This window comes from Streptomyces sp. NPDC048257 (assembly GCF_043201855.1).
GTDB lineage: Bacteria > Actinomycetota > Actinomycetes > Streptomycetales > Streptomycetaceae > Streptomyces.
This window is the reverse complement of record NZ_JBICZI010000032.1, coordinates 30,491-72,315: the sequence shown is the minus strand read 5'-3', so window position 1 is coordinate 72,315 and position 41,825 is coordinate 30,491. Positions and strand designations below refer to the sequence as shown.

The following is a 41,825-nucleotide window of genomic DNA, read 5'->3' as shown; positions in this document are numbered from 1 at the left end:
CATCTGGCACAACTGGACCACCGACGCCAAGATCAAACGATCCCTGATCGCCTACGACCACTGAGAACATCGGACTCATTCATCTAGGGGGTGTCTCGCCGATCTCGCCGATCTCGCCGATCACGCCGGGTGCGGCCCGCCCGGCACGGCACCTCGTCCCCTAGACCCGCGACGGGGCCAGCAGGCTGCCCAGGGTGTCCAGGTCCTCCACGCAGCGGCCGGAGCCCAGCGCCACGCAGTCCAGCGGGTTGTCCGCGACGAACACCGGGATGCCCGTCGCGGACGCCATCCGCAGGTCCAGGCCCGGCAGCAGCGCGCCGCCACCGGTCAGCACGATGCCGTGCTCCATCACGTCGCCGGACAGCTCCGGCGGGCACTCCTCCAGGGTGGTGCGCACGGAGGCGATGATCGCCTCGATCGGCTCGTCGAGCGCCGCCCGGACGTCGGGGGCGGCCAGCTGCAGGGTCTTGGGCATCCCGCCGACCCGCTCGCGGCCGCGCACGGTGAAGGTGCGCGTCTCCAGCTCCGGCCGGTCCGGTACCGGCCAGGCCGAGCCGATGCCCAGCTTGACGTCCTCGGCGGTGCGCTCCCCGATGAGCAGCCCGTGTTCCCTGCGTACGTAGTCCATGACCGCGGCGTCCAGCCGGTCCCCGCCGACCCGCAGCGACCGGGACGTGACGATGCCGCCCAGGGAGATGACGGCGACCTCGCAGGTGCCGCCGCCGATGTCCACGACCATGGAACCGCGGGGTTCGGCCACCGGCAGCCCGGCGCCGATCGCCGCGGCCATCGGCTCCTCGATGAGGTGCACGGCCCTGGCCCCGGCCCGGGTGGACGCCTGGACGATGGCCCGCCGCTCGACCGGCGTGACGCCGGAGGGCACGCAGATCACCATCCGGGTGCGGGGCCGCCGGCCCGGGACCGCCTTGCGGACGAAGTGCCGGATCATCTCCTCGGCGGCCTCGTAGTCGCAGATCACACCGCCCCTGAGGGGGCGGATCGCGGTGATGGAGCCGGGGGTGCGGCCGATGGTCTCCTTGGCGTCCGTGCCGACGGCCAGGGCGGTGGTGGTGCCCGCCCTCACGGCGACCACGGACGGCTCATTGAGGACGATGCCGTGCCCCCGTGCGTAGACGAGGGTGTTGGCCGTGCCCAGGTCTATCCCTATGTCGCGGCTGGACGCTGTCTTTTTGCTGCTGGCCTGCGGCATTTATTCCCCTATCTGATGCCGCAAGGCTTGCATAACGATCCGGTCGCTCCGGCCGCCGGAGGTCCCGAAACGGCCGGGCCGAAAGTCCTTCGGGTCCCCGTCCGTAGACTGGCCCTGTGAGTGACCAGCAGCCCGAAAGCCACGACCGCGACGACAACGACGACCTCGCCGGCACCTTCGACGAGTTCGACCAGATCGTGGCGGAAGAGTCCGACCGCGACCCCGACCTGGCGGTGATCGAGGCCGGTAGCCGCACCCTGCGCGCCCAGGCCGGACCGCCCCAGGGCGACCCGGTACCCGCCAGGCCCGTAGACCCCGAGGTCGCCAAGGCGCTGCTGGAGGTGGAGCAGGAGCTCGCCACCCGCTGGGGTGAGACCAAGCTGGAGCCGTCGGTGTCGCGGATCGCGGCGCTGATGGACGTCCTGGGCGAGCCGCAGCGCGCGTACCCCTCCATCCACGTCACCGGCACCAACGGCAAGACGAGCACGGCCCGCATGATCGAGGCCCTGCTGAACGCCTTCGAGCTGCGCACCGGGCGCTACACCAGCCCGCACGTGCAGTCGATCACCGAGCGGATCAGCCTCGACGGGGCGCCGATCACCGCCGAGCGGTTCGTCGAGACGTACCACGACATCAAGCCGTACGTGGAGATGGTCGACGCCTCCGAGGAGTTCCGGCTGTCGTTCTTCGAGGTGCTCACCGGGATGGCCTACGCGGCCTTCGCGGACGCCCCGGTGGACGTGGCCGTGGTCGAGGTCGGCATGGGCGGCAGCTGGGACGCGACCAACGTCATCGACGGGTCCGTCGCGGTGGTCACCCCGATCAGCCTGGACCACACCGACCGGCTCGGCTCCACGCCCGGTGAGATCGCCGTGGAGAAGGGCGGCGTCATCAAGCAGAGTGCGACCGTGATCCTGGCCCAGCAGCCGGTGGACGCGGCGCAGGTGCTGCTGAAGAAGGCCGTGGAGGTCGACGCGACGGTGGCCCGCGAGGGCATGGAGTTCGGCGTCGTCTCCCGCGAGGTGGCGGTCGGCGGCCAGCAGCTGACGCTGCGCGGCGTGGGCGGGGAGTACGACGGCATCTTCCTGCCGCTGTACGGCGCGCACATGGCACACAACGCGGCGGTCGCCCTGGCCGCGGTCGAGGCCTTCTTCGGGGTCGGCCAGGAGCACGCCCGGGTCCTGGACCTGGACACCGTGCGCAAGGCCTTCGCCTCGGTGGCCTCGCCGGGCCGCATGGAGGTCGTGCGACGCAGCCCGACCGTGGTCCTGGACGCGGCGCACAACCCGGCGGGCGCGGCGGCCACCGCGGACGCGGTCACCGAGTCGTTCGGCTTCAGCCGGCTGATCGGGGTCGTGGCCGCGAGCGAGGGCAAGGACGTCCGCGGGGTGCTGGAGGCGTTCGAGCCGATCTTCGCGGAGGTGGTGGTGACGGAGAACTCCAGCCACCGGGCGATGGGCGCGGACGAGCTGGCGTCCGTCGCGGTCGAGGTCTTCGGGGCCGAACGGGTGCAGGTGGAACCGCGGCTGGACGACGCCCTGGAGGCGGCGATCACCCTGGCGGAGGAAGAGGCCGAGTACGGAGGGGCCGGGGTCCTGGTGACCGGTTCCGTGATCACGGTGGGCGAGGCCCGCCTGCTGATGAAGAGGGGCTGAGGGATGCGCACGCTGTGTGCGAGCACGCTGATCGGCGAGTTCTTCGTGATCGGCTTCGCGGGGCTGGTGGCGATGAAGGACCCCGACCTGACCCAGGCCGCGGTCTGGACGGTGTGCGGGGTCGCCATGCTGCTGTCGGTGCTGCTGTGCGGGATGCTGTCGCGTCCCGGCGCGGTCCAGCTGGGCTGGGCCCTGCAGATCGGCCTGATCGTGAGCGGGTTCGTCGTTCCGACGATGTTCTTCCTCGGTGCGGTGTTCGCCGGCCTGTGGTGGTGCTCGGTGCACTACGGCCGCAAGATCGACACGATCAAGGCGCGCTGGGCCGCCGCGCAGGAGGCTCCGGGGGCACCCGGGGCGCCTGACGCTGCGTGACGGGTCCCCGGATCGGCCCTGTAGATTCGCCCTACCGCACCCGTTTGCCGCAAGGAGCCGCAACATGACCCAGCGCACCCTCGTCCTGCTCAAGCCCGACGCCGTCCGTCGCGGTCTGGTCGGCGAGATCATCGGCCGCATCGAGCGGAAGGCCGGCTGGACCATCCCCGCACTGGAGCTGCGTACGCTGGACCAGGAGACCCTGGAGGCGCACTACGGCGAGCACAAGGGCAAGCCCTTCTACGAGCCCCTCATGGGCTTCATGGCCGGCGGTCCGATCGTGGCCCTGGTCGTCGAAGGGGAACGCGTGATCGAGGGTGTCCGCCAGCTGGCCGGACCCACTGACCCGATCGCCGCGGCGCCCGGCTCCATCCGGGGTGACTTCGGCACGATCACGCGTGAGAACCTGATCCACGCCTCGGACTCCGAGGAGTCCGCCGAGCGTGAGCTGAAGCTGTTCTTCCCGGCGCTCTGAGCACTCTTTCCTGACGGAACATCAGCCGAATAGCGCTCACGACCTGGGGCGACCGAAGTAATTTCGGTCGCCCTTCGGTATTTCCGGTCCGGAGCGGGAACGCCTGGGCAGGACACGTCGTCACCACTGAGGGGGCGGGTATCCATTCCGGCGGGATTGCCGGAGTCCCGTCGCGCGGTCTCCGTACTTGCGGCACTACGATGGGGCCTCCACCCACACACCCACCTCGCCGACCTGACAGCAGCCGCTATCAACTGGAAGGCCAGACGCTCCTCATGGGGAACAAGGGGAACAAAATGTCGTTCATCGGCCGTGACATGGCGATCGACCTCGGGACCGCCAACACGCTGGTGTACGTGAGGGGCCGGGGGATCGTCCTGAACGAGCCGTCCGTGGTCGCCATCAACACGAACACCGGTGGCATCCTGGCGGTCGGCTCGGAGGCGAAGAAGATGATCGGGCGCACGCCCGGCAACATCGTCGCCGTACGGCCCCTCAAGGACGGCGTGATCGCCGACTTCGAGATCACCGAGCGTATGCTCCGGTACTTCATCCTCAAGATCCACAAGCGCCGCTACCTGGCCCGCCCGCGCGTGGTGGTCTGCGTTCCCTCCGGCATCACCGGAGTCGAGCGACGCGCCGTCATCGAGGCGTCCACGCAGGCCGGCGCCCGCCAGGTGCACATCATCGAAGAGCCCATGGCCGCCGCCATCGGCTCGGGCCTGCCCGTCCACGAGGCCACCGGCAACATGGTCGTGGACATCGGCGGCGGCACCACCGAGGTCGCCGTCATCTCCCTCGGCGGAATCGTCACGGCACAGTCCATCCGGGTGGCCGGCGACGAGCTCGACAACGCGATCATCCAGCACATCAAGAAGGAGTACTCGCTCCTCCTCGGTGAGCGCACGGCCGAGCAGATCAAGATCACCATCGGGTCGGCGTACGACCTCGACAAGGACGAGCACACCGAGATCCGCGGTCGCGACCTGGTCTCCGGCCTGCCCAAGACGGTCGTCATCTCGGCCGCCGAGGTCCGCAAGGCCATCGAGGAGCCGGTCAACGCCATCGTCGACGCGGTCAAGACGACGCTCGACAAGTGCCCGCCGGAGCTCTCCGGCGACATCATGGACCGCGGCATCGTCCTGACCGGCGGCGGCGCCCTGCTGCGCGGCCTCGACGAGCGGCTGCGCCGGGAGACCGGCATGCCGATCCACATCGCCGAGGATCCGCTCGACTCCGTCGCGCTCGGCTCCGGCAAGTGCGTCGAGGAGTTCGAGGCCCTCCAGCAGGTCCTGGACGCCCAGCCCCGTCGCTGACAGATGCCCCTCCCTGCCGGAGGGGCCATGCGGAACACAAGGATCCGCCGTACGGGTGCTACCGGGCCCGTGCGGCGGATCGTTGATATACAGGCAAAAGAGAATTCCGACGAGGAAGGCACGGCCGCCGCACGTGAGGGACACACGAGAAAGCCGGCTGCTCCTGGTGCTTCTGATCGCCATCGCGTTCGCGTTGATCACGGTGGACATCAGGGCAGGCGAGGAGTCGCCGGTCGACGGTGCCCGACAGGCCGCCGCAGCGGTCTTCGGCCCGGTCGAGGAAGGTGTGGCGACCGGGGTCGATCCGGTCGCCCACGCCATAGGGGCGGTACGGGACTCCGGCAAGCGCCACAACCGCGTCGCGACGCTGGAGCGCGAGAACGCGGCGCTGAAGGCCAAGCTGGGCAGCGAGGACCAGACCCGCAGCCGCATCCACGAGCTCGACGAGATGCTCAAGCGGGCCGGCGCCGGGCAGTACGGCATCAAGGGCGCCGAGGTCATCGCGATAGGAGCGGCCCAGGGCTTCTCCTGGACCGTCACCATCGACGCCGGCAGCAAGGACGGCATCGAACGCGACATGACCGTCCTCAACGGGGACGGGCTCGTCGGCCGGGTCAGCACCGTCGGCCCCGACACCGCCACCGTCGTCCTCGCCAACGACCCCGACTTCACCGTCGGCACCCGTCTGGAGAAGACCGGTGAACTGGGCTTCGCCACCGGCCAGGGCGACCGCGCCCTCTCCGTCCAGATGCTCAACGGCAAGGCCAAGATCAGCCCCGGCGACCGGCTCGTCACCTTCGGCTCGCGCGGCAACAAGCCCTTCGTGCCCGGGGTGCCGATCGGCGAGGTGGTCAAGGTCGACCCCTCGCGCGGCGACCTGACCCGCACCGTTTGGGTGCGTCCGTTCGTCGGCTTCTCGCGCCTGGACATCGTCGGCGTCGTGGTGATGCCGCCGCGCGAGGACCCCCGTGACGCGGTCCTGCCGCCCAAGCCCGAGGCCCCCAAGCCCACCCCGACGGTCACCGTCACGGTCACCCCGTCCGGGTCCGCCAGCGTGCCCGGCAAGCCGGCCGACGAGTAAGGGACAGCCCGCCATGCGCTTCAACAGGATCCTGCTCTCGGCGACCCTGATCGTGGTCGCCCTCGTCGTCCAGGTCACCGTCCTGGGCCGGCTCCAACTGCCCGGCGCGGTGCCCGACCTGCTGCTCCTCACCGTCGTCTCGCTCGCACTCGTGTACGGGTACGTCAGCGGTGCGCTGATCGGCTTCGCCGCCGGTCTCCTCGCCGACCTGGCCCCGCCCGCCGACCACGCCGCCGGGCGGTACGCGCTCGTCCTGTGCGTCATCGGCTACGTGGCCGGTCTGGTCCGTCCCGACGGCGGCCGGTTCCGTTCCGCCTGGGGCCCGATGCTCACCGTCGTCGCCGCCGCGATCGGCTCCACCCTGCTCTACGCGGGCGTGGGCGCCCTCGTCGGCGACACCGCCGCCCGCCACGTGGGTCTGACGGGGCTGCTGTTCACCGCGACCCTCTACGACCTGCTGCTCGCGCCGTTCACCGTGCCGTTCATCATGGCCCTGGCCCGGCGCGCCGAGAACGACCCGATGGCGGTCGAGGCCGGCGGCGGCCCGGCCAACAAGGCCGCCGACGTCTCCGCCGGCTGGCTGGCCGGCGGCACGGGCCTGCGCATCGGCAGCCAGCGCGGCGGCCTGCGCCTGAAGACCGCGCGGTCCCGGGCCAACAAGGCCGTCCGCATAAAGGGGGTCAAGGGCATCAAGGGTGTGAAGAGCGTCAAAAAGCTGTGAGGGAGGAGCAGTCGTGACCAACGTTCCGGAGACCGGCCGCACCTCCCGGGTGCAGATCAGGCTCATCATGATCCAGGTGCTCGTCTTCTCGATGCTGCTCACCCTCGGCGGCCGGCTCTGGTACCTCCAGATCCGCAACGGCGACGAGTACTACCACGAGGCGAAGAGCAACCACGTCCAGCGGGTCGTCCAGCCCGCCGTGCGCGGCTCGATCCTCGACGCCCGCGGTGTCGCGCTCGCCGACAACGAGACGCGCCTGGTCGTCTCCGCCAGCCGCACCGCGCTGATGAAGATGAAGGACAAGGGCAAGGGCGTCATGACCCGCCTCGCCGACGTCCTGGACATGACCCCCAAGGAGGTCATGGAGAAGGTCCGGCTCTGCGACTCCCAGACCCCCGCGCCCTGCTGGAACGGTTCCCCGTACCAGCCGATCCCGGTCACCCTCGAAGCCACCACGCAGCAGGCGCTGCAGCTGCGCGAACGCCCGGAGGAGTTCCCCGGCATCACGGCGGAGCCCACCGCCGTCCGCCGCTACCCGGCCCCCGGAGGGGCCCGCACCTCGCAGGTGCTCGGCTACCTCTCGCCGGTCACCGACGAAGAGATCCAGAAGGCCAAGGACACCGACTCGCCGCACCTGAGGTCCGACCAGGTCGGCCGCTCCGGAATCGAGCGCACCTACGACAGGCAGTTGCGCGGCAAGGCGGAAGTCACCTCGTACGAGGTCGACAACCTCGGCCGGGTCATGGGCCAGACCAAGTCCGACCCGGGCGTGGCCGGATCCACCCTCGTCACGAGCATCGACGCCCGGGTGCAGGCCGTCGCCGAGTACGAGCTCCAGGAAGCGATGAAGGTCGTCCGCAACGAGACCGACAACATCACCGGCCGCAAGTACGAGGCCGACTCGGGAGCCGTCGTCGTCATGGAGGCCAGGACCGGTCGCATCGTCGCGATGGCCTCCCAGCCCGACTACGACCCGAACGCCTGGGTCGGCGGCATCTCCGGCAAGGACTACGCCAGGCTCACCAGCAAGAGCTCCAACTACCCGCTGCTCAACCGGGGCATCCAGGGCATGGCCCCCGCGGGCTCCATCTTCAAGGTGGTCTCCGCGAGCGCGGCCGTCCGGGCCGGCTACAAGTTCGACGACAAGTACAACTGCAGCAGCTCCTACAGCCTCGGCGGCCGGAGCTTCGCGAACTTCGAGTCCAAGGGACACGGCCCCATCACCCTCGGAGACGCCCTCAAGTTCTCCTGCAACACCGTGTTCTACGCCCTGGGCCACAAGGAGTGGCAGCGCGACGGCGGCCTCAGCCCCAAGAAGGACGCACACGACTGGTTCTACCGGACCGCCCGGGAGTTCGGACTCGGCTCCGAGACCGGGATCGACCTGCCGAACGAGGTCACCGGCCGCATCCCCGACCGGAAGTGGAAGCAGAACTTCTGGAAGGCCAACAAGAACGCCTGGTGCAAGCAGGGCAAGCGGGGCGGCACCTACGTCGAGCAGATCGCCTACGAGAGCTGCCTCGAAGGCAACCAGCTGAAGGCCTACGACAGCATCAACTTCGCCATCGGCCAGGGCGACGTCCTCGTCACCCCCATCCAGATGGCCACCGCGTACTCCGCCATCAGCAACGGGGGCACCCTCTACAACCCCACGGTCGGCAAGGCCGTGATCAGCCCCGACGGCAAGCACATCGAGATGATCAAGCCCCAGTCGCACGGCAGGCTGCCGATCAACGCCAAGACCATCGGCGACCTGGACAAGGGCCTGCGCTCGGTCGTCGAGCCCGGCGGCACCGCCGCCTGGCGGTTCGGTGGCTGGCCGATGGACAAGATCCCGATGCACGCCAAGACCGGCACCGCACAGGTCTACGGCAAGCAGACCACGTCCTGGCTGGCGACCTACACCAAGGACTTCACGATCATCATGACGATCTCCCAGGGCGGCACCGGCTCCGGAGCCTCCGGCCCCGCCGTGCGCAACCTCTACAACGCCATCTACGGTCTGACCATGGACGGGAAGCAGGACCCGAAGAGGAGGGCCCTGCTGCAGGGCCCGGAGGCCAAACTGCCCAGGATCAACCCCGACGGTTCCATCGACTCGCCCGAGATCAAGCCGTACGTACCGCCGTCCCCGGAGCAACTGGAGCCGCCGGTGCTCGCCGGGCCACCCCCGACACGGCACGACTGAGGACCGAATACGACATGCCCACCGCCAATAAGTTCTCCGTCTCCCGGTACACGCCCGAGCGCGGGGCGATGGCCAAGCTCACCGCCCGTGACTCCGTGGTGCGCCGGCTCGACTGGCCGATCCTCCTCTCGTCGATCGCCCTGTCCTTCCTCGGCGCCCTGCTCGTGTGGTCGGCGACCCGCAACAGGACCAACCTGAACCAGGGGGACCCGTACTACTTCCTGGCCCGGCACGCCCTGAACACCGGCATCGGTCTCGTGCTGATGATCGGCACGATCTGGCTCGGCCACCGCACGCTGCGCGGCGCCGTGCCGATCCTCTACGGGATCTCGCTGGTGCTGATCCTCGCCGTGCTGACCCCGCTCGGTGCCACCATCAACGGCGCCCACGCGTGGATCGTCATCGGCGGCGGCTTCTCCCTCCAGCCGTCCGAGTTCGTGAAGATCACGATCATCCTGGTGATGGCGATGCTGCTGGCCACCCGGGTGGACGCGGGCGACCTCGCCCATCCGGACCACCGCACGGTCGTCAAGGCGCTGTGCCTCGCGGCCGCCCCGATGGGCATCGTCATGCTGATGCCCGACCTCGGCTCCGTCATGGTGATGATCGTCATCGTGCTCGGCGTGCTGCTGGCCTCAGGTGCCTCCAACCGCTGGGTGGTGGGCCTGCTCGGCGCCGGCGCGAGCGGCGCCATCCTGATCTGGCAGCTCGGCGTCCTCGACGAGTACCAGATCAACCGCTTCGCGGCCTTCGCCAACCCGGAGCTCGACCCGGCGGGCGTCGGCTACAACACCAACCAGGCGCGCATCGCGATCGGCTCCGGCGGACTGACCGGATCGGGGCTCTTCAAGGGCTCGCAGACCACCGGCCAGTTCGTGCCCGAGCAGCAGACCGACTTCGTCTTCACGGTGGCGGGGGAGGAGCTGGGCTTCGTCGGGGCCGGGCTGATCCTGTTGCTGCTCGGCATCATCCTGTGGCGGGCGTGCATGATCGCCCGGGAGACCACCGAGCTCTACGGGACCATCGTGTGCGCCGGGATCATCGCCTGGTTCGCCTTCCAGTCCTTCGAGAACATCGGGATGACCCTCGGGATCATGCCGGTGGCCGGGCTCCCGCTGCCCTTCGTCTCGTACGGAGGATCGTCGATGTTCGCGGTGTGGGTGGCGATCGGACTGCTGCAGTCGATCAAGGTCCAACGGCCATTGTCAGCCTGATGTTCCGTTCACCCTGCCGACCTGATCCGTTCAGGACTAAATTCGGTCTATGGCGGACAGCAAGCGTGAAATCGAGCGTAAATTCGAGTTCTCCGAGGCCACATCTGCCCGGCGCGGGGTGCCGGACCTGACGGGTACGGCCGCCATCGCGGCCGTCTCCGAACAGGGCACCGTCGACCTCGACGCCGTCTACTACGACACCCCCGACCAGCGGCTCGCCGCCGACGGTCTCACCCTGCGGCGCAGAACGGGCGGCGCGGACGAGGGCTGGCACCTCAAACTGCCCGTCTCCCCGGGCGTGCGCGACGAGATCGGGGCCGCGCTCAGCGACACGGTCCCGCCCTCCCTCGTCGCCCTCGTCCGCTCCCGCGTCCGGGGTAGCGGGCTCCAGCCACAGGTCAGGCTGCTCTCCTCGCGCAAGGTCAGCCACCTCCTCGACGCCGAGGGCGCTTTGCTCGCGGAACTGAGCACCGACGCCGTCGTCGCCGAGCGCGGCGAGACCACCGCCGCCTGGACGGAGGTCGAGGTGGAACTCGCCGACGGCGTGGACCCCGAACTGCTCGACGCCGTGGAGAAGGCCTTCCGCAAGGCCGGCCTCCGGGTCTCCGACGCCCCCTCCAAGCTCGCCCGGGCCCTCGCCGAGACCGGCGCGGAACCCGCGGAGCGGCCCGCGGCCGACGGCCCCGAGGGCTCCGCCGGCGCGCACGTCCTCGCGTACCTGCGCGAACAGCGCGACGCCCTGGTCGCACAGGATCCGGCCGTGCGGCGGAACCTCCCGGACTCCGTCCACCAGATGCGGGTCGCCTGCCGCAGGCTGCGCAGCGCCTTCAAGACCTACCGCAAGGTCCTGGACCGCCGGGTCACCGACCCGATCGGGGAGGAGCTGCGCTGGCTCGCCGCCGAACTCGGTGTCGACCGCGACCGGGAGGTCCTGCTGGAGCGGCTGCAGGATCATCTCGGCGAGCTGCCACGGACCCTGCTGCTCGGCCCCGTCCGGGCCCGGCTGAAGATCTGGGACGTCGCCCGCCGCTCGGAAGCGCGGCGCCGGTCGCTCGGCGCGCTCGACAGCGCGCGCCACGTGGCGCTCCTGGACTCCCTCGACGCCCTGCTCGAGCGGCCCCCGCTGCTGAAGGCTGCGGACGGGCAGGCCGAACGCATCCTGCCCAAGGCGGTGCTCCACGACTACGAGCGTCTCGCCGACAGGATCGACAAGGCGCTGGCCCTTGCGCCGGGCCACGAGCGGGACCTGGCCCTGCACGGTGCCCGCAAGGCGGCCAAGCGTTCCCGGTACGCGGCGGAGGCGGCTGTACCGGCCCTCGGAAAACCGGCAAAGCGCCTGGCCAAGGCCGTGAAGAAGGTCCAGTCCCTGCTCGGTGACCATCAGGACAGCGTCGTCGCCCGCGATGCCCTGCGTAGCCTCGGCGTCCAGGCGGCCGGCGCGGGGGAGTCCGCCTTCACCTGGGGCGTGCTCTACGGCCGCGAGGAGGCCCTGGCCGAGCGGAGCGAAAGGGAGCTTCCGGATGTCTGGGCCAAGATCTCCGCCCCGAAGCCGCGGGCCGGACTGGGATGATCATGTGGGTGGGGGCGGCTGAGCCTCGGGGTACGCTTGAGAGCTGCCCCCTGCCCGCTTCACGAAAGTCGCGTGATGACCGAGTCGGTCTTCCCTCAGCTTGAGGCCCTGCTTCCGCATGTGCAGAAGCCCATCCAGTACGTCGGCGGTGAACTCAACTCCACGGTCAAGGAGTGGGAGAGCTGCGACGTCCGCTGGGCGCTCATGTACCCGGACGCGTACGAAGTCGGGCTGCCCAACCAGGGCGTCATGATCCTCTACGAGGTGCTCAACGAGCGCGAGGGCGTCCTCGCCGAGCGCACCTACAGCGTGTGGCCGGACCTCGAAGAGCTGATGCGCGAGCACAAGGTGCCGCAGTTCACCGTGGACAGCCACCGCCCGGTCTCCGCCTTCGACGTGTTCGGCCTGTCCTTCTCCACGGAGCTGGGCTACACCAACATGCTCACGGCCCTGGACCTCGCCGGCATCCCGCTGGAGGCCCGCAACCGTACGGTCGACCACCCGATCGTCCTCGCGGGCGGCCACGCGGCCTTCAACCCCGAGCCGATCGCGGAGTTCATCGACTGCGCGGTCATCGGTGACGGCGAGCAGGCCGTCCTCGACATGACCGAGATCATCCGCACCTGGAAGGCCGAGGGGCGGCCGGGCGGGCGCGAGGAGGTCCTGCTGCGCCTGGCGAAGACCGGCAACGTCTACGTGCCGGGCTTCTACGACGTCGAGTACCTGCCGGACGGCCGCATCGGCCGCGTCGTGCCCAACCGCTCCGGCGTGCCGTGGCGGGTGTCCAAGCACACCGTCATGGACCTCGACGAGTGGCCGTACCCCAAGCAGCCCCTGGTCCCGCTCGCCGAGACCGTCCACGAGCGCATGTCCGTGGAGATCTTCCGCGGCTGCACCCGCGGCTGCCGTTTCTGCCAGGCCGGCATGATCACGCGCCCCGTGCGGGAGCGAAGCATCACCGGCATCGGCGAGATGGTGGAGCGCGGGCTGAAGGCCACGGGCTTCGAGGAGGTCGGCCTCCTGTCGCTGTCCTCCGCGGACCACACGGAGATCGCCGACATCGCCAAGGGCCTCGCGGACCGCTACACGGACGACAAGGTGGGCCTGTCCCTCCCGTCGACCCGCGTGGACGCCTTCAACGTGGACCTGGCCAACGAGCTGACCCGCAACGGACGCCGCTCCGGCCTGACCTTCGCCCCCGAGGGCGGCTCCGAGCGCATGCGCAAGGTCATCAACAAGATGGTCTCGGAAGAGGACCTGATCCGGACCGTCTCCACGGCGTACGGCAACGGCTGGCGCCAGGTGAAGCTGTACTTCATGTGCGGCCTGCCCACCGAGACCGACGAGGACGTGCTCCAGATCGGCGACATGGCGGTCAACGTCATCGCCAAGGGGCGCGAGGTCTCCGGCCAGAACGACATCCGCTGCACGGTGTCCATCGGCGGCTTCGTGCCGAAGCCGCACACCCCGTTCCAGTGGGCGCCGCAGCTGTCGGCCGAGGAGACGGACGCCCGCCTGGGCAAGCTCCGTGACAAGATCCGCGGCGACAAGAAGTACGGCCGCTCCATCGGCTTCCGCTACCACGACGGCAAGCCGGGCATCGTCGAGGGCCTCCTCTCGCGCGGTGACCGCCGCATCGGCGACGTCATCCGTGCCGTGTACGAGTCGGGCGGCCGCTTCGACGGCTGGCGCGAGCACTTCAGCTACGACCGCTGGATGGAGGCGGCCGAGAAGGCGCTGCCCGCCTACGGCGTGGACGTGGCCTGGTACACGACCCGCGAGCGCACCTACGAGGAGGTCCTGCCCTGGGACCACCTGGACTCCGGTCTCGACAAGGACTGGCTCTGGGAGGACTGGCAGGACGCCCTCGACGAGACCGAGGTCGAGGACTGCCGCTGGACCCCGTGCTTCGACTGCGGCGTCTGCCCCCAGATGGACACCAGCATCCAGATCGGCCCGACCGGCAAGAAGCTGCTGCCGCTGTCGGTCGTGAAGTGACCGGCTCCACCCTCTGACCGACAGGTCGAAGGCCCCCGCCCGCAACGGCCGGGGGCCTTTCCTGTGTCCTTGGGTGCATGAACACCGAGAAGCCGCAGCCCGCCGACGGCGGTGAAGGCTGCCTGGTCGGGGCCCTCCGGATCCCCGTGAAGATCGTGGCGCTGCTGGTCGTACTGCCCGTACGGGTGGTCTGGGACCTGCTCACCGCCCTGGGGCGGCTGCTGTACCGCCACGTACTCGCGCCCGTCCTCACCCACCTCGTGGAACCGCTGCTCCGCGCCCTCGGATGGCTGCTGACCACCCTGGTCAAACTCGTCTTCGTCTGGCCCTGGGCCGGGCTGTGGCGCTACCTCCTGCGACCGGTGGGCTCGTGGCTGTACGTCCACCTCCTCGCCCCGCTCTGCCGGGCTCTCCACACGTACGTGCTCCGTCCGCTGGCCCTGCTGACCTGGCGGTTCGTGCTCGTGCCGGCCGGGCGGGCCGTCATATGGCTGGCCGAAGCGGCCTACCGGTACCTCCTGCGCCCGCTCTACCGGTACGTCCTCGCCCCCCTCGGCCGGGCCCTCGCCTGGGCCTGGCACGTGGCCGGGCTGATCACCGGAGCACTGTGGCGGGCCCTGCGGTGGACGGGCCGGATGCTGATCGCACGGCCCGCCGCGCAGGTGTACCGGTACGTCCTCACACCGGCCGGACATCTCGTGCGCGCCGTGTGGCGGCCGGTCCGGGACAGCGTCCGCGAGGTCCGCGCCGAGGTCCGCCGCGCCCTGTTCGGTACTCCTCCCGTGGAACCGGCGAGGTCACGGGCGCGTACTCTGGGTAGTACGACAGCCGCAGGCAACACGCCCGCCCCCGAGATCTCCCTCCACGAACGGCAGGGGTGAGCCGGAGGCAGGGCGGCGCCGGCCGGCCCCTCAGACGCTCAGGGCGACGCGCGAGCCGCGGAGCCCCGCACAAGGAGAAGAACCACTGGGCAAGCGACAGCCCGAAGGCCCGCCTCCCGCACCGGTGGTGCAGCGCATTCGACTGCGCTACACCAAGCGCGGCCGCCTCCGGTTCACCAGCCACCGCGACTTCCAGCGCGCCTTCGAGCGGGCCCTGCGCCGCGCCGAGGTGCCCATGGCGTACTCGGCCGGATTCACCCCGCACCCGCGCGTCTCGTACGCGAACGCCGCCCCGACCGGGACCGGCAGCGAGGCCGAATACCTCGAGATCGCCCTCGCCGAGCCCCGCGACCCCGAGAAGCTCCGTGAGCTCCTCGACGAGTCGATGCCGACCGGGCTCGACATCATCGACGCCGTCGAGGCCCGCACCTCGGGCCTCGCCGACCGGCTGACCGCCTCCGTGTGGGAGCTGCGCCTGGACGGCGTGGACCCCGAGGAGGCCCAGCGGGCCGTGACGGCCTTCCTCGCCGCCGAGACCGTGGAGGTGCAGCGCCGGACCAAGAACGGCATGCGGACCTTCGACACACGGGGCGCGGTCGTCAGTCTCGAAGCGCTTCCCGCGCAGGCTGATAGGCCGCTGGACAATGCTTGTGCGATACTGCGGCTGGTTGTTCGGCATCTGACACCTGCCGTGCGACCCGACGACGTCCTGTCCGGTCTCCGAGCTGTGGCCGACCTGGCGCCGCCGGTCCCCTCAGCGGTGACCAGGCTGGCGCAGGGGCTCTTCGACGAGGAGTCCGGCACGGTGACCGACCCGCTCGCGCCCGACCGCGAGGCCGACACGGCCGCCCCACCCACGGCCGCCGTAGCGGCCGACGCGAAGGCGCCGGAAGGTCCCGCCGCGTAAGGAACGCCGTCGTCGCGCAGCCCTGGTACTCGGGAGCCACCTGGGTCGGGCCGCGCACTGACCTGAAGACTTCCGCCAGGCCGTACGGACAACACGTACGGAACCGGCGGCCATGGACTACAGCTCCCGTGTGGCGAACGCGCCCCGGAGGCCGGTTCCGCGCTCATTACGCGGAGCCGAGCCGGACCGGAAGTCAGCCGCGGCGCCCGGGAGCGTGACGGGAGAACCGCCCGCAATGCTCAACAACGAAAATGACATCACCCCTGCTGGTAGCGCCGACAGCGGCAGCCCCAGCGACAACCTGCCGCCGCGCCGTCGCCGCCGGGCCGCTTCCCGGCCCGCGGGTCCGCCCGGTGGAGCCGTCGCGGAGACGACCCCGGTGACGGAGGCCGCCCCGGCCGCCCCCGCCGAAGAGGCCGCTCCGTCCGCCGCCCCGGCTCGTCCCCGCCGCCGCGCGACCCGCGCCGTGGCCGCTCCGGTCACTCCGGCCGCCGAGTCCGCCGCCGCGGCACCGGCCCCGGCCGCCGAGCCCGCCGTCCCCGTGACCGAGGAGCCCACCGCTCCCGCGCCGCGGACCCGCCGCCGTGCCACCCGCGCCGTCGCCGCCCCGGAGGTTCCCGCCGCCGAGGCCGCCCCGGTGGTCGAGGAGGAGGCTCCGGCCGCTCCGGCGCCGCGTGCCCGTCGTCGTGCGACCCGCGCTGTCGCCGCTCCGGCCGCCGAGGCCGCTGCTGTGGTGGAGGCTCCGGCCGCCGAGCCCGCGCCCGTCGTCGAGGAGGAGGCTCCGGCCGCTCCCGCGCCGCGTGCCCGTCGTCGTGCCACCCGCGCCGTGACCGCTCCGGCCGCCGAGACGGCCGCCGTGGTGGAGGCTCCGGCCGCCGAGGCCGCCCCGGTGGTCGAGGAGGAGGCTCCGGCCGCTCCGGCGCCGCGTGCCCGTCGTCGTGCGACCCGCGCCGTGACCGCTCCGGCCGCCGAGGCCGCTGCTGTGGTGGAGGCTCCGGCCGCCGAGCCCGCGCCCGTAGTCGAGGAGGCCCCCAAGGCCGCCCGCTCCGTGACCGTCGCCGACGCCGTGGACTCGCCCAAGCGCGGCGGCCGCCGCCGCGCCACCCGCTCCGCGGCCCCGGCCGCCCCCTCGCAGCCGGCCGCCCAGCCCGCCGAGAGCGCCGAGCCCGCGGCCCCGGCCCGCGCCCGCCGCGCCGCGCGTCCCGCCGTGGCCGTCTTCCAGGCCCCGGTCTTCGCCGAGCCGATGTTCCAGACCCCCGAGACCGCCGCCATGGCCGCCGCGGCCGCCCGCGCCGCCGCCCCGGTTGAAGAGGTCGAGGAGGAGGAGACGGAGCTCGAGGCCGAGGTCGCCCCGGCCCCCGCCGCGCAGCCCGCCGGCCGCCGCCGTCGCCGTGGGCGCGGCGCCGCCGAGTCCGCTCCGGCGGCCGAGTCCGCCCCGGTCTCCCTTCCCGAGGTGCTCGCGGAGGAGGAGCCGGAGGCCGAGGCCGCCGAGCTCGACGAGGAGTCCGCCGAGTTCGAAGACGGCGACGAGTCGGGCGAGCGCCCGTCGCGCCGTCGCCGTCGTGGTGGCCGTCGCCGCCGCCGTGGCGAGTCCGCCGACCTCGACGAGTCCGCCGAGGAGGAGGCCGAGACCGCCGAGCAGGACACCGCCGAGCAGGAGGGCGAGGAGGACGAGGACGAGGAGGCCGACGAGGCCCTTGGTTCCAGCTCCAGCCGTCGCCGCCGCCGTCGCCGCCGCCGCAGCGGTGAGGGCTCGGCCGACGCCGCCGAAGCGGGCGACGAGGACGGTGTGCGTACCGTCGTCAAGGTCCGCGAGCCGCGCCCGGCGCGCGAGAAGCCCGAGCCGTCCGACGAGGTCCAGTCCATCAAGGGCTCGACCCGCCTGGAGGCGAAGAAGCAGCGCCGCCGCGAGGGCCGCGAGCAGGGCCGCCGCCGCGTGCCGATCATCACCGAGGCCGAGTTCCTGGCCCGCCGTGAGGCCGTCGAGCGCGTCATGGTCGTCCGCCAGGCCGGCGAGCGCACCCAGATCGGCGTCCTCGAGGACAACGTGCTCGTCGAGCACTACGTCAACAAGGAAGAAGCCACCTCGTACGTCGGCAACGTCTACCTGGGCAAGGTCCAGAACGTGCTGCCGTCGATGGAGGCCGCCTTCATCGACATCGGCAAGGGCCGCAACGCCGTCCTGTACGCCGGTGAGGTCAACTTCGAGGCGCTCGGCATGGCCAACGGGCCGCGCCGCATCGAGTCCGCCCTCAAGTCCGGCCAGTCGGTCCTCGTGCAGGTCACCAAGGACCCGATCGGCCACAAGGGTGCGCGCCTGACCAGCCAGGTCTCGCTGCCCGGCCGCTACCTGGTCTACGTGCCCGAGGGCTCGATGACCGGCATCAGCCGCAAGCTGCCCGACACCGAGCGCGCGCGCCTGAAGACCATCCTGAAGAAGATCGTCCCCGAGGACGCGGGCGTCATCGTGCGCACCGCCGCCGAGGGCGCGAGCGAGGACGAGCTGCGCCGCGACGTCGAGCGTCTGCAGGCCCAGTGGGAGGACATCCAGAAGAAGTCGAAGCAGATCTCGACCTCTTCGCCGAGCCTGCTGTACGGCGAGCCGGACATGACCGTCCGCGTGGTGCGCGACATCTTCAATGAGGACTTCTCGAAGGTCATCGTCAGCGGCGACGGCGCCTGGGAGACCATCCACGGCTACGTGAACCACGTGGCCCCGGACCTGGCCGACCGGCTGTCCCGCTGGACCTCCGAGGTCGACGTCTTCGCGACGTACCGGATCGACGAGCAGCTCGCCAAGGCGCTCGACCGCAAGGTGTGGCTGCCCTCGGGCGGCTCGCTTGTGATCGACAAGACCGAGGCGATGATCGTCATCGACGTCAACACCGGCAAGTTCACCGGTCAGGGCGGCAACTTGGAGGAGACCGTCACCAGGAACAACCTGGAGGCGGCCGAGGAGATCGTGCGCCAGCTGCGGCTGCGCGACCTGGGCGGCATCGTCGTCATCGACTTCATCGACATGGTCCTGGAGTCCAACCGCGACCTGGTCCTGCGGCGCATGCTGGAGTGCCTGGGCCGCGACCGTACGAAGCACCAGGTGGCCGAGGTCACCTCGCTGGGCCTGGTCCAGATGACCCGCAAGCGGGTGGGCCAGGGCCTGCTGGAGTCCTTCTCCGAGACCTGTGTCCACTGCAACGGCCGCGGTGTCATCGTGCACATGGAGACGCCGACCGTGGTCGGCGGCGGTGGCAACGGCAAGCGCTCCAAGCGCCGCGGTGGCCGCGGCGAGTTCGACCAGCACGACCACGAGGTCGAGACGGTCGAGACGGAGGGCTTTGAGACCGAGGCCGAGGTGGCCGCCGAGGCCGCCGCGCCGCGGGCCCTGCCCGAGCCGGAGTTCGTCGCGGACGAGGAGCTCTACGGCAGCCCGGCCGAGGCCGAGGCCGCCGTCAGCGGCCGTCGCAACCGGCGCCGTGCCACCCGCAAGGCCACCGCTCCGGCGGGCGCCCCGCGCGGTGCGGTCGCCCCGGCGCAGGCACCGGCCCCGGTGACCGAGGTCGTCGCCGAGCCCGTGTCCGAGCCGGCCGACACCGTCCTGGAGCCGGCCGCCGAGGTCGTCGACGAGGCCGTCGAGGCTGCGGAAACGGCCCCGGCCGCCCCGGTCGAGGAGGCCGCGCCGAAGGGCCGTACCCGTCGCCGCGCGACCCGTAAGGCCACCGCCCCGGCGGGCGCCCCGGCCCCCGCGGCCGAGGTGGCCCCGGAGCCGGAGCCGGTCGTGGTGCCCGAGCCCGAGCCGGTCGTCGCGACCGAGCCCGAGCCCGCGGTCGTCGCCGAGGTCGTAGAGGCCCCCGTCGTGGAGGCCGCACCGGCCCGTCCGCGCCGCCGTGCCACCCGTAAGGCCACCGCACCCGCCGGGTCCCCGGCAGGCGCGGCAGAGGCCGCCGTGGTGGTCGTCGAGGCCGCTCCGGTGACCGAGACCGCGGCGCCCGCCGAGGAAGCCGCACCGGCCGAGGAGGCCGCCCCGGCCAAGAAGGCCGCCAAGAAGGCTCCGGCCAAGAAGGCGACCACGGCGAAGAAGGCCCCGGCCAAGAAGGCGGCGGCCGCCAAGAAGACCGTGGCCAAGAAGGCGGCCACGACCAAGAAGACCGCGGCGAAGCGGGCGACGAAGAAGACCGCGGCGGCGGAGCAGCAGACGCTCCCGTCCGTCTCGGCTCCGACCGACGCCTGATCCACCGCTGAGTGACTCATTGCCCGTGGGCCCCGCCGCTCGGCGGGGCCCACGGGCGCACGGGGCCCGGTTTGACCCTCCGGAACCGGGCCCGTAACCTAGACCGTCGGCGTGTCTCTGTGCGCGCCGCGCTCCTGAGCACCTTCCTCACGTTCCGAACGCGCAAGCGTCGTGCGAGAGAGGCCGCTCGTCCAATCCGGATCGGTGCGGGACCGTCTTCGAGACGGCGCCTGCCTGAGCGGCTGGCTTCAGGAGCATCCGTCCCGAGTGAGAGAGAGATCCGCGTGTACGCCATCGTGCGCAGCGGTGGTCGCCAGCACAAGGTTGCTGTCGGCGACATCGTTGAGGTTGACAAGATTCCCACTGCCAAGGTTGGCGACACGGTCGAGCTCTCGACCCTGCTCGTTGTCGACGGCGAAGCCGTGACCAGCGACCCGTGGGTCCTGGCCGGCATCAAGGTCACGGCCGAGATTGTGGACCACCACAAGGGCGCCAAGATCGACATCCTGCGCTACAAGAACAAGACCGGCTACCGCCGTCGCCAGGGTCACCGCCAGCAGTACACGGCGATCAAGGTCACCGGTATCCCCGCGGCTGCGAAGTAAGAGGGACTGAGACATGGCACACAAGAAGGGCGCATCGTCCACCCGGAACGGGCGCGACTCCAATGCCCAGCGGCTCGGCGTGAAGCGCTTCGGCGGTCAGGTCGTTTCCGCTGGTGAGATCCTCGTCCGCCAGCGCGGCACCCACTTCCACCCGGGTTCGGGTGTCGGTCGTGGTGGCGACGACACGCTGTTCGCGCTGCTGGCCGGTTCGGTCCAGTTCGGCACGCACCGTGGCCGCAAGGTCGTCAACATCGTTCCGGCCGCCTGATCCAGCTTCGGCTGATCAAGCGTTCGTAACTTCCCGAGGGCGGATCTCAGCTCTTTCCGGCGCAAGCCGGGAAGAGAGGTCCGCCCTCGGCGCGTTGTCACATAGACACGTTTAATGGGCGGCAAGGCCTGCCCGGGACATTCCCGCATGTATCTGGAGGAACAACCATGACCACCTTCGTGGACCGCGTCGAGCTGCACGTCGCCGCGGGTAACGGGGGCCACGGCTGCGCCTCCGTTCACCGGGAGAAGTTCAAGCCGCTCGGCGGCCCCGACGGCGGAAACGGCGGCCGTGGCGGCGACGTCATCCTGGTGGTGGAGCAGGCGATCACGACCCTGCTGGACTACCACCACAGCCCCCACCGCAAGGCCACCAACGGCAAGCCCGGCGAGGGCGGCAACCGCTCCGGCAAGGACGGCCAGGACCTGATCCTGCCCGTTCCGGACGGCACCGTCGTCCTCGACAAGGAGGGCAACGTCCTCGCCGACCTCGTCGGCCAGGGCACCACCTACGTCGCCGCCGAGGGCGGCCGCGGCGGCCTCGGCAACGCCGCGCTCTCCTCCGCCCGCCGCAAGGCCCCCGGCTTCGCGCTCCTCGGCGTCCCCGGCACCACCGGCGACATCGTCCTGGAGCTCAAGACCGTCGCCGACGTGGCGCTGGTCGGTTTCCCGAGCGCGGGCAAGTCCTCGCTGATCTCGGTGCTCTCCTCCGCCAAGCCGAAGATCGCGGACTACCCCTTCACCACCCTCGTCCCGAACCTGGGCGTCGTCACGGCCGGCTCGACCGTCTACACGATCGCCGACGTCCCGGGCCTGATCCCGGGCGCCAGCCAGGGCAGGGGCCTCGGCCTGGAGTTCCTGCGCCACGTCGAGCGCTGCTCGGTGCTGGTGCACGTCCTGGACACCGCCACGCTGGAGTCCGACCGCGACCCGATCGCCGACCTCGACGTCATCGAGGAGGAGCTCAAGCTCTACGGCGGCGGCCTGGAGAAGCGTCCGCGTCTCGTCGTCCTCAACAAGGTCGACATCCCGGACGGCCAGGAGCTCGCCGACATGGTCCGCCCGGACCTGGAGGCCCGCGGCTACAAGGTCTTCGAGGTCTCCGCGGTCGCCCGTACGGGTCTGAAGGAGCTCTCCTTCTTCCTCGCCGAGGTCATCGCCAAGGCCCGTTCCCGCAAGCCGAAGGAGGAGGCGACCCGTATCGTCATCCGCCCGAAGGCCGTGGACGACTCCGGCTTCACCGTCACCTACGACGAGGTCGAAGACGTCTACAACGTGCGCGGTGAGAAGCCGGAGCGCTGGGTGCGCCAGACCGACTTCAACAACGACGAGGCCGTCGGCTACCTCGCCGACCGCCTCAACCGCCTCGGCGTCGAGGAAGCCCTCAGGAAGGCCGGCGCCCGCGCCGGTGACGGCGTGGCCATCGGTTCCGACGAGAACGCTGTCGTCTTCGACTGGGAGCCGACCATGATGGCCGGAGCCGAGATGCTGGGCCGCCGTGGCGAGGACCACCGTCTGGAGGCTCCGCGCCCGGCCACGACCCGCCGCAAGGAGAAGGACGCCAAGCGCGGGGACTCGGCGCAGCAGGAGTACGACGAATTCCGGCCGTTCTGATCCCCTTCCGAGGGACTTGCACCCGGAAGGTTTGAAGGCGCCTTTATGTCGGTCGCCTAGGATCTTCCGGGTGAACAGCAGCAACCTCCCCACGGTTTCCGTCGTGGTCATCGCGTACAACGACGCCGGGCTCGTGGGCGAGGCCGTCTCCTCGGCCCTCGCCCAGGGCCCGGTGGTCGCCGAGGTCATCGCGGTGAACGACGCCTCGTCCGACGGCACCGCGCGGGTGCTGGACGAACTGGCGGCCGTCCACCCCCGCCTCAAGGTCGTGCACCGGACGGAGAACAGCGGGGGGTGCGGCACCCCGCGCAACGACGGGATCGCGGCCGCGTCCGGCCGGTACGTCCTCTTCCTGGACAGCGACGACATCCTGCCACCGGGGGCCGCCGACGCCCTCGTGCGCACCGCCGAGGAGCACAGCGCCCCGGTCACCGTCGGCGCTGCGGTACGGCGCGAGCTGCCCCAGCAGCACGACATCCCGTGGATGCCCGGACTCCACACGCCCGGCGAGGTGATCGAGCGGCCGGCGGACCGGCCCGAACTCGTCCGGGACACCCTCTGCGTCAACAAGCTGTACGCACGCTCCTTCCTGGAGGAGCACGGCCTGCGCTTCCCCGACGGCCGGTTCATCTACGAGGACTTCGTCTTCACCGCCCGCGTGCTCGCCGCGGCCCCCCGCATCGCGGTCACCGGCGAGCTCGTCTACGTCTGGCACGTGCGCCGCGCCGCCGCCCAGGTGTCGATCTCCCTGGACCGCAAGGACGTCGGGAACTGGCGCGCCCGCATCGAGGCCCACCGCACGGCCGCCGGGATCCTCGCCGAGGCCTCCCCGGAGCTGGGCAGCGCCTGCCGGGTGAAGTTCCTGGAGTACGACCTGCGCATGTACCTGCGCGAGCTCGGCCGGGACCCCGAGTACCAGGCCGCCTGGTGGACCCTGACCCGCGCGTACGTCGGCACCTTCCCCGAGGCCGACATCGAGTCCGCCGCCGCCCACGCCCGCTGGATCGTGTCGGTGCTGCGCGCCACCGCGACCCCGCCCGCCGACGTCGAGCGGCTCTCCCGGCTGGCCGCCGAACCGCCGCGGCTGCTGCCCCCGTACGCGACCGGCCCCACCGGCGCGCCGGTGTGGAGCGAGGAGCTCCCGGTCGAGCTCGCGGACCTGCGCGGGCTGCCGATCGCCGAACTGCCCGTCACCGTCGACGCCGAACCGGCCGGCCGGGGCGCCGTCCGGATCCGCCTGCACGACCTGTACGGGCGCCTCGCCGAGGCCGGGCCCGTCACCGCGCAGCTGAGCTTCCTGCCCCGTGCGGGCGGCCCGCCCGTCCTCGCGCAGCCCGTCGAGCTGCATCCCGACCGCAGCGGCGGCTGGATCGCCGTCCTGCCGTTCCGCCTCGCCGATCTGGCCGTCACGGGCCGCCGCCAGGGGCTGCGCCGGATGCAGGCGTGGAACGTCGGGGTGGGCGTGCAGTGCGCCGACGGGAGCTCGGTGTTCACCTCCCTGCGCCCCCGGGGCCGGCTGCTCCGCCGTCAGGCGCTGCCCAGCAGCCGGTACGGTGTTCTGCTGGCGCAGCCCTACCGGACGGGGTCCGGCGCCCTCGCGCTGCGCCTCGCGCCGGGCGCCGAGGGCGCGCTGTACCTCGTACGCAACCGCCTCCACCGGGCCCGGGCAGGCCGCGGGGCGCGCTGAACCCGAAGTCGGACAGGACCAAGGAGAGACACACATGACGTTTCTGATCACCGGTGGCGCCGGATACATCGGCGCGCACGTCGTCCGCGCGATGGTGCTCGCGGGGGAGCAGGTCGTCGTCCTCGACGACCTCTCCACGGGCAACGAGGACCGCATCCCGGAGGGTGTCCCGCTGGTGGTCGGCTCCGTCCTGGACCGGCTGGTGCTGGACGAGGTCATCCGCAAGCACAAGATCACCGGCGTGGTGCACCTCGCGGGCAAGAAGCAGGTCGGCGAGTCCGTCGAGAAGCCGCTGTACTACTACCACGAGAACGTGCAGGGCATCACCGTCCTGCTCCAGGCCGTGGCCGACGCGGGCATCCGCAACTTCCTCTTCTCCTCCTCCGCCTCCGTCTACGGCATGCCCGACGTGGACCTGGTCACCGAGGACACCCCGTGTGCGCCGCTGAGCCCCTACGGCGAGACCAAGCTGGCCGGTGAGTGGCTGGTGCGCTCCGCGGGCAGGGCGCACGGCATCTCCACCGCCTGCCTGCGCTACTTCAACGTCGCGGGCGCCGCGACCCCCGAGCTCGCCGACACCGGGGTCTTCAACCTGGTCCCGATGGTCTTCGAGCGCTACGACGCCGGCCAGGGCGCCAAGATCTTCGGCGACGACTACCCGACCCCGGACGGCACCTGCATCCGCGACTACATCCACGTCGAGGACCTCGCGGAGGCCCACGTGGCGGCCGCCCGCAAGCTCGCCGAGTGGGCGGCGGCCGGCGACTACAAGGACCTCACGGTCAACATCGGTCGCGGTGAGGGCGTCTCCGTCGCCGAGATGGTCGAGCTCCTGAACAAGAACACCGGGCACGACATCGCCCCCGTGATCAGCCCGCGCCGCCCCGGCGACCCGGCGAAGGTCGTGGCCTCGGCCGACCGGATCACCAGCGAGCTGGGCTGGAAGGCCCGGCACGGCGTCCGCGAGATGGTCACCTCCGCCTGGGCGGGCTGGGAGGCCAACAAGGTGGCGTCCAAGGACGTCCACCGGGACGTCCACAAGCCCTGACCCGTCGACGAAGCAGCCCGCCCCGGAGACCTCCGGGGCGGGCTGCTTCGCGTTCGTGCCGTGAGCGGTGCGGTCAGCGCTCCAGGAAGGAGAACAGCGCTTCCCACCGGTCGGTGATCTCGGCGCTGGAGTAACGCTGCACCGAACGGAAGGCGTTGTCCCCGAGCCGGTCGCGCAGCTCACGGTCGGACATCAGCACGCGCAGGTGCCCGGCCAGCTCCATCGTGTTGCCCAGCCGGGCCAGCAGCCCGTCCTCGCCGTGGTCGACGATCTCCCGGACGCCCGGTGCGCAGTCGAAGGCGGCCGCCGGCACGCCCGCGGCCATCGCCTCCAGCAGCGTGATCGGGAATCCCTCGGCCCGTGAGGCCTGGGCGAAGACCGAGGCCCCGCGCAGCGCGCCCAGCACGTCGTCCGTGCTGCCCATCCACTCCACGGAGTCGTCCAGGCCCAGGGAGGTGCAGTGCGCCTTCAGCGTCGCCTCCTCCATGCCCGCCCCGTAGATCCGCAGGGTCCAGTCGGGGTGGTGCGGTGCGACGTCCGCCCACGTGTCGAGCAGCAGGTCGACGCCCTTCTCGAAGGCGAGGCGGCCGACGGACGCCACGACCTTCTCCGTGCGCGGAGCGGGGGTGCCGGGCATGAAGGGCAGCGGGTTCGGCATGCTGCCCACGTTCTCCATGCCGGAGCGGATCCACAGGTCCGCGTCCTCGGCGGTCAGCACCAGCAGCCGGTCGACCTGCGGGTAGAAGCGGCGCACCCGCTCTCCGCGGGTGGACTTCTGGCTGGCCTCGAACGACTCGTGGCTCATCCCGATGACGCTGTGGCCCTTGGTGTCGGCGAGCGCCACCCACTCCATCGCCCAGATCTGGGTGACGATGACGACACCGCCCGGCCGGGCCGCCCGCAGCAGCTCGCTCAGCTGCTCGGCCTTGACCCGCATCTGCGCCCGCCGGGCCGCCTGACGGCGCCGCTCGGGTGCGTTCAGCCGGCCCTTGATCCCGCGCAGCCGGCGTGCCGACGGCGGGTGTGCGTCGTAGAGCGTGGTCATCTCGTACGGCAGGCCCTGCGGCAGCTTCTGCCGGATCTCGTCGGCGACCGGCGCGATGCCCACGATGTGCACCCGGTGGCCGCGGTCGGTGAACTGCCGGGCCATCTGGTGCGACCAGGTGGTCACACCGCCGATCTCGTCGACGTTGTTGGAGACGATGAAGATGTCACGGCCGCCCGGGGTGGCGGTCTGCTGGCTCACTTGCCGCTCCTGGTGAAGAACTTCTCTACGATCTGGCGGGCCGCGTCCCCGCGGTCGTACTCGCCGAACTCGGCGAGGAAACGCTGCCGCGCCTGGGCGTACTTGACGTCCGCCTCCTCGAAGGCGGCGAGCGCCTGGAGGAGTTCGTCCTCCGTCGCCACCACCGGCCCCGGAGCCTTCTCCTTCAGGTCGAAGTAGGTGCCGCGGATGTCCGTGGCGTACTTCTCGTAGTCGTACGCGAAGAACAGCATCGGCCGGTCCAGGACCGCGTAGTCGAACATCACGGACGAGTAGTCGGTGATCAGACCGTCGGCCAGGGCCAGCAGCGGGGTGATGTCGTGGTGCCGGGACACGTCGATGACGCGGCCCGCGACGGACGGCGGCAGCGAGACGCTGTTGAGGTAGTGGGTCCGCACCAGCAGCGTGAACCGGTCGCCGAGCCGGTCGGCGAACTCCTCCACGTCGAAGGGGAAGGTGAAGCCCTCCACCGCACCGTCCGCGCCCGCCCGGAAGGTCGGCGCGTACAGCAGCACCTTCTTGTCCGGGTCGATGCCGAGCTCGCCCGCGAGCGGGCCGCGGACCCGCTCACCGCTCTGCGCCTCTTCCCGCTGCGCCTCGACCAGGGCGTCGTTGCGCGGGTAGCCCGTGCGCAGCAGCACCTCGTCGCGCAGCCGGAAGCCCTTGGCGAGCGTGCGGGTGTCGTGCTCGGAGCGGATCAGGAAGTGGTCGAAGCGGTCGACGGCCGCCTGGAAGCGCGCTTGCCCCGCCCGGCCCTGGGCCTTGGTCCGGGGCTCGTGGAAGCCCATGCGCTTGAGCGCCGAGCCGTGCCAGGTCTGGATGTACGTGGTCCCCGGGCGCTTGGCCAGCGCCAGCGGGAAGCCCTGGTTGTCGACCCAGTACTCGGCCTGGGCCAGAGCGCGCAGGTACGGCCAGCTCCAGCGCTTGACCAGGGTGGCCTCCTTGGGAAAGCCGGTGGGCTTGGAGCCCGCATACGACCAGATCGCCTCGAACGGGGCGCCCTGGCGCACCAGCTCCTCGTAGATCGCCTTGGGGCTGTCGCTGTACTGCTTGCCCATGTGGCTCTCGAAGACGACCGTGCCCTTCTTGATCGGCAGCTTCGAGAAGACCTCGTGGTAGAGCTTCACCTTCTGCTCGCCGGAGCCGATGTTCCGGCGGGCCCGCAGTGCCTTGCGCAGGCCCCGCTTGACCACGCCGGCCGCCTTGCCCTGTATGGCGTTGTTGATCAGCGACTGGGTGCGGACGGCGGCGGCGCCCTCGGCGCTCAGCACGTAGCTGAGGTTGCCCTTCTTGGTCATCTCGGGCCCGAAGCGGTCCGAGACCAGCCGGGTCAGCCGCGGGCGCACGCGCAGCCGGGTGGCCGAGTCCAGGTCGACGCCGCCGACCGAGACGCGGGTGGTGATCCGTTCGCCGCCGGCGGTGAGCTTGAGGCGGACGTCCCAGACGGCGTCGATGATGCCGAGCGGGCGGACGGTGTTCGCGACGTCGGCGGTGACGGTCCACTCAATCGTGTCACCGGCGTGGCGCACGGTTGCCACCGGGAAGCTGAAGGACCGTACACCGATCTGCCGACGTGCCCGGAACTCGAGCGAGGCCTTCAGGTCGGCGTCGTCCGGGATCCGGCCCAGCGGGTTCACGACGGAGCCGGACAGCGTGACCGTGCCGCGGCCGTCGTCCTCGTAGGAGGTGAGGCGGTTGCCCACGGTGAGGGAGTTGAGCGGGGTGGTGTGGAAGGCCTGCTCGGTGACGTCCAGTATCCGGCGGGCCTCGGCACCGTCCGGTCCGTCGATGTGCTGCGCGCACCAGTAGACGCGGCCGTCACGCTCGGCGAGCGGGGAGGTGAGCCGGCCCTTGTTGGTCATGGCGTCGGCGGCGGGGAGCAGGTTGTCCCAGTCCTCCTTGCCCAGCAGGTACGCGCAGATCGCCTGGAGGTACGTGACGTTCTCGTACGCGGCCGGGTCGATCCCCGCGAGGTAGCCGTTGGCGAGGCGGGCGAACTCCTGGCGGTACTCGTCGCTCAGCAGCGGCAGGTCGCGCAGGTGCAGCACCAGGTCGTGCTTGAGGAACTTGGCGTCCTTCGCGGACTTGATGTCCGTGTGTCCCTTGGCCGCCAGCAGACGGTCGACGCGGCGGTGGATCTCCATCCGGTGGACGAAGTTCGCGATCTCGTGGCGCCGGTTGCTGATCGACTTGGCCGCGGCCTTCTCGACCACGTTCCAGAAGTAGACGTGGTTCGGGATCAGTGTGATGCGGCGGGCCGCCACGTAGGCCTGCGCGGAGAACAGCAGGTCCTCGTAGTGGATCCCGACCGGGAACTCCAGGCCCTGCTCCAGCAGGAACTCGCGCCGGTAGCACTTGTTCGTGGAGAGGGTGTCGTAGACCAGCAGGTCGGGGTACTCGGTGATCGATTCCAGCGTGCGCGTGCGCGAGTAGATCCAGGGGTACCACTCGGTGGTCTTGCCCCACCGGTTGTCGAGGTGCACGCGTACGCACATGCCCGAGACCAGGTCGGAGCCGGTCCGCTCGGCGGCGTCCAGCATGTTCCGGCACGCGTTGCGCTCCAGGACGTCGTCGCTGTCGAGGAACATCACGTACGTTCCGGTGGCCTGCTGGATGCCGTGGTTGCGCGGCGCACCGCAGCCGCCGCTGTTCTCCGGCAGCTGGAAGGCACGCACTCTCCCCGGGTGCGCGGACTCCAGTTCCTGGGCGACCGCGTACGAGCGGTCCTTGCTGCAGTCGTCGACGATCACGACTTCGACACTGTGCAGGGTCTGGTCCAGAACCGACCGGACTGCTGTCGGCAGACGCTCTGCGTCGTTGTAGACGATGACGACCACGGAGACGTCGGGCACGTGCACCTCGATCCCTTCGTTTCGTTACGTTGAGCTGATTCCGCTTATCTCGTCAAAGCTACCGTGTGCCGCCCTCGACTCCCGCAGCCCGACTCCCCTGAGACCCTCGCCGTGCATACTTCTAAGGAAGAGGTGAGAGGCGGGTCCGGTCGCCGACAATCACCCGTTCGGACCCAGCAGGAAGTGTTCATGACCAAGCTGTCCGTAGTTGTCCCTTGCTACAACGAAGAAGCCGTCATCGACAGCTTCGACGTGGAGATCCGAAGGGTCCTGGACGCCCTCCCCGTCGAGTACGAGCTCTGCTACGTCGACGACGGAAGCCGCGACGGCACCCTCGACAAGCTCCGGAAGATCGCCGCGGAGTACGGCGACCAGACCCGCTACGTCTCCTTCAGCCGCAATTTCGGCAAGGAGGCCGGCATGCTCGCCGGCCTGCGCGAGGCCACCGGCGACGCCGTAGTGATCATGGACGCGGACCTCCAGCACCCGCCGGAACTCATCGCGACCATGCTGGAGCACTACCGGCAGGGACACGACCAGATCATCGCCCGCCGCACGCGCGAGGGTGACAAAAAACTCCGTTCCGCCCTCAGCAGCCTCTACTACCGCGGCGTCAACCGCTGGGTCGACGTGGAGCTCACCGACGGCGTCGGCGACTTCCGCATGCTCTCGCGCCCGGCCGTGGACGCGCTGCTGTCGCTGCCCGAGTACAACCGCTTCTCCAAGGGCCTGTTCTCGTGGATCGGCTTCGACACCGTCCACTTCGACTACCGCAACGCGCAGCGCGAGGCCGGCGAGACGAAGTGGAAGTTCGGCTCCCTGCTGAACTACGGCATGGACGGCCTGATCTCCTTCAACAACAGGCCGCTGCGGATCGGGATCTGGTTCGGCGTGTCGCTGGTCGCCCTGACCGGTCTGTACGCGCTGTGGATCACGATCATGGCCATCACCAACGGCGTCGAGTCCCCGGGATACGTCACGCTTGTGGCCATCATCACGGGCCTGGGCGGCGTACAGCTGATCATGCTGGGCCTGATCGGCGAGTACATCGGCCGCATCTACTACGAGACCAAGCGCAGGCCGCACTTCCTGGTGAAGGAGTCGCACGGAGCGCAGCCGCTCCCGCGGACCGAGCGGACCGCGCAGGCCGCGCAGGCCGCGCAGGCCGCCGAGCCGACGATCGTGGAGCGCAGCGCCCGATGAGCCGCAGGGACCAGCTCGGCCAGATCTTCCGCTTCGCCCTCGTGGGCGGGGTCAACACCGGCACCTTCTTCGGCATCTACCTGCTCCTGCACCCGTGGATGCCGTACTTCGCCGCCTACTCGCTCGCCTTCGTGCTGGCGATGGTCGGCTCGTTCTTCATGAACACCTACTTCACCTACCGGACCCGGCCGACCTGGAAGAAGTTCCTCCTCTTCCCGCTGACGAACGTCACCAACTACGTCATCCAGTCCGCCGGCCTCTACGCGCTGGTGACCTGGGCCGGAATGGACACCCGGATCGCCCCGCTGGTCGCGGCGGTCGTCGCCATCCCGTTCACCTTCCTCCTCTCCCGCAAGATCCTCGTCCCGGGCGCGGCCCGGGCCGAGGAGGCCCAGCACCTGGAAGAGGGGGCCTCGTCCAGGGTCTGAAACCGCCGAGCAGCCCCGCGCGCCCACCCCGTAGATTGAGGCGGCAGGCTTTTTGGGCACCAGGGGCAAGGGGACAGACGTGTCAGCGGCTAGGCAAGGTGTCGTGGACGCCCGCAGGATCGTGGTCAAGGTCGGCTCCTCCTCCCTGACCACGGCGGCCGGCGGACTCGACGCCGACCGGGTGGACGCACTGGTCGACGTCCTTGCCAAGGCCCGCAGCGGAGGCGAGAAGGAGATCGTGCTCGTCTCCAGCGGAGCCATCGCCGCCGGACTCTCCCCGCTGGGCCTGCGCCGCCGCCCCAAGGACCTGGCCCGGCAGCAGGCCGCCGCGAGCGTCGGGCAGGGGCTGCTCGTCGCCCGCTACACCGCCTCCTTCGCCCGGTACGGCGTCCGCGTCGGCCAGGTGCTCCTCACCACGGACGACACCAGCCGCCGCGCCCACTACCGCAACGCCTACCGCACGCTCGACCAGCTGCTCGCCATGGGCGCCCTCCCCGTCGTCAACGAGAACGACACCGTCGCCACGGACGAGATCCGCTTCGGCGACAACGACCGGCTGGCGGCCCTCGTCGCCCACCTCGTCCGCGCGGACCTCCTCGTCCTCCTCTCGGACGTGGACGGCCTCTACGACGGCGACCCCTCCCAGCCCGGCACCACCCGCATCGAAGAGGTCCGCGGGCCCGAGGACATCGCACACGTCACCATCGGCAGCGCCGGCAAGGCGGGCGTGGGCACCGGCGGCATGGTCACCAAGGTCGAGGCGGCCCGGATCGCGGCCGCCGCCGGGATCCCCGTGGTGCTGACCTCCGCGAGCCAGGCCGCCGACGCCCTCGCCGGGCGGGGGACCGGCACGCTGTTCCACTCCACCGGGCGCCGCTCGGCGGACCGGCTGCTCTGGCTCCAGCACGCCTCGACCCCGCAGGGGCACCTGGTCCTGGACGACGGCGCCGTCCGCGCGGTCACCGAGCGCGGCAGCTCGCTGCTGCCCGCGGGCATCGCGGCGGTCGAGGGCGACTTCGTCGCCGGGGACCCGGTGGAACTGAGGTCCGCGGACGGCCGGGCCGTCGCCCGGGGCCTGGTCAACTTCGACGCGAAGGAGCTTCCGCAGCTCCTGGGCCGCTCCACTCGCGAGCTCGCGCGGGAACTCGGACCCGCGTACGAGCGGGAGGTCGTCCACCGGGACGATCTGGTCCTGCTGGAGGGCTGAGGTTCGGCAAAAGCTCAGCGCGGCGGCTCGTGGACTGGTCAACTGTGAAGGGCGGGCGGACCCCGCGTGGCGGAGACAGGAGGCGGCTGGTGAGACGAGCGCTGACCAGCGTCGGCACGGGGGACGGTGACGGCGGCGGTGGCGGGGAGGAGCAGGATCACGCATCGCGCCTGTGGCACGTGACCCTGAGCGTCTCCGGCAAGCCGGCCCCGCTGTCCGAGGTCCGGCGCGGACTGGAACAACTGGCCCACGACCACCCGTTCCTGCTCACCAGCCGGTACGCCGACGACCACGCGGAGATCCGGTACTGGGAAGAGGCCCGCGACCTCCACGACGCGGCGGCCGTCGCCCTGCGCCTGTGGGGCGAACACCGCTCCTCGGCGCAGCTCCCGCCCTGGGAGATCGTCGGCCTGGAAGTCATCGACCGCGCCACCTACCACCAACGCGTGGCCGAGGGCTACGGCCCACCCCCGGCCCACCCGGTGGGCGTGCACCCCTACTGAACGCGCCCCTCTTGAACGCGCCCCTCGCGCGGCTCGGCCCGGCCTGCATCCTTCAGCCCGTCCGGCGTTCGAGGACCGGGTCCGGGGCACATTCCAGCCCCGCCGGCGTTTGAGGCGCGGGGTTCGGGGCGGAGCCCCGGTCCCGCGGCTGCCGCCGGCCTGTGCCCGCACCCGTCACCGACCGGTACCGGCCGAGGGGAGGGGGCGCAGCCCCGGCCCTCCCCGCCGACCCGGCCGGAGGCCGTCTCGCGGGGTGAAACCCCCTCCGGCAGGGGCCGCGCCGGGGCTTACCCTGGCGGCATGACCTCGCTCGATGCCGCCACCTCGCCCGTCCTCGCCACCGCGCAGCGGTCCCGCACGGCCGCCGCCACCATCGCCCCACTCCCGCGGTCCGCCAAGGACACCGCCCTGCTGGCGATCGCGGACGCGCTGGAGGCCCGTACGGCCGAGATCATCGCCGCCAACGCCGTGGACACGGACAAGGCCCGCGCCGCCGGCACCAGCGAGACCGTCATCGACCGCCTCACCCTCACTCCCGAGCGCGTCGCCGCCATCGCCTCCGACGTCCGCGACGTCGCCGCCCTCCCCGACCCCGTCGGCGAGGTCGTCCGCGGCAGCACCCTCCCCAACGGCATCGACCTCCGGCAGATCCGCGTCCCGCTCGGCGTCGTCGGCATCATCTACGAGGCCCGCCCCAACGTCACCGTCGACGCCGCCGCCCTCTGCCTCAAGTCCGGCAACGCGGTCCTCCTGCGCGGCAGTTCCTCCGCCTTCTCCTCCAACACCGCGCTCGTCGCCATCCTGCGCGACGCCGTCGAGGCCGCCGGCCTGCCCGCCGACGCGATCCAGCTCGTCCCCGGCGAGTCCCGTGACTCCGTCCGCGAGCTGATGCGCGCCCGCGGCCTCGTCGACGTGCTCATCCCGCGCGGCGGCGCCTCCCTCATCAAGACCGTGGTCGAGGAGTCCACCGTCCCCGTCATCGAGACCGGTACCGGCAACTGCCACGTCTACGTCGACGCCCAGGCCGACCTGGACATGGCGGTGGACATCCTCGTCAACTCCAAGGCCCAGCGGCCCTCCGTCTGCAACTCCGCGGAGACCCTCCTCGTCCACCGCGACATCGCCGGCGCGTTCCTGCCGCGCGCCCTCGACGCCCTCGCCGACGCCGGCGTCACGGTCCACGGCGACGCCCGGGTCCTCGCCGCCGCCGAGGGCGGCAAGGTCACCGCCCTGCCCGCCACGGACGAGGACTGGGCCGCCGAGTACCTGTCCTACGACATCGCCGCCGGTGTCGTGGACTCCCTCGACGACGCCGTCACCCACATCCGCCGCTGGACCTCCGGTCACACCGAGGCGATCGTCACCACCTCCCAGGCCGCCGCGCGCCGCTTCACCCAGCTGGTCGACTCGACCACGGTCGCTGTGAATGCATCCACTCGGTTCACGGACGGTGGCCAGTTCGGCTTCGGCGCCGAGATCGGCATCTCCACCCAGAAGCTGCACGCCAGGGGCCCGATGGGCCTCCCCGAGCTGACCTCCACCAAGTACATCGTCACCGGCGACGGTCACATTCGGTAGTCGCCCACTGAGCGCGGTGTGGCCGGAATTCGGCGCACACCCTGCCCAAGGAGGCCCCCCAGGTCTAGGCTGGTCCTGTGCCGGACGACGTGGGGGGCAAGCCGTTCCCGGACGACGGGGAGCCCGACGACGACCGCGGAGGCGCGGATCACGACTTCGCCTCCGTGGTGTTCGACGAGGCCTTCGTCCGGAACGCCGAGATCCATGAACCGAGCGCCGCCGAGCGCCAGCGGGCGGCCGACCGAGCGCGCGCGGAGGCCGAAGCAGCCCGTGCCGTCGCCGGCGGCTGGACGGGCGACGACGACTACGACGGCTACGGTTACGGCCACCCCGATGGGTACGACGACGACCACGGCTGGGACCACGACCGGGGCCACGGGTACCCGGACGGCGCCTACGGTCCGTACGGGGCCTACGGCGGCAGTCTGCGCCCCTACCGCGGCCGCGCGCCCTGGCTGCGCCCGGTCGCCTGGGTGCTCGCCTTCGTGATGGGCCTCGGCATGGTCGCGCTCGCCTTCAGCGCCGTCTACCGCAGCGCCTCGGGCGAGGCGGACCCCGCTCCGGCTCCCGCCAGCACCCCCAGGGGCGAAGTCACCGGCGTCGGCGCGTTTACGTACCCCTCCGTTCGCCAACCCTGAAGGTACGACCCCACTCGCATACGCCGGAGCTGGGGGCTTCTCTGAAGCGGGGACAGCGGGGAGAAGCGATGGCCGTGCCAGGAGATCCACCCAACAGCACCCCCGAGGGCATGGGCGGGGGCGACGACGAGTTCCGGGCGGACGAGTTCCGGTCGGACGAGTACCGGTCGGTGGTGTTCGACGAGAACTTCGTCCGGGCTGCCCGGCTCCAGGAGTACTCCGCGCAGGAACGCATGGGCGAGCACGCCCGCGCCGTACGCAGTCGCTCCCTCTGGTCCGGTGCCGGCTCCACGACCCGGACCAGCACCCCCGGCCGGGGCGCCCGGCAGGGCATGCTGCTCGTGCTGCTCATCGCCACGGCCTTCGCCGTTGCCGTCTACATGGGGTTGCGCAGCCCCTACGTCCCCCCGCCCGGGGGGCCCGCCCAGGCGCTCAGCAGCACCGTGGTGCCGCTGGCGCCGACCACCGCGGTACCCGGCGGCCGGCCCGCCGACCTGTACGCGCACAGCCCCGCCGCCGACTACCGCGTCGGGGCGGCGGGCATCACCCTGCCCGCCGTGCGCCGCACGCACCACTTCACCGACGCCCAGATCGTCACCGCGCTGTCCATCGCCAAGGACTACCTCGTGCAGTCCTCGCTGGACCCCGACATCCTCGCCGGAGCGGCCTCCCGCCCGGTGCGCGTCCTGCTCGACCCCGACCAGCTGGCGCAGTTCGACCGCAGCATGACCTCGCCCTCCGGCGACGGCCGTCACGCGGCCACCGGGTGGCTGGTCCGCTTCGACCAGGCCACCGCGGTCATGGCCGACTCCCGGGTCCGGGTGAGCGGCACGCTCGCCTTCGAGGAGGTGGCCCCGGACGTGCTGGAGGTCACCACCGACCACACCTTCGTGTACGCCGTACGCCCGGCCACCGGAGTCCCGGCCGCGGCCGACGGCGCCTCGCTCTTCACCGTCCGGCGCGAGCTGCGGCTGCACTTCGACCGGGAGGACCTGGGGACCCGGCGGCTGGAACTGGCCTCGGCCTACGTGATGGCCGGGCCGCAGGACTGCTCCGCCGACCCGGCCGGGTCCTTCCGCCCGCTCCTGGCGGGAGCGGGCCCGACCACGGTGGGCCCGGCCGCGAGCGACCCGTACGCCAGCGGCCAGCCGCGGCGCTCGGCCGGGCTGTGCGGCGTACTGGCCCCGCCCGCGACCCCGCAGGCCGATCCCGTCAGCCCTGCTCCGTAGCCCCGCCCTTGCCCTCGGGCCCGGTGGCGGTGCCGGATCCGCCCCCGGCACCCGCGCCGGTGAACTTGTCGCGGAGCTTGCCGCCCAGGTCGCCCGCGCCGCCCGCGATGTCGCCCACCAGCTTCAACAGCGGATCCTTGCTGGTGCGCACGGTGTCGGCGTAGTGCGCGGCGGACTGGCGGAAGGAGTCGGTCACCGAGGTGTCCTTGTCGTCCTCCCGCCGCGGGTAGTGACCGTCCATGATCCGCTGGTGCTCGCGGCTCTCCGCCCACTTCTTCAGCTCGGCCGCCCGCACCGTGGTGAAGGGGTGCGTCCGGGGCAGCAGGTTGAGGATCTTCAGCACGGAGTCGCGCAGATCGCCGCTCGACTCGTACTCCTCGGCCTGGGCCAGGAAGGCGTCCACGTTCATCTCGTGGAGGTGGTTGCCGCCCGCGATCTTCATCAGCCCCCGCATCGAGGCCTGTACGTCCTGCCCCACCAGCAGCCCGGCCCGGTCGGCCGAGAGCTCCGACTTGCGGAACCACTCCCGCAGCGCGGTCACGATGGTCATGATCGCCACATTGCCCAGCGGGATCCACGCGACCTTCAGCGCCAGGTTGGTCAGGAAGAGCAGGATCGTGCGGTAGACCGCGTGCCCCGACAGTGCGTGGCCCACCTCGTGGCCCACCACCGCCCGCATCTCCTCCTCGTCGAGCAGCTCGACGAGCCCCGTGGTCACGACGATGATCGGCTCGTCCAGCCCGATGCACATGGCGTTGGGATTCGGGTCCTGCTGGACGTACATCTGCGGGACCTTCTCCAGGTCCAGGATGTAACAGGCATCGCGCAGCATCGCGTACAGGTGCGGGAACTGCGTCTCGCCCACCCGCACCGACTCCGACAGGAACAGCAGGCGCAGGCTCCGCTCCGGAAGCAGGCCGCTCAGAACCTTGAACACCGTGTCGAAGCCGCTCAGCTTGCGCAGCGCCACCAGCGCGGAGCGGTCCGCGGGATGCTCGTACGCCCGCGATGAAATACCGGGGAACCTCCTGCGGTCCCGCGCGGGTACCTTCTCGAACCCTGTTTCCGTCATAGCGCCCTCCCCTGGATGGACCTGGTCGACCCTGCGTCTATCCTCTCCAACGCCTGAGTCGGCGTGAGCGTGCCCCAGGCCCCCGCATACGATGTGAGCGAAGTCTCCGCCCGCTCCCCGACTCGATAGGTACCTGCCTGATGAGCCTCTCCTCCACCGCCCACAACCTGGTCGTCCTCGCCTCGGAGGGGGCCGAGCAGCACGGCGGCAACCACGACAGCCTGAACCCGTACCTGACCGGTGGCGGCGCTTTCGTCATCCTGATGCTGATGCTCTGGGTCACCACGCGCCTGAACCGCGACCGCTGAGTCCCGCCGAGACCGCCGGGACCGCTTCGTCCGCCGGGCCAGTAGGCTCTGCGCTCATGGGAGAGCAGGAGATGCCTACCGGTCCGGTCAAGCGCCGGCTCGGCGTGATGGGCGGGACATTCGACCCGATCCACCACGGACACCTGGTGGCCGCCAGCGAGGTGGCCGCCCTTTTCCACCTCGACGAGGTGATGTTCGTGCCGACCGGCGAGCCGTGGCAGAAGTCGCAGCGGGCCGTGTCGCCCGCCGAGGACCGCTACCTCATGACGGTCATCGCCACGGCCTCGAACCCGCAGTTCTCGGTCAGCCGCATCGACATCGACCGCGGCGGACCGACGTACACGATCGACACCCTGCGGGACCTGAAGGCGCAGAACGACGACGCCGACCTGTTCTTCATCACCGGCGCCGACGCGCTCGCACAGATCCTGACCTGGCGGAACGCCGAAGAGCTCTTCTCGCTCTCGCACTTCATCGGAGTCACCCGGCCGGGCCACGTGCTCACCGACGACGGACTCCCCAAGGGCGGTGTCTCCCTGGTGGAGGTGCCCGCGCTCGCGATCTCGTCCACAGACTGCCGTGCGAGGGTCGCCCAGGGGGACCCGGTCTGGTACCTGGTGCCGGACGGTGTCGTGCGTTACATCGACAAGCGTGAGCTGTACCGGGGAGCCTGAGCTTCCGGAAGAGAGGGGCCCCGCGGTGAACGACCGACAGGATCCGTACGACCCGTATGCCGCCCAGGAACAGCAGCTCGTCGGCTACGACGCGTACGGGCGGCCGGTGTACGGCCAGGTGCCCGCGCAGCCCGCCCAGCCCGCTCCGGCTGCCCCGCAGCAGTACGAGCAGCCGTACGACCAGCAGCAGTACGGCTATGACTACCAGGGCTACGGCCGGCAGCCGCAGCAGCCGTACTACCCGCAGCAGCAGCAGCAGCCGGCCGCCCAGGAGTACGGGCAGCAGGACTACACCCAGGCGCCCGGCTACGGGTACGACACGCAGCAGACCCAGCAGTGGATCCCGCAGCAGAGCGCCCCGGAGCCCCAGGCCCCCGCCGAGCGGCCGGCCGACCGGGTCCCCGAGCCCCGCCGGCCCGACGGCGCACCGGCCGGCGAGCCGGGAGACGCGTCCGGTGGCGGGTCCGAGGCGGACCGGGACTACCGCACCGAGATGTTCTCCTTCATCGACCAGCCGGACGAGGACTCCGAGGACGTCATCGACTGGCTCAAGTTCACCGAGAGCCGCACCGAACGCCGCGAGGAGGCCCGCCGCCGCGGCCGCAACCGGGTGGTGGCGCTGATCGTCGTCCTGGCCCTGTTCGTCGTCGGCGGCCTCGGGTACCTCTGGTACGCGGGCAAGCTGCCCTTCCTCGACGGCCCCGGCGAGAAGAAGTCCGGCGCGACGGCCGACGCCGCGGCGCAGAAGCGGGACATGATCGTCGTCCACCTGCACAACACCAAGAAGGGCGGCACCTCCTCGGCGCTGCTCGTCGACAACGTCACCACCAAGCAGGGCGCCACCGTCCTGCTGCCCAACACCCTCGCCGTCGCCGGCCAGGACGGCACGCCGACGGCGCTCGGCAAGTCGGTCGAGGAGGGCAGTCTCGGCACCCGCGAGGCCCTCGACTCCGTGCTCGGCACCCACATCGGCGGCACCTGGCGCCTGGACACCCCCTTCCTGGAGAACCTGGTCGAGCTGGTCGGCGGCATCGAGGTCGACACCGACGCCGCGGTCCCGGCCGACGACGCGGCCAAGACCCCCGCCGTGGCCCAGGGCCAGAAGCAGAGCCTGAGCGGCCCCATGGCCGTCGCGTACGCCACCTTCCGCGGCCAGGGCGAACCGGAGGCCAAGCAGCTGGAACGCATGGGCAAGGTGCTCCAGGCGGTGCTGCGCAAGGTGCCGAGCGACCCGAAGGCGGCGGCCGTGACCGTCGAGAGCATCGGCCAGATCCTCGATCCGGCACTGAACGCGCAGACCCTCGGGGCCCTGCTGTCCCGGCTCGGCGAGCACGCCAAGGTGGGCGCGTACCGCACCGACGTCCTCGGGGTGAAGCCGGACGGTGCGCTCACCGACGAGGCCAACAAGAAGGTCGTCAAGGAGGTGCTGGGCGGCTCCGCCGCCGCGGCGCAGCCCGGCGCCGCCCCGCGCGTCGGCCTCAAGGACGCCACCGGAGACGAGAAGACGCAGGTCGCGGCCAAGGCGGCGCTGATGAACGGCGGCTACACCTTCGTCGACGGCGGCAAGGCCGACAAGCCGGCGGCCACCTCGCAGATCACGTACCAGGACGACGCGCAGCGGGACCGCGCGATCGAGGTCGCCAAGACGCTGGGCCTGCCCGAGACGGTCGTGAAGAAGGCCGAGAACACCGTGAACGCGGAGGTCGTGGTGATCCTGGGCAAGGATTACAAGGCGTCCTGACCAGGCTGTGGAGCGGCCCCGAAGGGGGTTTTCGCCCGCGCGGGACGTTCCGCGCGGGCGGTGTCGGCGGTACATGAGACCCTTGTAAGGATCTGCCCGCCAACCCGAAAGCATGGCCAGTGACCGCCACGGACCGCTCCATCGAGCTCATCACCGCCGCCGCCCAGGCCGCGGCCGACCGGCTCGCGCACGACATCATCGCGTACGACGTCAGCGACGTGCTGTCGATCACCGACGCCTTCCTGCTCGCCTCGGCGCCCAACGACCGCCAGGTCAAGTCGATCGTCGACGAGATCGAGGAGCGCCTGCTCAAGGAGCTCGGCGCCAAGCCGGTGCGCCGCGAGGGCGACCGCGACGCCCGCTGGATCCTGCTCGACTACGTCGACATCGTCGTCCACGTCCAGCACAGCGAGGAGCGTGTCTTCTACGCGCTGGAGCGCCTGTGGAAGGACTGCCCCGAGATCGAGCTCCCCGAGGACGCGAAGCTCACCATCGGCAAGGCCGAGGAGCACGCCAAGCTGCGCGAGGCGGCGGGCGACGACGAACTGGACGGTGATCTGTTCTGAGCGCGACCACCTCGGGCAAGTCCGGCAGGAAGATCGTCCTCTGGCGACACGGCCAGACCTCGTGGAACCTGGAGCGCCGCTTTCAGGGCTCCACGGACATCGAGCTGACCGATGCGGGTGTGGCGCAGGCGCGCCGCTCCGCGCGGTTGCTCGCGTCGTTGCAGCCGGATGCCATCGTGGCCTCCGACCTCCGGCGCGCCTCGGACACGGCGGCCGAGCTGGCCGCCGTCACGGGACTTACGGTGTCGCGGGACGCGGCGCTGCGCGAGACGTACGCCGGCGAATGGCAGGGCCTCACGCACGACGAGATCCTCGAGAAGTACGGCGAGCAGTACGCGGCGTGGAAGCGCGGCGAGCCGGTTCGCCGCGGCGGCGGTGAGCTGGAGACCGAGGTCGCCGATCGCGCCGCGCCGGTGGTGCTGGAACACGCCGCCCGGCTGCCGCAGTCGGGCACGCTCGTCGTGGTCAGCCACGGCGGCACCATCCGTACGACGATCGGGCGCCTCCTCGGCCTCGACTCGTACTACTGGGAGGGCCTGGGCGGGCTCTCCAACTGCTGCTGGTCCGTCCTCGGTGAGGGCGCGCGCGGCTGGCGTCTGCTGGAGCACAACGCCGGCACGCTGCCGGAACCGGTGCTCGGCGACGACGACTGAGCGGCTTTCTGCCGCTCCCCGGCGGGGCTGCCACCCGGATTTCACTTTCCGGCTGGTCACAGGCTAGAGTTCTTCTTGTTCGCAGCGCGGAACACCGGAGACGGGGGGAGCGCAGCGGAGAGCGGGGCTATAGCTCAGTTGGTAGAGCGCCTGCATGGCATGCAGGAGGTCAGGAGTTCAATTCTCCTTAGCTCCACAATCAGGATCCCGTCCCCAATGGGGGGCGGGATCCTTGCTTTTGCACCCTTTACGTTTGCTGACCTGGCCCGCACCGGCATGGCAGAATCGGGACCGCCGGAGGGGGAGACGACGGCCCGACGCGGGAGGGAGTCGCTGACGGATGGGTGCACACCGGCGCCGGTGCGACTGGTGCAACAACGGCACGCCGATCGTGCGGGACATGGACCCGGTCAACCCCGACTACCAGTACTGGTGCGAGGAATGCGCGCGGGCGCTGATCATAAAGGGCGACCCGATCGAGACGTACCGTGAGCTGGAAGGGGAGCCGATCTACGGGCGGCTGCTCGACGAGCACTGCACGCTCAAGCGGTTCTACCAGTTCGCGCGGGCCTGACAGCGCGAACGCGACAAGTTGGCTTAAATCGGGCATGGCCTGAGGTCGGTGGAAATCGATTTTTGGACCAGGGCCATGACCGTGTAATGTTTGGGACGTCGCCAAGGGGGACCGGCAAGGGAGACCGAAGCGGCAAGCACAACAAGGGGCTATAGCTCAGTTGGTAGAGCGCCTGCATGGCATGCAGGAGGTCAGGAGTTCAATTCTCCTTAGCTCCACAGTGAAGAAGCGGGCCACCCCGTTAGGGTGGGCCCCGTCTAGTTGTTTGCCCCGGCCCGGAAAGGCAGATCGGCGCGAA

At 70.9% G+C, this 41,825-nt stretch carries 35 protein-coding genes and 2 tRNA genes; 33 read left to right on the top strand and 4 right to left on the bottom strand.

The window, feature by feature from the left end; genetic code table 11:
* Positions 1 to 160: 160 nt before the first annotated feature.
* Positions 161 to 1,210 carry a rod shape-determining protein gene (locus ACGFZK_RS34720; protein ID WP_393852802.1) on the bottom strand — a complete coding sequence of 350 codons (1,050 nt, stop codon included), beginning with the start codon at positions 1,208 to 1,210 and terminating at the stop codon, positions 161 to 163.
* A 116-nt stretch (positions 1,211 to 1,326) separates the two neighbouring features.
* On the opposite strand from ACGFZK_RS34720, the gene ACGFZK_RS34715 reads away from it, so the two are divergent.
* From ACGFZK_RS34715 to galE, 18 genes are all read left to right on the top strand, one after another.
* Positions 1,327 to 2,865, top strand: coding sequence for a bifunctional folylpolyglutamate synthase/dihydrofolate synthase (locus ACGFZK_RS34715; protein WP_393852801.1), 1,539 nt, complete (start codon positions 1,327 to 1,329; stop codon positions 2,863 to 2,865).
* Between the two features lie 3 nt (positions 2,866 to 2,868).
* Positions 2,869 to 3,237 (top strand): DUF4233 domain-containing protein, encoded by a 369-nt coding sequence (locus ACGFZK_RS34710; RefSeq protein WP_389113999.1) that lies wholly within the window; start codon positions 2,869 to 2,871, stop codon positions 3,235 to 3,237.
* A gap of 64 nt (positions 3,238 to 3,301) precedes the next feature.
* Positions 3,302 to 3,712 (top strand): nucleoside-diphosphate kinase, encoded by a 411-nt coding sequence (gene ndk, locus ACGFZK_RS34705; RefSeq protein ID WP_393852800.1) that lies wholly within the window; start codon positions 3,302 to 3,304, stop codon positions 3,710 to 3,712.
* A gap of 296 nt (positions 3,713 to 4,008) precedes the next feature.
* Entirely contained in the window at positions 4,009 to 5,028 is a 1,020-nt protein-coding gene (locus tag ACGFZK_RS34700; RefSeq protein WP_008738981.1) for a rod shape-determining protein, read from the top strand.
* A 133-nt stretch (positions 5,029 to 5,161) separates the two neighbouring features.
* Positions 5,162 to 6,109 (top strand): rod shape-determining protein MreC, encoded by a 948-nt coding sequence (mreC, locus tag ACGFZK_RS34695; RefSeq protein WP_393852799.1) that lies wholly within the window; start codon positions 5,162 to 5,164, stop codon positions 6,107 to 6,109.
* A 13-nt stretch (positions 6,110 to 6,122) separates the two neighbouring features.
* Entirely contained in the window at positions 6,123 to 6,830 is a 708-nt protein-coding gene (mreD, locus tag ACGFZK_RS34690; RefSeq protein WP_393852798.1) for a rod shape-determining protein MreD, read from the top strand.
* Between the two features lie 13 nt (positions 6,831 to 6,843).
* Entirely contained in the window at positions 6,844 to 9,018 is a 2,175-nt protein-coding gene (mrdA, locus tag ACGFZK_RS34685; RefSeq protein WP_393852797.1) for a penicillin-binding protein 2, read from the top strand.
* 14 nt (positions 9,019 to 9,032) lie between these two features.
* Positions 9,033 to 10,232 carry a rod shape-determining protein RodA gene (rodA, locus tag ACGFZK_RS34680; protein ID WP_393852796.1) on the top strand — a complete coding sequence of 400 codons (1,200 nt, stop codon included), beginning with the start codon at positions 9,033 to 9,035 and terminating at the stop codon, positions 10,230 to 10,232.
* A gap of 49 nt (positions 10,233 to 10,281) precedes the next feature.
* Positions 10,282 to 11,802, top strand: a complete 1,521-nt coding sequence (locus ACGFZK_RS34675; RefSeq protein WP_393852795.1) for a CHAD domain-containing protein — start codon at positions 10,282 to 10,284, stop codon at positions 11,800 to 11,802.
* Positions 11,803 to 11,874: 72 nt separating this feature from the next.
* Complete coding sequence (locus tag ACGFZK_RS34670; RefSeq protein WP_393852794.1) at positions 11,875 to 13,800, top strand: TIGR03960 family B12-binding radical SAM protein; 1,926 nt, start codon at positions 11,875 to 11,877, stop codon at positions 13,798 to 13,800.
* A gap of 77 nt (positions 13,801 to 13,877) precedes the next feature.
* The gene (locus ACGFZK_RS34665) at positions 13,878 to 14,681 is read left to right on the top strand and encodes a hypothetical protein (RefSeq protein ID WP_393852793.1); all 804 of its coding nucleotides are present in this window, start codon (positions 13,878 to 13,880) and stop codon (positions 14,679 to 14,681) included.
* A 127-nt stretch (positions 14,682 to 14,808) separates the two neighbouring features.
* Positions 14,809 to 15,588 carry a TIGR03936 family radical SAM-associated protein gene (locus tag ACGFZK_RS34660; RefSeq protein ID WP_393852792.1) on the top strand — a complete coding sequence of 260 codons (780 nt, stop codon included), beginning with the start codon at positions 14,809 to 14,811 and terminating at the stop codon, positions 15,586 to 15,588.
* Positions 15,589 to 15,823: 235 nt separating this feature from the next.
* A complete protein-coding gene (locus ACGFZK_RS34655) occupies positions 15,824 to 19,816 on the top strand; it encodes a ribonuclease E/G (RefSeq protein WP_393852791.1) in 3,993 nt (1,330 codons plus the stop codon).
* Positions 19,817 to 20,100: 284 nt separating this feature from the next.
* Complete coding sequence (gene rplU / locus ACGFZK_RS34650) at positions 20,101 to 20,421, top strand: 50S ribosomal protein L21 (protein WP_330330369.1); 321 nt, start codon at positions 20,101 to 20,103, stop codon at positions 20,419 to 20,421.
* 13 nt (positions 20,422 to 20,434) lie between these two features.
* Positions 20,435 to 20,689 carry a 50S ribosomal protein L27 gene (rpmA, locus tag ACGFZK_RS34645; RefSeq protein ID WP_112446573.1) on the top strand — a complete coding sequence of 85 codons (255 nt, stop codon included), beginning with the start codon at positions 20,435 to 20,437 and terminating at the stop codon, positions 20,687 to 20,689.
* A gap of 167 nt (positions 20,690 to 20,856) precedes the next feature.
* Positions 20,857 to 22,302, top strand: a complete 1,446-nt coding sequence (obgE, locus tag ACGFZK_RS34640) for a GTPase ObgE (protein ID WP_393852790.1) — start codon at positions 20,857 to 20,859, stop codon at positions 22,300 to 22,302.
* Between the two features lie 70 nt (positions 22,303 to 22,372).
* Entirely contained in the window at positions 22,373 to 23,989 is a 1,617-nt protein-coding gene (locus tag ACGFZK_RS34635; RefSeq protein WP_393852789.1) for a glycosyltransferase family 2 protein, read from the top strand.
* A 34-nt stretch (positions 23,990 to 24,023) separates the two neighbouring features.
* Entirely contained in the window at positions 24,024 to 25,037 is a 1,014-nt protein-coding gene (gene galE, locus ACGFZK_RS34630; RefSeq protein ID WP_393852788.1) for a UDP-glucose 4-epimerase GalE, read from the top strand.
* A 73-nt stretch (positions 25,038 to 25,110) separates the two neighbouring features.
* Here galE and ACGFZK_RS34625 read toward each other — a convergent pair whose 3' ends face one another.
* Positions 25,111 to 26,283 carry a glycosyltransferase gene (locus tag ACGFZK_RS34625; protein ID WP_393852787.1) on the bottom strand — a complete coding sequence of 391 codons (1,173 nt, stop codon included), beginning with the start codon at positions 26,281 to 26,283 and terminating at the stop codon, positions 25,111 to 25,113.
* Positions 26,280 to 29,159 carry a CDP-glycerol glycerophosphotransferase family protein gene (locus ACGFZK_RS34620; RefSeq protein ID WP_393852786.1) on the bottom strand — a complete coding sequence of 960 codons (2,880 nt, stop codon included), beginning with the start codon at positions 29,157 to 29,159 and terminating at the stop codon, positions 26,280 to 26,282. The genes ACGFZK_RS34625 and ACGFZK_RS34620 overlap by 4 nt, the downstream gene beginning before the upstream one ends.
* 183 nt (positions 29,160 to 29,342) lie before the next feature.
* Between ACGFZK_RS34620 and ACGFZK_RS34615 the strand changes: the two genes are divergently transcribed.
* From ACGFZK_RS34615 to ACGFZK_RS34585, 7 genes are all read left to right on the top strand, one after another.
* Positions 29,343 to 30,356, top strand: a complete 1,014-nt coding sequence (locus ACGFZK_RS34615; RefSeq protein ID WP_393852785.1) for a glycosyltransferase family 2 protein — start codon at positions 29,343 to 29,345, stop codon at positions 30,354 to 30,356.
* Positions 30,353 to 30,784, top strand: coding sequence for a GtrA family protein (locus ACGFZK_RS34610; RefSeq protein ID WP_393852784.1), 432 nt, complete (start codon positions 30,353 to 30,355; stop codon positions 30,782 to 30,784). The genes ACGFZK_RS34615 and ACGFZK_RS34610 overlap by 4 nt, the downstream gene beginning before the upstream one ends.
* Before the next feature lie 79 nt (positions 30,785 to 30,863).
* Positions 30,864 to 31,991, top strand: a complete 1,128-nt coding sequence (gene proB, locus ACGFZK_RS34605; protein WP_393852783.1) for a glutamate 5-kinase — start codon at positions 30,864 to 30,866, stop codon at positions 31,989 to 31,991.
* Positions 31,992 to 32,035: 44 nt separating this feature from the next.
* Entirely contained in the window at positions 32,036 to 32,494 is a 459-nt protein-coding gene (locus ACGFZK_RS34600; RefSeq protein WP_393852805.1) for a hypothetical protein, read from the top strand.
* Between the two features lie 300 nt (positions 32,495 to 32,794).
* Positions 32,795 to 34,072: a glutamate-5-semialdehyde dehydrogenase gene (locus ACGFZK_RS34595; protein WP_393852782.1), complete on the top strand. Its 1,278-nt coding sequence runs from the start codon at positions 32,795 to 32,797 to the stop codon at positions 34,070 to 34,072.
* A gap of 77 nt (positions 34,073 to 34,149) precedes the next feature.
* Complete coding sequence (locus tag ACGFZK_RS34590; RefSeq protein ID WP_393852781.1) at positions 34,150 to 34,710, top strand: hypothetical protein; 561 nt, start codon at positions 34,150 to 34,152, stop codon at positions 34,708 to 34,710.
* Positions 34,711 to 34,778: 68 nt separating this feature from the next.
* A complete protein-coding gene (locus ACGFZK_RS34585; RefSeq protein ID WP_393852780.1) occupies positions 34,779 to 35,939 on the top strand; it encodes a hypothetical protein in 1,161 nt (386 codons plus the stop codon).
* Here ACGFZK_RS34585 and ACGFZK_RS34580 read toward each other — a convergent pair.
* Positions 35,923 to 37,011, bottom strand: a complete 1,089-nt coding sequence (locus ACGFZK_RS34580) for a M48 family metallopeptidase (RefSeq protein ID WP_393852779.1) — start codon at positions 37,009 to 37,011, stop codon at positions 35,923 to 35,925. The genes ACGFZK_RS34585 and ACGFZK_RS34580 overlap by 17 nt on opposite strands.
* 140 nt (positions 37,012 to 37,151) lie before the next feature.
* Here ACGFZK_RS34580 and ACGFZK_RS34575 point away from each other — a divergent pair, with 140 nt between their 5' ends.
* From ACGFZK_RS34575 to ACGFZK_RS34540, 8 genes are all read left to right on the top strand, one after another.
* Positions 37,152 to 37,319 (top strand): hypothetical protein, encoded by a 168-nt coding sequence (locus ACGFZK_RS34575; RefSeq protein ID WP_361953218.1) that lies wholly within the window; start codon positions 37,152 to 37,154, stop codon positions 37,317 to 37,319.
* 56 nt (positions 37,320 to 37,375) lie between these two features.
* Positions 37,376 to 37,993 carry a nicotinate-nucleotide adenylyltransferase gene (nadD, locus tag ACGFZK_RS34570; protein ID WP_328790472.1) on the top strand — a complete coding sequence of 206 codons (618 nt, stop codon included), beginning with the start codon at positions 37,376 to 37,378 and terminating at the stop codon, positions 37,991 to 37,993.
* 25 nt (positions 37,994 to 38,018) lie between these two features.
* The gene (locus ACGFZK_RS34565) at positions 38,019 to 39,734 is read left to right on the top strand and encodes an LCP family protein (protein WP_393852778.1); all 1,716 of its coding nucleotides are present in this window, start codon (positions 38,019 to 38,021) and stop codon (positions 39,732 to 39,734) included.
* Between the two features lie 119 nt (positions 39,735 to 39,853).
* Positions 39,854 to 40,300 carry a ribosome silencing factor gene (gene rsfS / locus ACGFZK_RS34560; RefSeq protein WP_030008628.1) on the top strand — a complete coding sequence of 149 codons (447 nt, stop codon included), beginning with the start codon at positions 39,854 to 39,856 and terminating at the stop codon, positions 40,298 to 40,300.
* Positions 40,297 to 40,953 (top strand): histidine phosphatase family protein, encoded by a 657-nt coding sequence (locus tag ACGFZK_RS34555; RefSeq protein WP_393852804.1) that lies wholly within the window; start codon positions 40,297 to 40,299, stop codon positions 40,951 to 40,953. Before rsfS ends, ACGFZK_RS34555 begins: the two co-directional genes overlap by 4 nt.
* 123 nt (positions 40,954 to 41,076) lie before the next feature.
* Positions 41,077 to 41,149, top strand: a tRNA-Ala gene (locus ACGFZK_RS34550).
* Positions 41,150 to 41,293: 144 nt separating this feature from the next.
* Complete coding sequence (locus ACGFZK_RS34545; RefSeq protein ID WP_008738908.1) at positions 41,294 to 41,527, top strand: hypothetical protein; 234 nt, start codon at positions 41,294 to 41,296, stop codon at positions 41,525 to 41,527.
* A gap of 145 nt (positions 41,528 to 41,672) precedes the next feature.
* Positions 41,673 to 41,745 (top strand) — tRNA-Ala (locus ACGFZK_RS34540).
* Positions 41,746 to 41,825 lie beyond the last annotated feature (80 nt).

Excerpts from the sequence above, each read along its gene's own strand:
- ACGFZK_RS34720 (WP_393852802.1), bottom strand. The coding sequence starts at position 1,210 with ATGCCGCAGGCCAGCAGCAAAAAGACAGCGTCCAGCCGCGACATAGGG.
- ACGFZK_RS34710 (WP_389113999.1), top strand. The coding sequence starts at position 2,869 with ATGCGCACGCTGTGTGCGAGCACGCTGATCGGCGAGTTCTTCGTGATC.
- ndk (WP_393852800.1), top strand. The coding sequence starts at position 3,302 with ATGACCCAGCGCACCCTCGTCCTGCTCAAGCCCGACGCCGTCCGTCGC.
- ACGFZK_RS34700 (WP_008738981.1), top strand. The coding sequence starts at position 4,009 with ATGTCGTTCATCGGCCGTGACATGGCGATCGACCTCGGGACCGCCAAC.
- mreD (WP_393852798.1), top strand. The coding sequence starts at position 6,123 with ATGCGCTTCAACAGGATCCTGCTCTCGGCGACCCTGATCGTGGTCGCC.
- rodA (WP_393852796.1), top strand. The coding sequence starts at position 9,033 with ATGCCCACCGCCAATAAGTTCTCCGTCTCCCGGTACACGCCCGAGCGC.
- ACGFZK_RS34675 (WP_393852795.1), top strand. The coding sequence starts at position 10,282 with ATGGCGGACAGCAAGCGTGAAATCGAGCGTAAATTCGAGTTCTCCGAG.
- ACGFZK_RS34665 (WP_393852793.1), top strand. The coding sequence starts at position 13,878 with ATGAACACCGAGAAGCCGCAGCCCGCCGACGGCGGTGAAGGCTGCCTG.
- ACGFZK_RS34655 (WP_393852791.1), top strand. The coding sequence starts at position 15,824 with ATGCTCAACAACGAAAATGACATCACCCCTGCTGGTAGCGCCGACAGC.
- rpmA (WP_112446573.1), top strand. The coding sequence starts at position 20,435 with ATGGCACACAAGAAGGGCGCATCGTCCACCCGGAACGGGCGCGACTCC.
- obgE (WP_393852790.1), top strand. The coding sequence starts at position 20,857 with ATGACCACCTTCGTGGACCGCGTCGAGCTGCACGTCGCCGCGGGTAAC.
- galE (WP_393852788.1), top strand. The coding sequence starts at position 24,024 with ATGACGTTTCTGATCACCGGTGGCGCCGGATACATCGGCGCGCACGTC.
- ACGFZK_RS34615 (WP_393852785.1), top strand. The coding sequence starts at position 29,343 with ATGACCAAGCTGTCCGTAGTTGTCCCTTGCTACAACGAAGAAGCCGTC.
- ACGFZK_RS34610 (WP_393852784.1), top strand. The coding sequence starts at position 30,353 with ATGAGCCGCAGGGACCAGCTCGGCCAGATCTTCCGCTTCGCCCTCGTG.
- ACGFZK_RS34595 (WP_393852782.1), top strand. The coding sequence starts at position 32,795 with ATGACCTCGCTCGATGCCGCCACCTCGCCCGTCCTCGCCACCGCGCAG.
- ACGFZK_RS34585 (WP_393852780.1), top strand. The coding sequence starts at position 34,779 with ATGGCCGTGCCAGGAGATCCACCCAACAGCACCCCCGAGGGCATGGGC.
- ACGFZK_RS34580 (WP_393852779.1), bottom strand. The coding sequence starts at position 37,011 with ATGACGGAAACAGGGTTCGAGAAGGTACCCGCGCGGGACCGCAGGAGG.
- ACGFZK_RS34575 (WP_361953218.1), top strand. The coding sequence starts at position 37,152 with ATGAGCCTCTCCTCCACCGCCCACAACCTGGTCGTCCTCGCCTCGGAG.
- nadD (WP_328790472.1), top strand. The coding sequence starts at position 37,376 with ATGGGAGAGCAGGAGATGCCTACCGGTCCGGTCAAGCGCCGGCTCGGC.
- ACGFZK_RS34545 (WP_008738908.1), top strand. The coding sequence starts at position 41,294 with ATGGGTGCACACCGGCGCCGGTGCGACTGGTGCAACAACGGCACGCCG.